The organism is Gordonia sp. CPCC 205515 (assembly GCF_048537925.1).
Lineage (GTDB): Bacteria > Actinomycetota > Actinomycetes > Mycobacteriales > Mycobacteriaceae > Gordonia.
Map to the genome: position 1 here is coordinate 112,624 of NZ_JBCLVJ010000018.1, position 55,698 is coordinate 168,321.

A 55,698-nucleotide genomic window follows, 5' to 3' on the forward strand; every position below is an offset into this window, starting at 1 on the left:
GCGATCCATGGAAGCGGAGGTCAGGATGATACTGCGCGACGTGCTGGGTCGACCGTTAGACGAAGTGGGTATGGGAACCAGAATCCGGAGGCGGTTTGCTGGATCCGATACCGATGCCCTCGAACTTCCGGAGCGGAGAGACATGCCGCAGGTGGCCGAAGTCTGATGATCCAATTGTCTCGGAAGGCCGATTGGTATGGCTGACGCACAGATCGCCGCGATCTGCGGACACCACACTGCGCAACTCGCTACCCGCAATGTCGACGATTTCTCGGGCTTGGGGATTGACATTCTCAATCCGTGGAATCATCAAGTCTGACGGCTGAGGAACGATTCACAGGAGCCCGACGACATGCGCAAATTGACCTTCGCGATGAGCGTGAGCGTGGACGGTTACGTCGCCGCACCCGGCGACGACCTCAGCTGGGGCACATCGAACGACGAACTTTTCCAGTTCTGGTCCGACCGCGTGGGGGCGACCGACTTGGCGCTCTATGGCCGCAGGCTGTGGGAGGGGATGAGCTCCCACTGGCCGACCGCCGACCAACAGCCCGGCGCCACACCGGCGCACATCGAGTTCGCGGGCCGCTGGCGGGACATGCCGAAGGTGGTGTTCTCCTCGTCGAACATCCCGGTCGACTGGAACACGCGCCTGGTCACCAGCGACGCGATCACCGAGATCACCCGGCTCAAGGCCGACGAGGGAGGTCCCCTGGACATCGGCGGTGCCACTCTCGCCGGCGCGGCCATGCGGGCGGGGCTGATCGACGAGTACACGCTCGTCACCCATCCCGTTCTGGTGGGCGACGGCATACCGTTCTTCACCGCTCTGGACAATTGGGTGAACCTGCGGCTGGTGGAAACCCGGACGTTTCCCGGCGGCGTGCTGCTGACCAGGTATGAGACCACGCGCTGAGGGATCGGCCCGTGCTGCCCTACGCGTCGGACGCCGTGAGACCCTCCTGAAGACGGCGGACATTGGCGCCGATTCGACCTGAGGCGAGAAGCCCCATGCCGAGTGGCCCCGATCGGTTCGTCCCCACCGGCGGCAGGGAGCGCAGCGCGGCCCGCACCTCGGTCGTCATATGGGTCAGTTGCCAACGGATTTCGTCGTCGCCGGCATCGGGGCTGTGCGCGGCAAGGTGGGCCGCGTCGGCCGCGTAGGCGGCGGCACCCAGCGCGTGTGCACCCATGTGGCACACCGCGACTGCCTGCCCGGCTGCTCTCGCGGCCGCGGCGGCGGCCGGAACGGTCAACTCACTGGCGGGCACACCACCGACGAAGCGACGGCGGATCTCCTCGGCGGTGTCGGTCTCGCCGCGCGAGAATGCCCGTGCGCGAGCAATGGCGGCACGCGGACGGTCGTCGTGCGGTGCCTCGGCCTCGAACAGTCCGAGCACCCGCTCGGCGCAATCGGCTGCCCAGCCCGCGACCAACCGTCGATCGTCTTCGCTCAGCGACTGCGGTGATCTGGCCACGTCCGAAGAGTCTACGTGCCAAGCGAATCCGTGGCGCTTGGTATCTGGTCGATAGGGCATCGGGTCAGCAGCGCGGACCAGATCGCTCTAGTTGATGACCTTGTCGTAGGCGCTGAAGATCGGTTGATACTTCGCCGGACAATGCGCCTTGGCCCACGCATTGAGTTGCTTGGGGATCTCGATGATGCCGTCGTCGACGTCGGCCATCGGATCCTGGCGCGCCTTGTCATTGATCGCTTCGAGCTTGTCGTACAGCGCCCGCTGGTCCGGCGGTGCGGCCGCCTCCAGTTGCGGCACCGAGACCTCGGCGTTGGCCTGCACTTGCTTGGCGATCTCCTGTTGCTGCGCCACCTGGTTCGGATCGGTCATGTCCATCGACATCGCGTTGTTGTAGTTCTCCACGCCCTTGGCCACGTACGAGGCGTACAGGTCGCAATAACTCCCACCCGAATCCTTGGCTGCGACGGCTGTCGGAGCGGCACCCGAGTCTGACGAATCGTTGCCCGACGAACATCCGCCGACGGCAAGCGCCAGTGCCGCAGCGATGGAAACCGATAGTGCCAGAGCGGAATTGCTTCGTAGACATCGCATGGTCATCTCATTTCGTGTGGCGGGCAGGGTCGTCGGAGTGGCCCTGGTATGCGACAACCTTTACCCACCGGCAGCGACGGCACATGAGTAGCGCACTACCCGAATCGAGTCATAGCATCCGCCAAGTGGCCGGGGTGTCGCCGGCGATGTGTCAAGGTCGTTGATGTGACTTCAACTTCGACACCGATCGATTGGGCATTCAAGCGAGGGCGCGTGCACTCCGGCGATGTCGCGGAACTCAACGCGATGGTCGATCGGTGGATGACCGTCGATCGACTCGGGCCGGTCCCGTGGTTCGATCCCGACGACGGTGGCCGTCGTGCCCGCATGTTGGTGTTGCTCGAGACGCCCGGTCCGAAGACGGTGGGTGAGGGCGGCTCCATGATGTGCTCGTTCGACAACAAGGATTCCACCAATCCTGTGCTGCGGCAGATGCTGTCCGAGGTCGGGGTGGATCGGCGAATGTGCGTCAAGTGGAACGCGGTCCCGTGGGCGTGCCTCGATGACGGGGGTCGGGCAACGTCGCCGCGCGCCGCGGATCTCGATGCGGCGGCGCCGTTCTTGGCCGAGACTCTGTCGCTGTTACCTGCGCTCGAGTTGGTGGTGACGTTGGGCGCGAAGTCTCTCGATGGATACATGCGTTGCCTCACTGCTCAAACACCGCAGCGGATCCTGCCGGTGATCGCCGCCCCACACCCGTCGGCCCGCAATGCCCGGGCCCGGGCCGCTGCGCTGGCGCGGGTACGTATAGCGCTGACCGCGGCGTCGGCCCACCTCGGTTCGCGGTAGGTGCCGGCGACGGAGCTCAGTGGTCGAGCGACTCATGAGGCCTTCAGTGCCGCGGCAGTTGTGCCGAGTAGATCGAAAACCCATCGATCCACCGAGTGATCGCGGTGGCGAGGCTGTGCTACTACAAGAGATGTAGTATTAGGAGAGCAAATGCGCCGCACCCCGGCCGTGGCCTCAGGAGCTCAACTTGTCGACAGTCTCTGGGTTGCCCGCCCATGTCCTTCTCGTCCACTTCATCGTCGTGCTCGCACCGCTGACGGCCGTGCTGGAGATCATGTGCGCATTGTGGCGCGCCGCGCGACGCCACCTCGTGTGGTTGGGCGCGGTACTGGCGGTGGTGTGCCTGATACTCACCCCGTTGACGACCGACGCGGGTGAATGGCTCGAGCATCACGTCGACGTGACGCCGGCGATACGCACCCACACTGAGCTTGGTGACACCATGATCTACGTTTCGGTTGCTTTGGTGATCGCCGCGATCCTGCTTGTCATGGTCCACCTGCGTGAGTCGCGTGGTCGCGCGTTGAATAATGCTGCGGTGTTGGCTATTTCGGCACTGGTCGTGATCGTCGGTATCGGCACTGTCGTGCAGGTGTACCGCATCGGTGATTCGGGAGCTCGGTCGGCCTGGGGCGACACGGTGTCGGGCAAATGACAGCCACCGCCCGTGCGCGCTGTAGTCAGCGCGACGCCCGAGGTGTTTGTCGCCGGCGGGAATCGCGGAAGCTTCGTGTCAACTCGACGCGGAGGACCTATGCACGGCGCCACCGCAACGCGCGTTTGGGGCACAACCGGATGGCTTCGGTCCCGATGGCCGACTCGACACGATCATCGTGAATGATGGGATATCCCCATTCATCCAGTGTCACTTTATTATTGAGGACAATCGCGCACACGCCATGGCCCCCGCACGCAATGCGGTCGACCGCGATCCGGGCGTCACTCCACTGCGGGTGGACGCCGGCCATACGATCTTTCAGGCCCATCACACCGCTCCGGCTGCAACGTTCATGGGCGACCCCGGCGCGTCGGTCGGGGGCCTGCCGGGAAGAAGATGGTCGAAGGTGACCAGCGCCGATTCGATGAAAGCGGCGACACCATCAGGGTGTCGGCATGCCCCGCGCCCGCGCAGCAACCCGAGGCGGCGCCGGAACAGTTGCCGGTCACGCATTGTCGATGCCCCGCTGAGAAGGCGATCCAACTCGCCGGCGGCAGCGGGTAGTCCGAACATGCATGGCCCGCACTGTTGCGCTGACTCGCCGGCGGCGTAAGCGACCGTATCGCTGACGATGTCCCACGGATCGGTACGTGCATCGATGGCAGCGACAATCGCCGGACCGATGCGCAGTCGGTACGGCGCGAGTCCTCCGGCGGTCCAGGTGGTGTGGGGACTGAGACGAATGGGCAGGAATCCACCGGCTATCCCGTTGAGCCACAGGTAGTCCGACCGCGCCGACAAGCCGCCGGCGACCTCGATGAGCTGCCCTATGGGGACACCTGCCGCCGATTCGTAGACTCCCGGTCTCGCTACCGCACCTCGCAGGGTGACCAGACGAGGTCCGGGCTCTGCGGCAGTACCCACAGAACGGAACCAGTGTGGACCCCGCTGTGCGATCTGCTCGATGCGCCAGAGGGTTTCGGCATTGAGGACGAGTGTCGGGGGAATGTGCACGCCTCGTCCAGTGCGTGCCCCCGAGGTGATCGGGGCAAACCGCATCGCCGGCCGGGCGAGGTCACCCGCGGCGAGCGCGGCCAGGGCGGATTCCTCGGAGGACACATACCGACGGGGGACTTCCAGTGCAGGTAACGCCGCGTCGCGCACGAGGCGGAGAGTGTGTGAGTCGCGATGTGCGGCAACCCGGAACCGGTCGCCGGCGATGCGCTGTGCAGCATGGGTCACCTCCTCGAGATGGCGAGCTATCACCCATTCGTCTTTGCGGGCACCCCATTCCCCGTCGCACGCATTCACGATCAGCTCGGCGCTGTGGTCGGCGGCGGATCGGAGCTTGACAGCGGTGGAGAACGACGCACCGCCGCGTCCGCAGAGTCCGGCGTCGGCGACGAGATCGATCAGATTGCTCATGTCCACTCCTGGATGAGTTCGATACGGCGGGTGCGCGAGGTCGTTCGTATGTGCCAGATGCGTAGGAGGCCGGTCACCGCGAGCACAACAGCGCAGGTGATCGAGGCTGTCGTGATAACGGGCTGATCGGACCTCGACATGATCAGTGAGTGGGTTACGGCGAACAGGGCCATTCCGTACGCGGACCAGTGCACCAAGCGCCAGGCATGCTCAGGGATGCGATGCCGTAGCAGTGACGTGACGATGATGGTGAGACCGATGTCGAGCGCAACGGTTCCCAGCGCAACGCCGAATCGTTCGTAGCCGGAAGCGAACGGGACGAATGGAACTAGCCAGCCGACATCCACATAGGTGTCCAGCACAGCGGTCAGTACATGACATGCGAGGAAAACGAGTGACGCCAGAGCGAGACCCCGGTGTGTGACGGTGACCGTCGCCGACATGCGGGCACGCTTGGTTCCGACGCCGGCGATGCCCAGCAGGAGTACGACCGTGAACAGGAGCAGGGTGACGATCCCCGATGCGCGGGACACGTACCAGAGCCATTCGCTGTTCATCAAGCGGGTCCCTCGCGTTCAGCGGACGTCATCGGCCACCCGCCAACGCGTGTCTCGGTTCCGTCGTGGGCAATCAGGAGGGCAGGAATTTCCCTGGCCGACAACCAGTTCGGGGCCTCGGCGCCGAGGATCACCGATGCGGTCGACGCTGCGTTTGCCCACTGGGTCCGCGTGCTCGCGCAGGTCACCTGAGCCCACGGCGACTCCGCGGACACGCCTGTTCGTGGATCGATGATGTGATGGCGGTCGGTGGCTCCCGACCGCCACGTACGCACTCGTGTCGAGGACGTCGCGAACGCCTGACCGTCGTTGGCCGACAACACCTGCCGGGTACGGCCGGTCCAGTCGACGACACCGATCTGCCAACCACGTCGTGGGCTGGGGCCGCCACTCGCCAGGTCACCGCCGAGGTCCAGCAGGATTCCGGTACCGATCCGGGCGGCGATCTCGGTGGCCCACAGTTGGGCAGACATCGCTTTCGCGGAACAGCCGAGGTCGAGGGTGACCCCGGCAGTGAGCGTGAGGACGCCCCCGTCGACGCCACAGACCCGATCGGCAGTCACGGGTACGGGGTGGTCACGCAGTACCGTTTCGTTGCGGCTCCGTACGACGTCGATGTCGTCGTCGTACCCGGCGTCGATCAGTTCGTTGCCGACGGTTGGGGTGACGAGGCCCCCGGTGCGAGCGGCCACATCCAGTGCGAGCACAAGGTGATCGGCGAGGAGACTCGACACCGGGAACCTCACCGTGCCTTGACCGTCGACTGCCGCGCTGCGCGACTGGGCATTGATCCGGCCGAGCTCACTGGACAGACGGAATCGCGATGCCGCACAGTCGAGTTCGTCGAGGCGCTCGACGAGCATGGCGCGCGCGACGGGAAGGGCCGCGGCGTCGGTGGCCAGAAGCCGGATATGAGTGCCGAGAGCGCGTAAGTCTGTCGAATAGACCCGTTCGGCGCCTGCCACGCCCGCACTCGTCATGACGCTGAGGTCTGGGCGTGGGAGTTCCACCCGCCGCTCTGCAGGGGCGGTGTCTGTGGCCAGGTTCCGGGTCCCGATGTGCCGTCCGACGAGTCACCTCCGGTCGTGGTGCCGTCGGATGCGGCGCCACGCTGCGTCTGCGTCGGTGAGTCTGCTGACGGGCCAGACGGGGGTGACGACGTGGTCGAGGTGGCGGGCGGACTGCCAGAGCCTTGCGCGACGGCGAGACCGCCGGCGATGCCCGCCGTGGCAACCGCCGCCGCAGCGGACACGCTGACGGTGATCCACCGGGCGCGGGCGATGTGGTTGATGGTGTTCATGTCTCTCCAGGGCTGTGGTGCCAGGCCACCGCGCCGCCGATCCGATCCTCGGCGCCGCTTCGGTCTGTGTACCCATGATGCGCAGCGTGGCTGAAGCTTTGCTGAAGGCGGGCTGTCAATATTCAGACTGGCGATGCAGGTGAGGCGAGCTTTGGTCGCTTCCGGCCCCCCGGATTTCGGCTCTCCGCGATTCCCCGCGCCTCTTTGAGCAAAACCGTGCGACGGTAGCGCTCGCCACCGATCAGTGGAAGACCGCAGACGGAGGTTCTCCTGGCTCGGGAGACACGCAGTCCTCGACGACGTCGCCGAGTCCCGCGATGATGACCACTGCCGCGACCGTGGCAACCGCGAGCGCGGCCAGGCCGCGTTTGGGTGTCGCCGGCCTGGTTTGTTCGGTGAGCGCGCGAATCCTCTGTACAACATCAGATCCGTTGCCATGCAGGGCATCGCTGTCGGGGGCGCGCCCGCGCGCGGATCGAACGAGGGAGGTGCGGGCCAACGCCCGAAGCAGCGGTCGCGATCCTCCGCGCGCGGCGGCCTGATCGGCGTGGCGTTCGGCTGCAAGTCGGACTGCGCGGGTGATCGGATCTGCGAGCGGATTGACGCGTGCCGCGAACTCGCACAGTTGGATCCACGCGTAGTGCCGGTGACGAAGGTGCGCGCGTTCGTGACGAATAACGGCCGACAACTCGTCGGGGGGAAGGACTCGGCACAAACCGGCCGTGACCACGACGACGCCCTTACCGGTGGGGACAGCGAAAGCGTCTGGTTCCGGATCGTCGATGACGAGCACGTCGCTGCCGGGCGTCGCGGCACGGGTGAACGGGGCGTTCGCGCGACGGCTGGCAAGAACACGGCCGGCGTGCCGCATAAGGACGAGCAGGCGCCAGACCACGGTCGCCAGCAGGGCCAAGCCGATGAGTCGGAGCCACGGCTCACCTGACGTCAACAGGACAGCGGCTATCGCGATCGCTGACGCCGCCGTGGCGGCACAGAGAACGGCGACCGTCCCAGGGATGGCGACAGTGAACAGGATTGGCGTCAATGCGCGTTCGAACCACGGCGTGAGCGCAACGCAGATCGCCAGCAATACCCACGGCGCCAGTACCGTGATGGTGAACGTCATCCGGTACCCGCATCGTCGTCGAGATCAGTCGTGAGGAGCCGGATCAGTATGTCCTCATCTTCAGGGTCGAGTGCGGCAACGAAATTGGCGAGCACGTCGGCTCGATCGGCCCGCTCATCCATTGCACTGCGCATGCGCAGCGCAGAACGCAGCGCGGGCAGTGAATCCTTCGGGGCATTGAGCCGATACTCGTAGCCTCGGCCGCGACGTTCCCGGCTCACCAGCCCCTTGTCGGTCAACCGCACGAGCGCAGTCATTACCGTGGTGTGGGCCAACCGCTTTGACAGTCCAGCACTCACCTGTGCAACCGACATCCAGTCACCACCATCGAGGATTCCGATCACCTCGTTCTCGAGTTCTCCGGATCGTCGTCGCTTCATATGTTGATTCCTCAGTGCGTGTGAACCACCGGACTGCCACCGGCCATGCGGTGAAAGTCTACCCGGCAGCAGGGAACTGCTACAGTTTGTGTAGTAGTTTGGTCGAGTCGGCTCGGAGGGTTGCGGGCGCCGGTTCGCTCCCCGGGGGGGGTCGATTCGCAACGAATCGACCTGTGCAGCCTGCGCCACTGCAGAAGGGACCACGAGATGGCGGTTGATCGACATGCTCAAGCCCACCGCAAGGACGTTTCTCGTGCCTACCGTCGCGGGCAGTCGATACCGATGTTCGCCTACGACCGGGACGAGGATGCATTGTGGTCGAGCGTCTTCGGCATGCTCAGCGAGATGCACGTGCAATTCGGGTGTGCGCGGTATCGAACGGCCGCGCGACGCGTCGGGCTGCCAACATCTCAGGTTCCGCAACTGCGCGAGGTGTCTCGGATACTCCACTCGCTGAGCGGCTTTCAACTTGCGCCGGCCATCGGTACCCTGCCGAGCCGGTTGTTCTATGCACCGCTTGCCGAGGGTGTCCTGCATGCGACTCCGGACATTCGTCCGGTGGTCCAGCAGTCGTTTTCGCCGGAACCTGACATCATTCACGAACTCGTCGGACATGCTGTCATGCTGGCCGATCCGGAGTTCGCTGAGCTGTATCGATGGTTTGGGCGGGCAACCAGCAATGCCGGTTCCGCGGAGGTGACCACGGCGATCGCGCGATTGTTTTGGTTCACGATGGAGGTCGGCTTGGTGGCTGAGAAAGGTCACCCGCGAGCGTATGGTGCTGCGATCCTGTCGTCGACCAACGAGATGGAGTTGTATTCGGAGGCCGAATTGCGCAACTTCCGTGTCGACGACGTCGTTGCCTGCGACATCGAGGATGGTGTTTGTCAGCCCATCCTCTACGTGGCCGATTCGGTGGACCACATGATGGGCCAGGTCCGGGATTTTCTCGTGGATTGCGCTCGCCGATGACGTCCCGATCTGCCGTGGCCAGTTGTCGCGCATCTGCTCGCCATGACCACGTACGAACAACTTGGGGGGAGACGTCGTGACGTCGCGGTCCACACCCCACATCGATACCGCCCGCAGTGGTGCCGCCATGTTCGGTCTGTCGGCCGCGCAGTCCGAATTGTGGTTGGCACAACAACTACACCCGTCCGTGCCCTTCTCGATCTCTCACTACATCGACCTGCACGGACCCGTCGACACCGGACTGCTCGAGGAGTGCACCCGCCAGGCAGGGCGGGAATTGCAGTCGCCGCTGGCGAGATTCGCGATTGACGGCGGCGTGGTACGCCAGCATGTCCACGAAGGGGGCGAAGGCGAGTGCGCACGAATCGATGTCAGTGATCTGCCCGATCCCGCACAGGCGGCGCATGCGTGGATGAGCCGCGACCGGCTGCGCGGCGCCGATCCGACGGTCGGCGACGAGATCAACCGTGCGGCGATCTTCACTCTCGGGCCCGATCGATATCTCTGTTACGGGCGCAGCCACCATCTCGCGATCGACGGTTACGGGGCCGGTCAAGTGCTGCGACGGACAGCTGAACTGTATTCGGCCGCCGAGACGGGGATACAGGCGCCACCGAATCGAGCGATGCGACTGTCGGACATCGTGGCGATCGATCAGCGGTATCGTTCGTCGGCGCGTTTCGGTGGGGATCGCGACTACTGGCGAGAGAATCTGGCGGGCCTGGACCGTGTCACACGACTGAGCGAGCGTTTCGCCGCACCCTCGGCCACTCCGATCATCGCTCGGGCCACCATCGACCCATCAGACGTCCGGTCGGTCGAGATCGCGGCGCGCCGTACGGGTGTGGGACTGGCCGAGATACTGATCGCCACGTTGGCCGCGCTCCTCGCGCGGATGACGGGCAACGCCGATGTCACGGTGTCTCTTCCGGTTGCCGCTCGGACCTCCGCCGCCCTGCGACGATCCGCGGGGATGGTTTCCAACGTCGTGCCGATTCGCATTCCCGACGTTGCCCGCAGCACCATCGACGAGTTGATCGCGACGACACGGCTCTCCCTGATCGGCGCCTTGCGCCACCAGCTATACCGACACGAGGACGTACTCCGTGACATCGGAGTCGGCGTCGCCGGCCGTAGCGGATACGGGCCATTGATCAACATCCTGACGTTCCCCGAACACATCACCTTCGGCTCGGCAGTCGGCCGGGCCCACCTGCTCTCGGCGGGGCCGGTCGACGACATGACGATCAACTGCTATCGATTCGGCGCCGGATCATCCCTCACCGTCGAGTTCTTCGCCAACCCGGAGTTGTATACCGCGGACCAGATAAACGGGTACCTACGGCAGTTCATCGACGGCACCTCCGACATCGTTCGAGCGTCGGGTGCTGAGAATGTGTTCGACGTCGTCGGGTCGGGCTCGCGCATCGGCGAGGCCACATCTCGGCGGCGCAGTCATCCACGATTGCTCCCCGATCTCCTCGCCGATGGAGTCGGCGCCGGAGATCGGATTGCGATTCGTGGGCCCGAGGGCGTGATGACCTATCGCGAACTCGACGAGCGGAGCGCGCGGTGGGCATGTGAACTGATCGCTCACGGAGCCGGACCGGAAGTGATCGTCGCGGTCGCGTTGCCCAGGTCGGTGCACTCGGTTACCGCCCTGTGGGCGGTCGCGCGAGCGGGGGCGGTGTTCTTTCCGATGGACCCGGATGGACCGGCGGCGCGGGTGTCGAAGCTACTCACCGATTCGCGGGCGACCCTGGGCATGACAGTGACCGCTCGGCTGGCATCTCTCGCCTGCGCGACGGTCGACTGGTTGGTGCTCGACAGCGAGGAGTTCACCGCCGCTGCGGGAGCACGCCCGGTCACTGCGGTGACCGACGCGCACCGGACGCGGCCACTGCACACCTCGCACTCGGCCTATCTGATCTACACCTCCGGCTCGACCGGAGACCCCAAGGGCGTGTTGACGACCCACGAAGCGCTTGCCACGCTGGCCGACGACCTCGTGAGCCGGTACGGTCTATCGTCGGAATCGGTGGTGCCGCAAACACATTCGCCATACTGCGACGCGTCGATGCTCGAGTATCTCTCGGCTTTCGCGGTGGGCGCCGAATTGGTGGTTCCCGAGCCGGATATCGTTGCGGGTGAACGTCTTTCACGACTCCTCGAGGATAGCGCCGTCACCCATCTGCTGGTCACGCCCAACATCCTGGCGACACTCGACCCCCGTCGATTGGTTTCCCTGCAGGCCGTGGCCGTCGGCGGAGAGAAATGTCCTCCGACGCTGGTCGGTCAATGGTCGGATCGCGTCGCCATGTTCAACTCCTACGGCCCGACGGAATCGACCGTCGTGGTCACCCAGACCGAGCCGCTTCGCGCAACGGAATCGGTCCCCATCGGTCGAGCGCTGCCCGGCGTACAGCTGTGCGTGTTGGATGCCCGCTTGCGGCCGGTGCCGCGCGGGGCCCGTGGCGAACTGTACCTCGCGGGCGACTCCCTGGCCCGCGGATACCTGGGACAGCCCGCCGTCACTGCCCAGAGCTTCGTGTCAAACCCGTTCGGAGCCAAGGGCAGCAGAATGTACCGCACCGGTGATGTGGTGCGGCGGCAACTCGACGGCAACCTGGAGTACCTCGGACGCAGCGACGCACAGATCTCGCTGCGCGGCCAGCGAATCGAACCGTCGGAGGTCGAGCGGACCCTCATGGCGGACCCGGCGATCGATCAGGCGGCAGTGCGGGTGTGGACCTCCGAAGAGCTCGGCGACCGGCTGATCGGATACCTCACCACGACCGACGACGCACCCGTCGATCGTCACCAGGTGCTCGTGCGCCTGCGAAAGATCCTGCCTCCCGCAATGATTCCCGCCATGTTGGTCGAACTGCCGGAACTACCGATCAACCCCAGCAGCGGCAAGATCGATCGATCGGCGTTGCCCGACCCGACGAAGGTTCCGCGACCCGGGTTCCGTGCACCGCGAACAACCCATGAACGCACAGTTGCGGATGCGATCGCCGACATCACCGGTGCCACTGCCGTCGGCCTGGATGACAATTTCTTCGAGCTCGGCGGGAATTCGTTGCTGGGCGTCGAGCTATGTCGCCGACTGTCGGAGTCGACCGAAACCTCCATCCCGGTGTCGATGCTGTTCACCCCAACCGTGCAGTCCTTGTCCGAGGCAATCGACGCTCTGGCGACCGAGGGGAATGACGAACGGGCCGTAACGAGTTCGGCCCTGCAAACAGTCCTGCCGCTGCGCTGCGGTGAGAATCACTCGGCGACTCCGCTGATCTGTCTGCCCTCCGCGGTGCCGCTGTCCTGGTGCTATTCGGGGTTGGTGTCCTATGTTGCCGACCGGCCCATCTACGGACTCCAATCGCCGATGCTGGGCAGCGACCATCGTTGCTCCACCGTCGAGGACCTGGCCGAGATGTATCGCATCGAGTTGACCCGCGTGCATCCGCGCGGGCCATACCACCTGCTGGGCTGGTCGCTCGGTGGGCAACTCGCGCATGCGCTCGCGATCGCGTTGCGCGCCGACGGCCGTGACGTCGATCTGGTCGTCATGCTCGACACGGTGACTTTCGGGGAAGGAACCCCCGCACCGCAGCCGCCGACCATACGCGATCTCGTCACCCACCTGCAGGGCAATGAGTCCGAGACTCCCGATACCACGCCCCTGTCCCTCGCCGGGGCCGTCGATGTACTAGCCCACACTGCCGGGCCCGGCCGCGGCCTGACCCGCGCACAAGTCGAGGGCCTGCATCACGGGTACGTCGACGGCGTCGGGATGTCCACGGCGTACCGGCCCGCCCAGCGCACCGGAGACCTGCTGTACTTCTCGGCACGTAGAGGTGTCACCACCGGGCTCACCGCCGAGATGTGGCGTCCGTATGTCACCGGCACGATCATCGAGCACGAGGTCGAGGTGACCCACGCCCAGATGACCAACCCCGAAGCGCTCGCGGTCATCGGACCGCTCCTCGACGCCGAGTTGAACCGGCGATCATGAGTCGCCCGGGTCTGGGGCCGCGCGGCGGTCCGACCGCCGGCGGACCTGTGGACCGATATCGCGCCGCAGTCGCCGCATTCACTGCTTCGCTGGCTTCCGGCTTGCTCCTCATGCGTGTCTCCCGAGCCACCGGTCGGCCCCGCGCAACCATGCATCGGCTGTCGCGCCTGGGGCTGACAAGTGTCACCGCCATGGGGCTGGCCGTGGTCGCCAACGAGTTGGCGGGCAAACCGATCCTGTTCCTGCGCTGGTCCTATCTGCGGTTCCTGATGGGATTGCGGCGCATGGGCGCCACGTGGCAGGTCGGCGACGGCCGCGAAACCGCTCTCGCCGACCATGTCTGCCGGCACGCGCTGCCCGGTGACGTCGACGAGGCGATCCGCGCGGTCGACGAGTATTGCTATCGCAAGCGGTACCTGATCAATGTGGGTGACGAGAAGGGCCGCCTGCTTGATCGCGCCGTCACCGCGGCGCGCCCGCACCAGCTCTTGGAACTCGGCACGTACTGCGGTTACAGCGCGTTGCGTATCGCTCGGATGATGCCTGCCGACGCCGTCCTCTACTCCATCGAGTTCAACCCGGCCAACGCTGCAGTGGCGCGTCGGATCTGGGATCACGCGGGGGTCGGTGATCGCATCGTCGTCATCGTCGGGACGCTCGACGATGACGGACAGACGATCGCCGCGTTGCGTGACCGGCACCGGTTCGCCGAGGGAACCCTCGACTTCGTTTTCCTCGACCACGAGAAGAGCGCGTATCTGCCGGATCTGCGACGAATCCTGAATCAGGGCTGGCTGCACCAGGGTTCGGTGGTTGTCGCCGACAACATCGCTTATCCGGGTGCCCCGGAATACCGCACATTCATGCGCGACCGGGAAGGTCTCGACTGGCGAACGTATGAGCACCACGCGCACGCCGAATATCAGAGACTCATCAAAGACACCGTGTTCGAGTCGACTTACCTTGGTCGATGATGTCTGGCCACCAGAGGCCGCTGATGTCGTGGAGACATGGAGCGGGTGCTCATGGTGGTGGCCGTCAGTCGGATCGATCGTCGGCACTGACAGAGGTGATGGGGAGCTGCAAGGTGAACTGCGCGCCCGCGTCGGGTCCGACGCTGTGCGCGGTGAGTGTGCCGCCGTGGGCTTCGGCGATGGCGCGGGCGATGGTCAGCCCGATCCCGCTGCCGCCATGTGTGCGCGTCCGGGCCGGGTCTGCGCGGTAGAACCGGTCGAACAGATGCGGCAGATGCTCTGGGGCAACGCCCTCGCCGCTGTCGGTGACGGCGATCTCGGCCCATCCATCTTGCGAGTGGGTGGTGGCGACGGTGACGGTGCCCCCGACCGGGGTATGGCGCAGAGCGTTGTCGAGAAGGTTGCCGAGGACTTGTCCGATCCGTTCCGGGTCAGCGGTCACCGGGGCAGTGTCGGTGAGGTCACCGATCAGTTCGACGCCGGCGGCGGCATAGCGATCAGCATGGCTGCGGACCGCGGCGTCGGCCAGCGTGCGGGATTCGGTGTGGACGGGGTTGTGGGTAGGGCCGTGTTCTTGTGCACGCGAGACGGCGGCGATGTCCTCGGCGAGCCGGCCGAGTCGGGCGGTGCTCGTCCGCAGGATGGCGAAGGTCTCCGTATCAGGCAGGCGCAAGCCGTCCTCGAGGGCTTCGAGATGAGCATCGAGAGTCGCCAGGGGCGTGCGCATTTCGTGCGCGAGGTCGGAGAGCATGCGTCGACGGGTGATCTCCACTGCGTCGAGTCGGTCGGCAAGTTGGTTGAATGTCTCGGCGAGCTGGTCGAATTCGCGGCCGAGGCCGACACCGGTCAGCCGCGCCGAGTATCGGCCGCCGGCGATCTCGCGCGCAGACGCAGCGACCTCGGTGATCGACCGTTGGACGCGGCGGGTGAAGTACCAGCTCACCGCGAGTGCGGTCAGACTCGACACGAGTAGCGCGATCACCAGCGAGAGGATCATCGCCGACGTGAATGCTTGCTCGACGTGGCCCGTCTCGGCCTGGGGATGGGCGATCCCGGCCTCTTTCAAGTGCTTGTGGAAGAGCTGCGGGGCCACCGCGGCAGCGACCAGCCAGACACTCACTGCACCGCCGATGACAACGATGGCCTGCGCCGCCAGAAGGCGGGTGCCGAATCCCGTGCCGCGACGCATCGATGTGGTGACCGGCGGTGAGGTCGTCATTGTCCTGCTCCCATGCGATACCCGACGCCACGCACGGTGCGGACATAGACGCCGCGGGTGGCGTCGTCACCGAGCTTGCGTCGCAAATGCCCGATGTGCACGTCGACGAGATGTTCGTCGCCGATCCAACTCGGGCCCCAGACCGCGGAGATCAACTGGGCTCTGCTGAACACGACGTTCGGACGCTCGGACAGTGTGGCGAGGACGTCGAACTCGGTGCGGGTCAACGCGATCGGAACGTCGTCGACCCACACCTCGCGGCCGGCCGGGTCAATCGTCAAGGGCCCGAACACTCGGTGCCTCGGCGCTGTGGGCACAGCGGTGAGCTCACTCGAGGTTCGGGGGCGGCGCAGCATCGCTTGGATGCGGGCGATGAGTTCACGGGGACTGAATGGTTTGGTGATGTAGTCGTCCGCGCCGACCGACAAGCCGACCAGGGTGTCGACCTCGTCCGCACGGGCGGTGAGCATGACGACGTAGGCATCGGAGAAGGTACGCAGCCGTCGGCATACTTCAATGCCATCCAGACGGGGTAATCCCAGGTCCAGCACGACCACGTCGGGATCCACCCGTCGCGCGCTCTCGACGGCGTCGATGCCGTCGTAAACGATTGTGACGTCGAAACCGCCACGCTCGAGGTATGTGGCCATCACTGTCGCAAGTGGTCGCTCGTCCTCGACCACCATGGCGCGCAATCCAGTTGACGCGGTCACGGGGATGCCGGCCAGAGCTGACCGCTGCGGTTCATCGTCGGACACCATGTCCCCATGGTGGCCAGACTCGCGGCCGACGGCACGTTTCTTCAGCGAACCTTCATCAAATGGCTGTCATCGGCGTGGGGTAGGGCGTCCAGACTCTGATACGAACACGGAACAAAGGAGGCGGCTCGTGATGTGGGGATCGGGCCTGATGGCCGGAGGTGGCTGGCTGGTCATGCTACTGGCGATGGCGGCGTTCTGGGTGGTGGTCGCGGTCGGGATTGCCGCATTCTTCCGTCCGGGAAACCGCGGACGAGACTCACGTGCAGATCGGACCGATGACCCGCTGTGGGTCTTAGAGGACCGATTCGCCCGCGGTGAGATCGATGCCGATGAGTACTGGGCTCGTCGTCGGGCACTTCGCCCACCGCAGTGACCTCGAAAGGAAGGCCCGACCGGCACAGCGACGTCAAGAGATGGGAAGGAAAACGAGCATGGTCAGGACCACCGTGGTCGAGGTAGGCGGACTGCAATGGGCGACGTCGTCGGCGCCGATCGAAGCCGAGCTCGGTCGGCGCCCGGGAGTGGTCTCGGTGACGGCCAACGCAATGAACCAGACGGCAACCGTCACCTACGACCCCGACCACACCTCGGTATCGAAACTCGCGGATTGGGTGCGCGAATGCGGTTATCACTGCGCCGGGCGTTCGGTACCCGACCACGTGTGTGACCCGATGGGTGAACCCGGGGCGGGCACTGCTCCTATGCCCGCAGCGGAGAGCGTGCTGGGAGACCGTGACGTCGATGCCGGAATCGAGGCGCACGCCGAACACACCGCGCAGGAGGCAATGGGGCACGGCGGGCACGCCGGCATGTCGATGGATGCGATGGTCCGCGACATGCGTAACCGGTTCCTGGTCGCGCTGGTGCTGTCGATACCGATCATGCTGTTCTCGCCGATGGGGCGCGACATGCTGGGGTTCGCCGTGCCGACGCCGTTCGGCCTGCGGGACGACGTGTTCACCCTGGCGCTGAGTCTCCCGGTCATCTTCTACTCGTCATGGATCTTCTTCGACGGTGCCTATCGGGCTGTGAAGGCCCGAACCCTGGACATGATGGTGCTCGTCGCCGTGGGTGTGGGCACTGGGTGGCTCTACAGCGTCGGGGTCACCCTGACCGGCGGCGGGGACGTGTTCTACGAAGCCGCTTCGATGCTCGCGACGTTCGTGCTCCTCGGACACTGGTTCGAGATGCGTGCCCGGGGCGGGGCCAACGACGCCATCCGCACGCTGCTCGAGCTCGCGCCGCCCACGGCGGTGGTCGTGCGTGACGGTGAACCGGTAGAGGTCTCCACCGCTGAGATCGTGGTCGGGGATCTGTTGTTGATCCGCCCGGGCGCCAAAGTCCCGGTCGACGGGATCGTCGAGTCCGGCAACTCGGAGGTAGACGAATCGATGGTCACCGGCGAGAGCCTGCCGGTCGAGAAGGCCGAGGGGTCGGAGGTGATCGGAGCATCGATCAACACCACCGGCACGTTGCGGGTGCGTGCGACACGGGTGGGATCGGACACCGCATTGGCCCAGATCGTCGCACTCGTGCAGGAAGCCCAGAACTCCAAGGCTCCCGGCCAGCGTCTCGCCGACAGGGCAGCATTCTGGCTGGTACTCGTCGCCCTGATCGGTGGCGTGCTCACCTTCGTCGTGTGGTGGGCGGTCCGAGGCGACGTCCAGGTTGCATTGCTGTTCGCGATCACCGTCGTGGTCGTCACCTGTCCGGACGCGCTCGGCCTGGCCACGCCCACCGCCATCATGGTTGGTACCGGGTTGGGCGCCCAACGGGGGATTCTGTTCAAGAACGCGGGCGCACTGGAGACGTCCGCCCATGTCGACACCGTCGTCATGGACAAGACCGGCACCCTCACCAAAGGCGAACCCGAAGTCACCGAGGTGATCACCGGCGACATCGGAGAAGACGAACTGCTGACCATGGTGTCGGCCGTCGAGGCCGAATCCGAACATCCCCTCGCCGGCGCGATCGTCCGGTACGCCGCGACCCGACGTATTCCGCCGGGTCCGCTGGAGAACTTCCGCACCATCCCGGGGCAGGGTGCCGTCGCGCAGGTGGGTGGGCGGCGCATCGCCGTCGGCAATCAGACACTGATGACGTCCGAGCACGCCGATGTCGACGTGTTGCTGAATCAGCGCGCCGAGTTGACCGCTGGTGGACGCACTGTTGTCCTGGTGGCTGTCGACGGCCGCGGTGTCGCGGTCATCGCCTTGGCAGATGCGGTACGCGAGACCTCCGCGGCGGCGGTACAGAGGCTGCACGACCTCGGTGTGGAAGTGGTGATGCTCACCGGGGACAACGAGGTCACTGCGCGGCGCATCGCGGGGCAGTTGGGTATCGACACAGTCATCGCCGAGGTGCTGCCCGGCGAGAAGGCCGACAAGGTCGCTGATCTCCAGCGTGCCGGCAAGAAGGTCGCGATGGTCGGCGACGGTGTCAACGACGCTCCGGCGCTCGCGCAAGCGGAGTTGGGCATCGCCATCGGTGCCGGCACCGACGTCGCGATCGACACCGCTGATGTCGTGCTGATGCGTTCGGATCCCCTCGATGTGCCCATCGCGGTACGCATCGGTCGGGGCACCTTGCGCAAGATGCGACAGAATCTGGGGTGGGCCGTCGGATACAACACCATTGCGTTGCCGATCGCCGCAGGCGTGTTCGAGCCGGTCGTGGGACTGGTGCTGCGCCCCGAGATCGCCGCGTTGGCGATGTCGGGTTCAAGCCTGATCGTCGCGGTCAATGCGCTGATGCTCAAACGGTTGCCGTTGCCGCACCCACCTCGCGCGCAGGACGCGACGTGAGCCACGACGCCGGGGCGGGATTGTCCGTCCACCGGTAACGGCGACGAGATGATCACTTGTACGACTTGACAATTCGGCGCACACGATGGAGGTGTGCGGTACACGCCGGACGACCCGGCAGAGAGGATGCGAAGGTGAAGGAGACGTCCCGCAGGCAGGTTCTGCTCGGTGGACTCGGACTGGTGGGGGCCGGAGTGCTCGCGTCGTGTGGGTTCACGTCGGGTGGGTCTTCGACGAGATCGGCGGCCACGTCATTCGGAGTGCCGAGTCCGGTCGATGCCGCGCCTGGGCGCCGTGTCGTCGAGGCATCGCTCAGCGCGCAGGAGATGACCGTCGACCTCGGTTCCGGAATCACCGCGCGGACGTGGGCCTACGGCGATCTCGTGCCCGGCAAAGTCCTGCGCGCGACTGCGGGTGACGTCATCCGGGCGAGGGTGACCAACCGGTTGCCCGCCGACACCACGATCCATTGGCATGGCGTGCATTTGCGCAATTCTGCCGACGGGGTTCCGGGGGTCACTCAGGACCCGATCGCATCGGGTGACACCTATGTCTACGAGTTCACCGCACCCAATGCCGGGACCCATTTCTTCCATCCGCACGTCGGCGTGCAGATCGACCGAGGCCTGTATGCTCCCCTGATCATCGACGACCCGAACGAACGCGGCGACTTCGACGACGAGTGGATCGTCGTCCTCGACGACTGGACCGACGGGGTCGGACAGAATCCCGACGCCATCCTTGCCGATTACAAAGCCCAGAACGGATCGCTCTCCAGTATGGGCGGCATGGGTGGAATGGGCGGCATGGGAACTGCGATGCCCGGGATGGGAGGGGCGTCGAAGTCGGTGCTCGGGGACGCCGGCGACGTCAACTACCCCTACTACCTGATCAACGGCCGCGTCCCCGCCGCGCCGACGTCGTTCACGTCGAAACCCGGCCACCGCATCCGGATTCGAATGATCAACGCAGGTGCGGATACGGTTTTCAAGGTCGCCCTCGGCGGTCACCCGATGACGGTGACCCACTCCGACGGCTTCCCCGTGGTGCCCCGCACGACCGGGTCCCTCTACATCGCGATGGGCGAACGCTACGACGTCATCGTCACCGCCGGCGACGGAGTGTTCCCGCTCGTCGCCAACGCCGAGGGAAAAACCGGCCAGGCGCTCGCCTTGTTACGCACCGGCTCCGGCACTGCACCGTCTGCCACGGCACATCCCACTGAACTCGACTCGACGGGACTGCTGGGGTCCCAGGACCTCACCGCGACCGAATCGGCCAGGCTGCCTACTCGACAGCCAGACGGCACTCTCGACGTCACGCTGAACGGACAGATGAAGCCGTACGGCTGGGGCATCAACGGCAAAAAGTACGGCGAAGACACCCCGATGACCGTGCACGCCGATCAGCGTGTCCGGATGCGCATGACCAACATGACGGCGATGGTGCATCCGATGCACATCCATGGCCATAGCTGGGGTTTGCCAGCCAGCGGCGGTTTGCGTAAGGACACCGTACTCGTCCGGCCGATGCAGACGATCGTCGCCGACCTGCAGGCCGACAATCCAGGCGACTGGGCGTTCCACTGCCACAACATTTATCACGCCGAGGTGGGCATGATGACCACCGTCAAGTACGCATGACAGCGACCACTTCTCGAACCGATCGGCGTACCAAACGTCGAGCAGACAGGATTGTGACAAGGCTCAGCGGCTTCTCAGTGGAAGTGCTAGATAGTGAGTCCGAAAGAGATTTTCGACCGTGGAGGGTGCAATGTTGTCAGTTCGGTGTGATGGTTCCCGCACACCTGTGACGATCGGCTCGTGTCCATGGCCCCTGACCGTCCACGGGGCACCGGACGCTCGTCGGTGGGATGGCTGAGCAGTGCGCGTTTTGGTGGTGGACGACGATCGGGGTGTCGCCGAGACGGTGCGTCGTATGTTGCTGGCCGAGGCCTGGGTCGTGGACGTGGTGCACGACGGGATCACCGGTCTGGAGCGCGCGACGACCGACCGATTCGACGTGGTGGTGCTCGATATCATGATGCCCGGCCTCAACGGCTATGAGGTCGTACGCCGGATGCGTAGCGTGGGCAATTGGACGCCGGTGCTGATGCTGACCGCGAAGGATGGCGAGTATGACCAGGCGGACGCGCTGGATTTCGGTGCGGACGACTATCTGACGAAACCGTTCTCGTTCGTGGTGTTCGTTGCGCGGCTGCGTGCGTTGGCGCGCCGCGGTGCGCCGGAGCGACCGTCGATCTTGCACGCGGGTAGTCTCACGCTGGATCCGTCGGCGCACGTGGTGCGCCGCGCTGATGTTGAAGTGAGTTTGACCCCAAGGGAATTCGGCATGCTCGAGTTCTTGATGCGACACAAGGGCGAGGTCGTGACCAAGGCCGAGATCCTCGACTCGGTGTGGGATATCAACTATCGGGGGGATGAGAATGTGGTCGAGGTGTATGTGAGCTACCTGCGTCGACGAATCGATACTCCGTTCGGCTGCAAAGCAATTGAGACCGTTCGTGGGGTCGGTTACCGGTTGGCGACCGACGGTGGCGGGTGACATCAGCGAGTGCGTAGGGGTATTGACTTGTGGGCGTCGACTACTCGTGGTCGACCCGGATGATGTGACCCTTCTTGGCGGGTATATCAATGGCGTTGAGACCGCGAAGTGTGTAGGTGGTGTCTCGGTACTCGATTCGGATTCGGGCGCCGGGGATGATCCCGGAGTCGACGAGTCGTCGCATGAGGTCGTCGTCGGCCTGTGCGTCTTCGGAGATCGATCGGACGGTGGCCACCACGGGCCGTGGTGGGCGCCCGATGTCGATGAGACGGGTCGCCGGTGGGCGGGGTCGGTAGTCGACGCCCAGTTCGCCGAGCCCGGGAATGGGGTTGCCCCAGGGTGATTCGGTGGGGTGGTCGAGGAGACCGAGTAGACCGCGCTCGGCGTCGTCGCTCATGACGTGTTCCCATTTGGATGCTTCGGCGTGGACGCGCAGTGCCGGCACGCCGAGGAGATCGCAGAGCATCCGTTCGGCGAGACGGTGTTTGCGGGTGACAGCGGTGGCGATGGCGTGGCCTTCGGGGGTGAGTTCGAGGTGGCGTTCGATGCTGGAGTCGACGAGGAAACCGTCTCGCTGAAGTCGGATGACGGTTTGCGACACAGTGGGGCCGGCCAGTCCGAGGCGCTCGCTGATTCTGGCGCGCCGGGTGATGAGGCCGTCTTCGGCGACGTTGTAGATGGTGCGCAGGTAGGTCGCCGAGGTGTCGATGAGGCGATTCACAGGTTTGGGCTTCTCTTTCACCACTTGTGCGAGCGGCTGGACGGGGATGGGAAGGGCGGTCATGAATCGGCCGGTAGGGAGAATCCGACGCTGGCCCCGCCGGTCGGGGAGTCGGTGACGCTGACCGTGCCGTGGTGTGCGCGAACGATTTCGGTCACGATGGACAGGCCCAGCCCCGAGCCACCTTGACTGCGTTCGCGGGCGGTGTCGAGACGAACGAATCGTTCTGTGACGCGTACTTTCTCGTTGTCCGGGATGCCGGGTCCGTTGTCGGAGACGGTGATGGTCGCGGTGTCCTGGGCGGGGTCGACGCTCATGGACACGGTGATCGAGTCCCGGGTGTGGCGAACGGCGTTGTCGGTGATGTTGCGCAGTGCCCGAGCCAGTTTCTCGGCGTCACCCCGGATGCGGACCGCGACGATGTTGGCGTCGATGGTCGATCCGGTGAGCGCCTCGAGGCGAGTGACCTCCGCGCTGACGATCTCATCGAGATCGACGTCGTCGATGCGTAGGGGCACTCCGCTCTCGTCTGCGCGCGCCAAGAGCAGCAGGTCGGCCACCATGTTTTGCAGGCGAAGCGCTTCGGGCAGCATGACTGTGTCGATGGTCTCGACGTCGAGCGAGTGATTCTTGACGCGTGCCAGGTCCAGCAGTCCGACGAGAGTGGTCAAGGGGCTGTTGAGTTCGTGGGAGGCGTCGTTGACAAACCTCAGTTGTTCCTGGCGGGCGGTTTCGATGCGTCCCAGCATGTCGTTCATGGTGCTGGCCAGGGTGGCGATTTCGTCGCCGCCGGCGGGAACGGGGACACGTTGGGTGAGGTCGCCACCGCTGATGTCGTCGACCCGGCGGCGGATGTCGTCGACGGGCTGCAGCGTGCGGCCGACGAAATAGTGGGTCAGCACAGCCATTCCGGCGACAATGAGCGGAAAGACGATGCAGCACAGAATCGCAACGGTGATCACGGTGGTGTTGATCGGTGTCTCAGCAGCTCCGACCATGATGGTTCGTGGTCCGTCCGACGTCGTGACTCCGCGCGCGGTGGTCTGGAATTCCTCGGCCGAGTAGTACTGCGCATGGGCTCCGTGGATGACACGCTGCTCGCCGGGAGCCAGTGGCGGTGACATCGGACGGTCGAATCGCTTCTCGTTGGTCAGTCTCAGTGTTCCGGATGCGTCGACGATCTGGATGACTGCAACGTTCTGGTCGGTGCTCAGCAGGGACGGGTCGATGCCGCGTTCACCCTCGTGGGTGAGCGTCGTGGCGATCTGCTCGACGCGAGCCGAGGTGGCAGCGTCGGCCGACCGCAGCAGCACGTGGCGCAGAGCGAACACCATGATGACCGCCGCGACCGCCAGTGCAACGGTGACGAGAGCGGTGGCCAACACCGTCAACCGGGTGCGGACCGGGCGAAACCAACCGCGGATACGCAGGTAGATCGCTTTGACTCGGGATGGCACCTGCCGACCATAACGTCTGCGTCGACGACGACGGCAACCTCACTCAGCGTCTCCTAAGGATAGTTAGGAAAGCATCCCCTTATGCGAATGTTGTGTCTCGTTCACTGCGGGCGTACCACCGCACATGTGCCGGTGTTGCGGTGACGTCACCGGAAGAATCCACCTCGCGCAATGGGCAGTCCGCGTCGGAGGGTGGTCGGCGGCTGTCGCGACGCGCCCTGCTCGGGGTGGCCGGCGGTGGGCTCGCGGTCGCGGCGGCCGGCACGGCTGCGGCCACGGTCTTGGCACGGCCGGAGGAAACGTCGGCCAGAGTGGTCGACTTCCGAGGAGCGCGACAAGCCGGGATCGTGACCGCGACTCAGGACCGTCTGCATTTCGCCGCGTTCGACGTGATCACCTCCGATCGCAGCGAGCTGGTGAGGTTGCTGCAGGAGTGGACAACGGCGGCCGAACGGATGACGCGCGGCGCGGAGACGTGTCCGGACGGGGCGGTCGGCCTGGGGGCCTATCACTCGCCGACCGACACCGGTGAGGCGTTGGGACTCTCGCCCGCGAACCTGACCTTGACCGTCGGATTCGGACCGTCCCTGTTCGGGCCTGACGAGAGCGACCCGAACCGGCCGGACCGGTTCGGTCTGGCGCGCCGGCGACCGACAGCACTGGCGCCTCTCGCGGCGTTCGCCGGTGACGACTTGGAACCCGCCCGCAGTGGCGGAGACATATGCATTCAGGCCTGCTCGGACGATCCGCAGGTCGCCGTGCACGCGATCCGCAACCTGGCGCGGATGGGCTTCGGGGTGGTCAGCGTGCGATGGTCGCAACTGGGTTTCGGCCGGACCTCGAGCACGACCACCGGTCAGGAGACCGCGCGCAACATGTTCGGTTTCAAAGACGGCACCGCCAACCTCAAGGCCGAGGACCACGCCGACATCGATCGCTGGGTGTGGGTGGGCACTCACGACAATCCGCTCCAAGCCGGATGGATGGCCGGTGGCACGTATCTGATTGCGCGTCGCATCCGCATGCACATCGAACGCTGGGACCGCACCACGCTCTCCGAGCAGGAACTCGTCATCGGGCGGAGCAAGGGCGAGGGCGCGCCGCTGGGCAAGACCGCGGAGTTCGACGAACCGGACTTCGCAGTGAGTAACGGCAGTGGACCGATGATCGCGCGGACCGCGCACGTACGCCTGGCCCACCCGGACAATCTGGGAGGGGTCCGAATCTTGAGGCGCGGCTACAACTTCACCGACGGCTCCGACGGATTCGGACACCTCGACGCCGGTTTGTTCTTCATCGCGTTCTGCCGAGACCCCCACCGTCAGTTCGTCCCGATGCAACGCGCGTTGGCCGCCGATGACGCGATGGGCGAATACCTCACGCATACGGGGTCGGCGCTGTTCGCCTGCCCGTCAGGACTGTCCGATGGGCAGTGGTGGGGGCAGCAACTCTTCGACGGGAGCGCGACATGACCTCGACCAGTCCCTCGATCGCCGCTCAGCTGTTCGGAAGTGGGCTGATCGGCATCCGGGAAGGCCTCGAGACCGGCATCGTCGTCATGGTGCTCGTCGCGTTCTTGGTCAAATCCGAGCGACGCGACGCGCTGAAATGGTTGTGGGCCGGCGTCGCGGCGGCGGTGGCGATGGTGATCGCGATCTTCCTCATCATCCACTTCGGCACCTCGACGGTCTCGACGCTGACCGCCGAACTGATCGCGGGAATCGCCTCCTTGGTCGCGGTGACCATCGTGACCTTCATGGTGTTGTGGATGAGCAAGGCATCAGCCCACATCTCCGCGGACCTGAAGGCCGGCCTGTCCACGGCGCTCATCAGCGGCGCTCCGGCGGTCATGGGCCTGGCGTTTCTCGCCGTCGGCCGTGAGGGTGTCGAGACCGCGCTCCTGATGGTCGGCTACGCCGAGAGTGTGTCTGGCGGGCTCTGGCCCCTGCTGGGGTTGGTGCTGGGCGTACTGGTGGCCGTTGCGCTGACAGTGTTGCTGTACCGGGGTGCGGTGCGCCTCAACTTCCACACGTTCTTCCTCTACACCGGCATCTTCCTCATCTTCGTCGCCGCCGGCATCCTGTCCTACGGGGTGCGGGCGCTGCAGACCGTCGGTTGGCTTCCGTCCAACTCTCAACTGGCCTTCGACATCTCGGCCACATACGATCAATCATCCTGGTATGGAACCGTTTTCGCCGGGATCTTTAACCTTCGGCCCGACCCCACAGTGCTGCAGGTGGCGGCGTGGTGTCTGTATGTGGTGATCGTATTGACTCTGTTCCTGCGAGCGAATCGAATCCCGCGCCCGGCCCCGCCCGTCACCGATTCACCATCCGAAGCCCCGGCCACACCTGACGCCGGTCTCTGAAAGGAAGCAAACCAGGTGAACAAAACACTCACCGTCCCGATCACGTTGGTGACGTTGACCGTGGCCGTCCCGACGTTGCTCGCGGGGTGCACGGCCAAGGCCAAGGACAGTGCACGTGGTGGCGTCACGTCGACCAATGACACGTGTGATCTCGACAGCACCCGGGCCACCACCGGCGACGTCAACTTCATCATCACCAACGACGGGTCGAAGGTGACCGAGTTCTATTTGTACGGCAACAACAACCGGGTGCTCGGTGAGGTCGAGAACATCGGTCCGGGGTTGTCGGGGACGCTGACGGTCGAGGTGACAGACCCAGGCACCTATACCGTGGCGTGCAAACCGGGCATGGTCGGCACGGGTATTCGCAAGGAGATCACGGTCACCGGCGACACGAAGCACAAGCAGGACGTGCCGGAGAATGTCGTTGCCGCCAAGCAGCATTACCTGGGCTACGTCCGCGGTCAGGTGAACGGTCTCGTCGCCCAAACCCAGGTGTTTATCGGCCACGTCAAGTCCGGCGATCTCGATGCTGCGCGAGCGCAATTCGGACAGGTACGCACCTTCTACGAACGCATCGAGCCGGTCGCCGAGTCGTTCCCCGAGCTCGACCCCGCCATCGATATGCGTTGGGACGACACCGAAGACGGGAAACAACCGTTCACCGGATTCCACCGCGTCGAACGCTACCTGTGGCCCCCGCAGCCGCAGGAGATCGGTGACGCGCCCGGTCAGATCGCGCCGGCCGACGCCGCCAACGCGAAGACCGCCGACACCCCAGCGAACATCACCCAGCCCGCCGATGCGTTGCTGGCCAACGTCACCCAACTGAAGTCCGAGGTCGACAAACCGGACTTCACCTTCGAGACCAGACAATTCGTACAGGGACCGCAGGCATTGATCGACGAAATCGCCCGCACCAAGGTCGGGGGAGAGGAGGACCGCTATTCGCACACCGACCTCTGGGACTTCGCCGCGAACGTGGACGGCGCCGAATCCCTGATCGCGGAGATGCAACCCATGATCGTGGCGAAAGACCCTGCGTTGATGGACAAGATCACCGCGCAATTCACCGATGTGCGCGCCGCGATCAACCAGTACCGACAAGACGACGGGTACGTTTCCTACACCGCGGTCACGCCCGAGCAGCGAAAAGACCTGTCCGACAAAATCGATGCGTTGTCAGCCGCGCTGTCGCAGGTGCCGGGAATCGTTCTCGGCTGAGCTCTGCCCCCGGTCCATGATGACCGTGAGCGCTCCGACGTCGCGCGACGTCGGAGCGCCCCGTGCGATCAGTGTCCCGTATCGGGGGTGTCGCCGGGTTCGGGGCGGTCAGGCTGTCCGGTTCGGTCGGTCTGATCTGCGGCCCCGGGGGTATCCGGGGTGTCGCCGGGTTCGGGGCGATCTACCGACGCCGATGCCGGCGCGACCTGAGCGGCCGGGGATGAGGTGACAGCGTGCGCCACACCCACTCCCGCGCCGACCGCCATGACGACACCCGTCGCGGCCGCGAGGACGGCCCGGCGCGTCTTTCGTGCCCGCCAGAAATTGGGGATAGACATTGTTGAGCACTCTCCTGATGTTGTGACCGCCTCGGTGACGGTCTTCTACCAGGCTCGCTCGGGCGCACTGTGAGTTCGCTGAGCTCCACTGAGTGACTGACCAGATCGCGGCTCCGATCGTCAGCGTGGCTGCCCCACAGGCTGATTGCGGTCGTCGACACGCGCCATGCAGAGCAGATCGGAGGTGGTGCCGGTCAGCCGAAGCGCGTCGGGCAAGAGGCGATTGGCGACCGTTGCGGGAGAGATCGGCCGATGGTTCTCGCGTGCGTACTCGAGGCCGGCGACGATGGATGTCAGCGGCTCGGTGAGTTGGTGTGACGCGTCGTTGACGAATCGTGTTTGCTGCGTGCGCGTGTGGTCGAGTCGCTCGAGCAAGTCGTTCATTGTGGTTGCCAGCGCCGCGATTTCGTCGCCGGTGGGCGGTACGGTCAGTCGTCGGTGGAGGTCGGTGGGTGAGATGTGCGCGACCTGGTCCTCGAGTTCTTCCACCAGTCGCAGGCTGCGCCCGGCCAGGTGGTGGGTGAGAATCGCCATACCGAGCACAACAGGGGGAAACACGATGCAACACAAGACCGCTATGGTGCCGACGATTCGATGAATCCGGTCCTCGGCGACGCCGACGACGATGGTGACCGGAACACCGTCGCGGGTGACAGTCGAGGCCACCGAGGTCCGATACTCCAGGGGTGCAGGATCGGCGCCGGTCGGGTGCGCGAGCGATGTCCGAAGGCTGCCTGTGCTGGTCGCCAGGATGTGCCCGTCGGCGGACAGCACTTGGATGACGTCCACGTCGCGTGCCGGGGCGAGGAGGTAATGATCGAGCCCGGTGATCGATTCGGTGCGCAGATCGTTGACGATCTGGGTCGCACGTGCCGACGCCGCCGCGTCGGCACCGTGCACCAAGACGATGTTGATGGCGAGTACCAGGGCAACTGCGGCAATCGTGAACGCCAGCGTCACCATCGCGGTGGCGAGCAAGGTCAGACGTACCCGCACCGGCACGCCAGAGTCACCCGGCGGGAGTTCGCTGCTGCGCCACCTCCATTGCACGGGGCAACCCTAGCCTGGGGTGCCAGGCTGATCACAGCTCTACTCAGCGTCTACTAAGCCTCGGCGGCACAACATGAACTCGTGCCTATGACTCTGACTCGCCGGGTGGCGGCGACGCTGTTGCTCACGATCGTGTGTGCCGTGGGGATCGCCCTGGCGTACAACGGCGGGCCGATCGGTATCGATCGTCAAATCATGTCCTCGATCCTCGGCCATCGTAACGATGCCTTGGTGCCGGGGGTCTCCGCGATCTCGGATCTATTCGGTCCGCTGATGGTGACGGCCTGGACGGCGATCATCGCGATCGTGTTCATCCTCCGCGATCGGACGATCGGCCGTGCCGCGGCAGTCGTCGCCGGCGTGACCGCCGCCGCGATCGTTGCCGAGATAGTGAAACTCGCCGTGGCCCGCCCGCGGCCGCCGTTGCAGTACCATCTCGCGACGACCGAGATGACCTACTCCTACCCGTCGGGACACGTCACCGGGACGTGCGCGTTGGCGGTCACCACCGCACTCGTGGCCACCGTGACGGCTTCGGCGGCGGTGCGTCGCTGGGCGGTGATCGCCGCGGTGATGGTGACCGTGTTCGCCGCGGCCACCCGCCTGTACTTGGCGGTGCACTGGATGTCCGACGTCCTCGCCGCGTGCGCGGTGGGAATCGCAGCGGCACTGGTTATCCCGGGCCTTGTTGCCGCCGGTCTCGACGAGTTGCGCCAACGCAGACCCGAGCTCCCCGCATGGTGCTCGGCCCGACCCCTGCCGACGACGACACGAAAGCAGACCTATGTTCATCGATGACATCGATCGCACCCGCATTCGGCGGGCGTGGAGCAAGGTTCCCGAGGTCACCATCTATTTCTGGATCATCAAGATCCTGGCGACCACCGTCGGTGAAACTGCCGCCGACTATGTCAACACCACCCTGGGGTTCGGGCTCCAATGGACCACCGTGGTGGCCGCCGTGCTGTTGGTGGTAACCCTGGCCGCACAATTTGCGGTGAGCCGCTACATCCCGGCCCTGTACTGGTGGACAGTGCTGCTGATCAGCGTCACCGGCACCCTGATCACCGACAACCTCACCGACAACCTTGGTGTGCCACTGACGACCTCGACCATCGTGTTCGGTGTCGCGCTGATCGTGGTGTTCGCGGTCTGGTACCTCGTGGAACGCACGCTGTCGATTCACTCGATCCGTACCCGACGCCGAGAAGCGTTTTACTGGTTGACCATCCTGGTCACCTTCGCGCTGGGCACCGCGGCCGGCGACCTCGTCGCTGAAAAACTTGCGCTGGGATACTGGGTGTCGTTGCTCATCTTTGCGGGCATCATCGCCGCCATCACCGCCGCCCACTACCTGCTGCACCTCAACGCCGTCGTCGCGTTCTGGGCCGCCTACATCGTGACTCGCCCTCTGGGAGCGTCGTTGGGTGACCTTCTGACCCAACCTACCGATGCCGGCGGACTCGGAATCGGCACCACCATCACCAGTCTGGTCTTTCTGGTGGTCATGGTGATCCTGGTGGCCTACCTCAGTGTGACCAAGGTCGACCGCATCGAGCAACGCGATCTGGGCCGAATCGTCGTGACCCGCTGATGGACAGGCAACGCGCCCCCGATCGACGGCGGCGGCGGACGATCACCGCCCGGCGACCGATCGAGCCGTCTGGTCTGCAGGATCCGCCACGCTCCTCGCGGGCCGTGGCGATCCTGATGCTCATGTCCATCGCCATCGGAGTGTTCGTGGCCTCGACGTCGTACAGCCGGGCACTCGGTGCGCCGGGATATGCGTCGGTGCCCGACAAGACCTCGGCGTGGGCGCGGGATCATCACCTCGGGCCGGTAGTGGAGATCGTCGAGAACTGGCTCTACGGGCGACACCACCCGTCACAGGCGGCGGCCGATGTTCACCAATTCGGCACCGCACCGACACGCCCGGCAACCGATGTGTCAATGCCACTGCCCACCTTGCCCATTCCCGTCGGCGCCACCACCGCTCCCGCCTGGACGCCGGGCGCGCAGGACGGTACCGGTCACCCGCTGGTCTACACCGCGCGCTTCGAACCAGACCGTCACTACCCCAGCGTGGTTGCCGCCGTGGCCATCATCTCCTCGACCACGCGCACACACCTGGGCCTTGGCACAGCCCAGCTCGCGGCGAAAGATCCGATGAGTCTGGCCCGGATACCTGCCGAGCACCTGCCGTCGCTAGTCGCCGAATTCAACTCCGGATTCCGCTTCCGCGACATCACCGGCGGCCTGTACTTTCACCATCGCAGCTACCTGCCGCTGCAGCCCGGGCAAGCCTCGGCGTTGGGGCGGAGACCTGTTGGCGCGCCAGTACACGTGGCGTTCAGCACTGGGGGTCGATTCCGTCGGCAACATCGTCTACATCGCCGGCGATCAAGTCGATCTATCGATGCTTGCCCGCGCCGCCGCGCAAGCGGGTGCCCGTACCGCCATGCAACTCGACATGCACTCCGGAAACTCATTGCTGGCCCAGTGGGTGCGTGACCCCGCCACCGGCCAGCTCCACCCCCACAAGCTTCTCGACACCATGCGTGGCTCCGCGGCCCGGTACCTCGCACCCGACCGTCGTGACTTCTTCTACATCACCGCCAACGGCGCCGTGAGAACGCCCACGCGTCGAGTCCGCTGACCAACGGGTAGCAAGTGCCCGCCACTCCTCAGTGCTCTCACCAGTGCGGCGACAAGCGGACCGCACCAAGGTAACTCGATCTCGTTCATCCTCGTTTCAAGTTGAGATCACACCCGCTTGTTCATCAGGAGGGACCCGATCTCGACTCGATGACATTCGACTACCTGGCCCAGAATGGCACGTGAACGCCGGCCAACGGTCACTCAGAGGATTCTCAGCACCGAGTCGGCACACTGGAGCACATTCCGGTTGAAGGGTACGAGGGTATGTCGATACTGTCTGCGCGACAGTGCTACTCGTCGCGTCGCGAGGTGCTGATCGTGGTGTCCGTCGTCGTCGTTCTGGTGGTACTCGCGAGCGGATGCGCGGGATTTCGATTTGATTCGAACCAGGCGTCGCGGATCGTTTCGCGGCCTGCGCCGACAGCTTCGCCCGCGCACGTCGCTCCGGTGCGGCTGTCGTATCCGAGCACGGGCACGCCGGACCCGCGGCAGAACATGGGTGATCTCTACCTTCCGCCCGCGCCAGCGGTCCCGGGTGGCACCCTGCCACTCGTGGTGCTGGTTCATGGTGGTGGATGGCAAGCCGCCGGAGGCGACCTCCGGGGCCTGGCACCCGTGGCACGGGCGCTGGCCGCGCGCGGGATCGCGGTGTTCAATGTGGAATACCGCCGCGTCGGGTCGGGTGGTGGCTGGCCGACCACGCTGATCGACGTCCGTGACGCCACTGACTTCGCCGATACGCTCTACCAACGCTTCCCCGTTCTCTCGCGTGGTCGGATCGTGCTCGTCGGTCACAGTGCCGGAGGGCATCTCGCGCTGTGGGCGGCCATGCACGCCCGGCCGGCGCCGCGAGCGGTGGTCTCGATCGCCGGCCCATTGGACCTGACGTACGCGGCGCTGCACGGAGATCGCAATGTAACAAAACTGCTCGGCGGACGCCCCGACCAGGTGCCCGCACGTTATGCGCTTGCCGATCCGAGTCGACTGCCCGCGCCCACCCTGCCGGTGGTACTCATTCAGGGCACACGCGACCGTGTGGTGCCAACTCACCTGATCGAGCATTACCTCGAAGACATCACCGGACCGGTTCGGCCCGTGGCCATCTCGCTGAAAGGCGCCACCCATACCTCGCCGGTCATTCCCGGCCGCACAGGCTTCATGACCGTGATCGACACCATCACGCGCCTGGCGCACTCTGCTCCGGGGTTCCTCGAGGGCGGGCGGGTCCGTGTGCAGATCCGCTGACGAGGACCGCGGTACCCGACAAAGTTACGGAGTTGGTCGGAGGGCCAGATGAGCTCTATCGGCGATACCGTCGTGCGGATCAGCCCCACGCTGGCAGTGGTGGTTGTGGTGCTGGCAGGGCTAGCCGTGACCACCAATTATCTTGGTCAGACCGGGTACTGGCGGGACACGGTCGTCGCGACCCTCCGTGCTGTGGTGCAGTTGGCCGCTCTAGCTGCCGTGCTCGGTGTGGTTATCCAAAAGCTCTGGGCCTCAGCACTGTTCGTGATAGCCATGGGGTGCGTTGCCGCGTGGACATCGGCTGGCCGAGTTGCGCATCGCCGTGCGACATTCCGGCGATCTTTGCGGTGTGTGCTTCCGGTGGCGCTGGCCACCATCGTCATCGTGACGGTCATGGTGATGATCGGGGTCCTGCCGCCGACGGGGTTGGCGGTGATCCCGACCGCCGGGATCATGTTCGGTGGAGCGATGAACACCACCTCACTGGCCGGCCGCCGCGCGCACGACGAACTGGTCACCCGCCGCGGCGAGGTCGAAGCCGCGTTGTCGCTCGGACTCCTCCCACGCGATGCGCGTCTGGAGATCTGTCGGCCGGCGGCATCCGATGCGCTGGTACCCGGCATCGATCAGACCCGCTCGGTCGGGCTGGTGACCATTCCCGGAGCGTTTGTGGGCATGGTTCTCGGTGGCGCGTCGACGACCGACGCCGCCATCATGCAACTGTTTGTGCTCATCTCATTGTTGGCCGTCAGCGCGATAGCGGCGGTGATCACGACCGAGATGGTCGCTCGGGAGCTGCTCTAGCCGCCGGCATACCGAGTTGGCGGATGCGGTCGAAATCCTCAAGGTAACAACGACTTTTCGCGCGGGAGACTGACTCGCGACACCAGTGGTGTACGCGCTCGTTCCAAGGATCGGGAACCGTTCGCGCTGCGATGCGTGCACAGCGTGCACCACTACCGTGTATCCGGTAACGTACGCAGCCTCATGGAGTTCGAGGGGACTTGACGTGGCCGAGCAAATCACGAGGGCTACGGCGCCGCACTCAGCCGTGCCGAGTAGATCGAGTACCCATCGATCCACCGGGTGATCGCGGTGGCCAGTGCAGTGGCCACCAGCATCGGCACCATCATTCTCAATCCACTGCCGGTGAGTTCGAGCACCAGCACAAGGGCCGCCAGTGGTGCCTGCATTCCGGCACCGATCATGGCCGCGGCACCGATCATGGCGTAGGCACCGACCGGGCTGCCGGGCCAGACCATGCTCCACAGTGAGCCCAGAGCCGCACCCAGTACCGCGCCCGTACTCATCACCGGGGTGAACAGACCGCCTGAGGCGCCGCTGCCGAGACACAGCGCGGTGACGAACGGCTTGAGGATGCTCAGGGCGGCGAACAATCCGACGGTTCCGATCCCGAGAAAGGCTTCGTGCGCCATGCCCTTGCCGTTTCCGTAGAGTTGCGGAAACTCGAGCGCGAGCGCGGCCAGGATGCCGAATGCGACCAACGGCGCGAACAGCGACGGCCAGCCAGTGATCCGATGGTGCGAGATCCAACCGATGAGCCGGATGTATCCGGCAGCGAGCACACCGACGATCGGTCCAGCGATCAGCGCCCAGACCAAGAGTCGGTTGTCGTACCCGTAATCGGCTATGCCGGTGTAGGTCAGGTCACGTGGCAGATAGATCCACGCCACCCAGGTCGCCGTGGCCGAACACACCAGTGCGGGCAGTACGACGGGCAGATTCATCGAGCCGATCAGCACCTCGGCGGCGAACAGCGCTCCACCGAGTGGAACGTTGTACACGGCAGCCAGGCCGGCGCCCGCGCCGCAGGCGACCAGGAGTCGGGTCTGGCCGGGGGTCATCTTCAACCACCCGGAGAACACCGTGCCGGCAACCGCTCCGAGCAGTTTGGGTGCGGCCTCCCGGCCGAGGGACGCACCGAGACCGATGACGATCTCGGAGATGATCGAGGTGCCGACGCTGCGCGGCACCGAGAGCCGGCCCTCACCCGTCCACAGCACCTCGTCGACCTCGGACTTCTGTCCGGCAGTGAAGCGTCGCAGCAGATACCACGCAACGCCGCCGAACACACCGGCGATCATCAATGGTGCGGTACGTCGCCACGGACTGGCCGCGGTGACTGCGTCGGTGAAGCCGCCCTGGTTGCCGTTGACACCGAATGCGGCGTGCTCGACGCTGAACAGCAGCCACATCAGCGCGGCACCGAGAAGTCCGGCGGCGACGCCGGTCGCGAGGACGAGCATCCAGAAGCGGACGGTCAGTCGGGCGTCGCCATCGCCGGTGACGTTGGGTTGCAACATTGCGCCCCGGCCAGAGGGCAGTCGCCGTTTGAGCAAGGGTGCCGGGTCGCGATCCCTGGGCCCGCTCATCCGGTCGGAGTCAGGCCCAAAGGGCGACCGATCAATGGTCGGCGTACGGGCCGGAGTCTGGCCGCGGTGTCGAGAAGTGCTCGCGCCGAGGCGCTTCGGGGATCGCGAGACACAACGGGAACGCCGGCGTCGCCGGCCATGCGAATGGCGACATCCAACGGAATGCGGCCGAGGACGTCGCACCCCAGGCTTGCGGCTAGTTGGTCCCCGCCACCGGACCCGAACACCGCCGAGCCGGCGCCACAGTGTGCGCACAGAGATTCGGACATGTTCTCGACCACACCCGCGATCGGCATGCCGACCTGCGCGGCGAGCGCGCCGATCCGTCCGGCGACCGACAACGCGGCGGGTTGCGGGGTGGTGACGGCGACCAGGGCGGCATCGGGCAGCAGTTCGAGTACCGACAATGTCACGTCACCGGTCCCGGGCGGCAGATCGAGGAGCAGTACGTCGAGGTCGCCCCAATGGGTGTCTTCGACGAACTGCGTCAAAGCCTTGTGCAGCATCGGACCTCGCCAGACGATGGGCTCGTCGGGAGGGACGAAGAAGCCCAGCGACATCAGCGACACGCCGAACGCCTGGACCGGCAACATCCGCCCGTTCATCGCGACGGGAGCACGATGCACGCCGAACAGTTGCGGTACCGAATAGCCCCAGACATCGGCGTCGATCAGACCGACACGTCGCCCCTGCGCCGCCAGTGCGATGGCGAGATTGGCTGCAATGGTCGACTTTCCGACGCCACCCTTACCGCTCGCGATGGCATAGACCTGGTGGGGGACGGCGGTATCGGCGAGGACGATTCGACGTCTGTCGGCATCGGTCATCTGCGCCATTCGGACATCGACGGTGCGGGCTCCGGGAACCGACAGCGCTGCACTGGTCACGGCGTGACGGATGCTTTCGGAGAACGGGCAATCCGGTGTCGTCAGGGCGATCTCGATCCGCGCAGCACCACCGTGGCGCACGTCGACACGACGTACCATGCCGAGTTCGCCCAGGGGGCGCTGCAATTCGGGATCGCGAATAGCGCCCACGGCCGCGCGGATGCCGTCGGCCACCACTGCTCGTGGGGTCATGGGTTGCCTCTCATCTCATTCAGTGCGTCGGCCGTGGCGTCGGCCCGCGTCTCCCACCATCGCGACGCGGCGTCGTCGCGCGTTGCGCGCCACCGTGCCCAGTCGTGGGCGTGTGTGGACAGCCACGTCAGGGTGGCGGACTTGTCCTGATCGAGCATCGCCTTGAGCGCGAAACGTCGTTCGCCGCGTCGATAGCCGACGCCGACGGCGGCCGCCCCGCACGACAGGGTGTGATGTGTGAGGACGAATCCGGCCCGCACCGGGCTGACCAGTGCATCGAGCAGGTCCTCGAAGTCGTCGTCGATCGCGACGGGAGCGGGTGCCTCCCGGAGTGCCAGGGGGAGTGTGAGCGGGTCCGGTGGCGTAAGGCGGCCGTACTCGTCGTCCAGCACCGCCATGGTCAGCTGGGCCCACTGCGTCACGGCGTCGTCACCAAGCAAGGACACAGCCTGCAGGTAGCCGGGAGCCCATGGCCAAATGTGTTCGTGGAAAAGCGATTCGGCGATCCGGTGGGCGCCGGGGGAGCGGATTTGACCGCGCACGTCGGCGTAGCACATGAGCAACACACCGAGGTGATCGGCGTCGGCCGGCGGATGTTGTCCGGCCGCTCGCCAGAACCCCTCGACGCGATCGAGGCCGATGCCACCCAATTTTCCGTCGGGACCGAGATGGATGGCGGCGTGTGGCGGGGCGGAGAGAACGAACGCCCGCGTGTACGCCGCGCCGGTGAGAGTGGGTAACCCCAGCGCGTCGAACAGGAGCCCGGATTCCGGCGGTGGCGTATGCGCGACAGCGCCCAGCGACCGGATCAGTTCGACCCTGAGACCGGTGTCAGTCGCGGCGGTCACGGGTTCGGAATCCTGCGTGCGTCTTCGGTGGGCTTGAGCGGTCGCATCAGCCAATTGGGTCGGCGGTTGCCGTCGGGTGACACGAGTCGGGCACCGCGGGTCAGATCCAGCCACTCGCGATAGACCTCCCGCGACGCCGAGGTGTCCACACTGATGTCACCGGCCCGATCGTCGGGTCCGGCCGGCATCACGCGCACCGCCTGATGCCAGCAGTGCATACCCGAGATCGGATCCGGGTGCACCGGGAACGTCAGGTTCTGGTGCACGCCGGTGTCACTCCACCAGATCCGTTGCGTGTCAGGGTCACTGCTCGCGTGTGGGGCGACCGGACGTAAGCGTTGCATCGACCACTCGTCACCCTCGTGAGCGAGATCGACGGTGGCCATCATCGAGCCGACACCGCCGGACTGTTGCTCGGTGCGCCACCGCCCCATGTGGTGGCTACAGGCGACGACGCCCGGTCGGATGCCCTCGGTGATCCACGCCTTGGCGACGAAATGTCCGATCGCGGTCTCCACGCGCACGAGGTCCCCGGTCGCGCCGACACCGAGGCGTTCGGCATCGGCGGGGTGCACCCACACCGGGTTGGTGTGCGCGAGTTCGTCGAGCCACTTGGCGTTGGCTGACCGCGTGTGAATCTGGGTGGGCAGCCGGAACGTCGACAACAGCACCAGCTGATCGTCGGCCAGGTTGTCGGGATGCACGTGACTCTTGATGTAGCCGGGAAGCGCGTATTCGGGCCAACCCCACGCGGCCAGGGTCGACGAGTAGAACTCCAGGAGTCCGGAGGGTGTGGGAAACCCTCGCAGCAGCTGACCGTCAACCCTGACGCCGACGGCGCGTCGGCCCTGATCGTCGGGGTCCGGCGCAGCGATCGGAACGACGTTGACGCTCGACGGCGTGGGGGCCGACGTGTAGACCCGCCCGATCTGGTCGACGTACGAGCCGTCGAGTTCCTCGGCGGGAATCTCGTGTTCATGCACCGCACCAATCCCTTTCGCGATCTCGAAGGCCCCGTATCGGCGCATGAACTCCAACGGGGTGAGGTCCTCGGCGGCCGCCCGTTCCGGCAAGCCCGGGACCGAGTTCTCGAACATCCAGGCGTAGTACTCGTCGACGGTCAATTTCTCACCCGGATGTGCCCGGGACTCGTGGTACTGCCGGATGCCCAGTGACCCGTCGGGGTCGATACGCCAGGACAGTTCGATCCAGAACTCGTTCTCCTCCCACACCTCGCCGGGATTCACGTCGCGGGTGTCGGTGATCGTCTCACCCAACCGCTGCCGGGCGGCGCGCAGCACGGGCTGCCGAAAACCCAGCCACTGCCCGTCGTACTGCTCGTAGGAATGCGTGTCGTGCCGCTCGGAGGCGTGCCCCATCGGCAGCACCCAGTCCGCGAGATAGGCCGATTCGTTCCACGTCGGAGTCAACGCCACGTAGCAGCCGACCGCCGCCTCATCGGTGAGTACCTCCATCCACGACAGGCCATCGGGATTGGTCCAGACCGGGTTGTACACCCGGCTGAAGTAGGTGTCGAGTCGGCCACGCCCATCTTTGATCAGGTGCGGCAACAGGAACGACATCTCGTTCTGTGCCAACGGGTACTCCAGCGGCCAGGTGAGGGACTGCCATACCGCCGGATGAGGTGGCGTGTGAATCGGCTTGGGCACGAACTTGTTCCACGCATTCGGAAAGGTACCGCCCTCGGTTCCGACGGCGCCCAGCAGCGCCGACAACAGGAACACGGTGCGCGATACCTGCCAACCGCCGAGGTTGGCCGCGGCCGCCGATCTCCAGCAGTGTGCGGCGAACCGCGTGCCGGCGCCGGCCACCGTCTCGGCCACCGAGCGCAGGGTCCCGACGTCGATGCCCGACTCCGCCGACGCGTACTCAAAAGTGTAATTGTCATACAGCGTGGACAATTCGGCCTCGAACGACTCGAAGGTACGGGGGAGGTGAGGCGCGCAGGCATCGAGGTATTGTGCCCAGTTCCACCAGCGGCGGACGAAGTCTCGGTCGTAGGCGCCGGTGGTGATGAGGTGACGGGCGATGGCGAGGTTGATCGCGGCCTCGCTGCCCGGTTGTGGCGACAGCCAGTAGTCAGCGTGCGTCGCGGTGTTCGACAGGCGGGTATCCAGCACGATCACCTTGGCGCCGTTGGCCTTTGCCTCGGTGATGCGCTGTGCGTGTGGGTTGAAGTAGTGTCCGGTTTCCAGGTGTGAGCTGATCAGATAGATGACCTTGGCGTTCGCGTGATCGGGGCTGGGCCGGTCGATGCCCATCCAGAACTGATAGCCGGTGCGTCCGCCGCTCGAGCAGACATTGGTGTGCGAATTGTGGCCGTCCACACCCCAACTGGCGAGCACACGTTCGGTGTAGCCGTCCTCCCCGGGACGGCCGAGATGGACCATGATCTCGTTGTGTCGATGCTCGGTGAGTGCTGCACGCAGCCGCTCGGCGAGCGCGTCGAGAGCGGTGTCCCAACTAACCCTTTCCCACTCACCTCCGCCGCGGGAGCCGACCCGGCGCAGCGGGTACAGGATGCGATCGGGGTCGGTGACCTGGTTGATGGTGGCCGGCCCCTTGGCGCAGTTTCGGCCGCGAGAGCCGGGATGCTCGGGATTGCCCTCGAACTTGCGGACGTGCATGTCGTCGCGGTCGATGTAGGCGAGGAGTCCGCACGCCGACTCGCAATTGAAACAGGTGGTGGGCACCAACATGTACCGGTGTTCGACGCGTTTCGGCCACGACTTCGAATCGAGTTCGATCCAGTCGTCCCAGCGTTCCTTGGGTGGAAACGAGGCCAGGTGAACCGCACTGGGTCCCTGGTAGAAGGTCTCGCCACGCTCCTCGGTGGCGCGTCTGGCGGCCGAAACGCGCAGCGCGCGGTCATCCAGATCTCGAGTTGTGTGCCTGCGTGTGAACATGATTCGGTCTCCTTGGGTCAGGCCAGCGGGACGGCTTGGCCGGCCTGGACGTAAGCGTGTTCATATGCCAGCAGCCCACCGACGGCGAAGGGCACCGCGATCCAGCCGATCCACGGGGCGGCCACCGCGACGACGGTGATGAGGATTGATGCCCAGAAGAAGCGCGCGTACCGGCCGCGGCTCATCTCGTAGGCCGCCAGGTGGGCGTGAGCGGTGACGTGGGGCAGTGTCAACTCGCCCCAGACGAGCAGGAGGTGCAGCGCTGCTGCGACGGCGAGCGTCCAGGCCAGTACCGAGGTGGCATGCGCACTGGAGAACGCGATCGCGAACGGGAGTAGTCCGGCCGCCCCGGCCACCACCATCTGCACGGCCAGGTGGAACGGCAACAGCGGGCTCTGCCACAGGTCGCGAGCCTTGGCCTGCGCGAAGAGATATGCCGTGTAGCACGCGGTCGCCAGACCCAACGGAATCGCGAGTGCGTCGCAGAACTGCTGCAACCACCCGACGTCGAACAGGGCGGCCACGATGGCCAGGCCTGCCACCGCGCCATAGCCGCCGAGCACGAACGAACCGCGGACCAGCCAACTGCGCCAGTGGTGCCGGGTGAAGATCAGATAGAAGCGGAAGGGATGCTTGAGATCCCAGATCAGCAACACACCGGTGATGGCCAGAAATGTCAATGCACCGAGCGGCGCAACCCATTTCGTGGTGACTTCCCCCCAGGTCAGAACTCGGAGGAAGGCCAGCGTCGCCGCCACCACGAGCAGCCCCGCGGCCAGGCTCTTGGTCCACGTGTACAGGCTGACGCGCCATCCCCAGGGCGCACGATGCGGTACGTCGTACGACACCAATGCCGCGGCCGAGGATGTTGGGTGGTGTGGGTGTCCCGCGGCGACGAGTTGCGGATCACCCTGGTCACCCTGTGTTGCCCAGGCATAGAGACCGCCATCAGGACGTCGGGCGGCCAACGGATCCAGCGTCGCCTGGTGCGCGCCGAGATAGAACACCCCCGGCCCGGTCTCCTTTTCAGGCCTGCGCACCGCGACCGGCCGACGCTGTACGAGTTCTGCCACCTTGGATGTCGGATCCTCGAGATCGCCGACGAGAATCGCCTCGGTGGGGCATACCGTCACGCATGCCGGTTCGAGTCCGACGTCGAGACGGTGCGCGCACATGTTGCACTTCTCCGCCGAGTGATCTTCGGGGTTGATGAAGATCGCGTCGTAGGGGCACGCGGCCATGCATGCCTTGCAGCCGATGCAGATCGACTTGTCGAAATCGACAATTCCGTCGTCGCGCTTGTACATCGCCTGCGTCGGGCACGCGGTTACACAGGGCGCGTCGGTGCATTGGTTACATCGGGTCACCTGAAATGCTCGGCGTGCCTCGGGAAACGTCCCGACGTCAACGGACTTGACATAGGTACGGTTCACTCCGAGTGGTACCTCGTTCTCGCTCTTGCACGCGGTACTACAGGCATGACAGCCGATGCATCGGGTCTGGTCGAGGACCTTCACCCATCGCCCGGGCTGTGGTGATGTGATGGCCATTACTCGACGCTACGGCCATGGGGCCACACTGGCCAGGCTCTTGGCCACAGGCGTTTCTTGTGAGGCCACAAGGGCTCGTTTGCCCCACCGGATAGAGGGTTTCGACGCTGGACTCGCACGGAGCTCTGGCCTGAGCCAGTAGTCGGCCGCTTCGGCACAGTATGTCGGGTGAGAAACGCAAGAATGGTGTCATGATCGAACAATTCACCAGCACGTGGTCGAATCTCATCGCTGTCATCGTCGCCACGGTCATCATCTACACCGCGTTCGTGGCACTCGTTCGAATCATGGGGCAGCGCAGCCTGGCCACCATGGCTGCCTTCGATCTGGCGCTCGTGATCGCGGTTGGCTCGCTGATCGCACGGACCTCGCTCCTGCGTGAACCGACTCTGGCCCAAGGGGTGGTGGCCCTGGTCACGCTCTTCGTCCTCCAACACACCGTCTCGCGATTGCGCCGCTTCCCGCGGATCAATCAACTGGTCAGCCCCCGTCCGGTGCTGCTCGTCGTGGACGGCTCTGTATTGCACGACCAACTTGGCCGTGCCAGCCTCCTCGAGGAGGAGTTGCGCCAAAAGTTGCGACTCGCCGGCGTCGGCTGCCTCTCGGATGTGTCGCGGGCAACCCTCGAACGTAACGGCTCCATCAGCGTCATCCGGCGCGGCGCTCGCCTCGACAACGACGTCATGGTCGACGTCGACGGGGCAGTCGAAACGTGAGGATGGGCGGGCCTGTTGCACGAGCGAGGGTTGTCGGCCGAAACCGGTGATGGCGGGGTTCGTTGTCGATCGGTCGTCCGGTGTGCGACCGTCCGACCGAATACGTTGTCCCGCAACGACAGACACGTCCCGGTCACAGGCCATAGGGGAGTCCTGAACCATCGGTGTCAGCGATCTCGAGGAGACGGTTGTACTTGGCAATTCGCTCGCCGCGGGCCGGTGCGCCCGTCTTCATATGCCCTGCACCGGTTCCGACGGCGAGATCGGAGATGAACGAATCGGGCGTCTCACCGGAACGGTGGGACACGAACTGCCGGTAGTCACCATCGCGGCAGACACGCATTGCCTCGATTGTCTCGGTCACGGTACCGATCTGGTTCACCTTGATCAGCGCGGCGTTGCCGACGCCGCGGTCGATGGCTTGGGCAATGATCGTGGGGTTGGTGCAGAAAATGTCGTCTCCGACGAGTTCGATTCTGCCACCGAGCCGTTCGGTCAGTCGCTCCCAGCCGTCCCAGTCGGACTCGGCCAAGCCATCTTCGAGGAGCCACACCGGAAATCGATCGACGATCTCGACGTAGCGATCGATCATTTCGTCGCTGGAGAACGGTGTACCCGCCACGTGGTAGCTACCGCCGCGGTAGAACTCGCTCGATGCCGGATCCATCGCAATCGCGACGCCATCCCGACCTTGGCGATAGCCGGCCTTGCTGATCGCCTCGACAAGCAGACTCAATGCTTCCTCGGGTTGGGCAATCTCTGGCGCGAAACCGCCTTCGTCGCCCAAGCCGACCGCCATTCCCCGGGCGTGAAGCAGAGCGCGAAGTTCCGCGTAGATCTCAGATCCGGCGCGCACCGCCTCCGAGGTGGACGGAGCGCCCAGTGGGGCGATCATGAACTCCTGGAAGTCGAGTTCGTTGAGCGCATGCACGCCACCGTTGAGGACATTGAAGTGGGGTACAGGGAGGCGTGGTTCATTCACCGCTCCGACGAACGTGCGCCACAGTGGGGAGCCGGTGCTGTGGGCGAATGCACGCGACGCGGCGATGGACACCCCCACTACGGCATTCGCGCCGAGGCGAGACTTGTTCTCGGTCCCGTCGAGGTCGATCATTGCTTGATCGAGGTCGGCCAGAGTGGCGAAGGACCTGCCGATCAATGCCTCTCGGATCTCTCCGTTGACCGACGCGGCCGCCTTGAGCACTCCCTGCCCCCGGTAGCGCTCGCGGTCACCGTCTCTCAGTTCGACTGCCTCGCGGGTGCCGGTCGACGCGCCCGCCGGCACGCCCGCAGTGACCTGGATGCCGTCTTTCGTGTCCAGGGTGATCCACAGGGTCGGGCGAGAACGGGAATCCAAGATCTCGAGGGCATGGATTGAGGTGATGACGATACTCATGGTGCTCCAATCGGTCGTGTACTAACTGTTCAGAGTGGGGATCTGGTCGAACAGGTCGGCGTTCCATCGGCTGCGAGCGCGATGGAGCAATTGATACGAACCGGGCGGCGCGATGAGCGCCTCGTTGGTCAGGCCGAGATCGGCGAGCAGCGGACGGATCACGGCATCGTGAGTCACGACCACCAGTGAACTACCCTGCGCAGCAGCGTGATCGGTCCATCTCTCGAGCGTCGGTCGCGCACGGGCGACGACGCTGTCCACCGGCTCCACCCCAGGGGCGGCGTCGACTGATCCGTATTCGGCGAGAACCTCGTTCTTCTGCCTTCCGGTCCACGGTCCGTAATCTCGGTCGTTGAATGCTTCGTCAACCCTGACCTCGACGCCGAAACCGGCAGCCATCACGGCTGCGGTCCGCCGAGCACGCTGCAGGGGGCTCGACACCACAATCGCGTGATGGCCCAACTTGCGCCGGGCCAGGTCGGCCCCGAGTGCTTGTGCTTGGATCTCGCCGACTTCGTTGAGCTCCGGGTCGGCGAGTCCACGGAGGCGCCCATCGGCGTTGAATGCTGTCTCCCCATGGCGGGCAAGCGCAACCGTTGCAACGGATGTTTCGGTATGTTCAGTGTTCACGGCAGCCTCCATTAGTGTGGAGGAGCCATCAGCCGTCATGGCGGTTCAGGAATCTACTGCAAGCAGTAGAACCTCGGCAGGATCCATTGCCGTTCCGTGAACTCTACCCCAAAAGCCCCACGATTGACGGCGTTTCGTTGCGGCCGATCCCAGGTATCTGCATATCCACGGAGGTGACGTCAGGTGTTCACTGCAACCGGCTTGACTGTTGATTAGATGAACGTCAATATCGATGGATGTCGAATCAGGTAACGGTGGCACCGATTGGTCGAGGTGTGGGTGCTGAGGATGCGGTGCGGTGGGCACTGGTGTTGAAGGCTCTTGCGGATCCGGTTCGGTTGCGACTGTTGAGTGAGGTGTCTCGGTCTTCTGGCGGTGAGGCGTGCGTGTGCGATATCTCGGGCTCGTTCGATCTGTCGCAGCCGACCATCTCGCATCATCTGAAGGTGTTGCGGGAGGCCGGTTTGGTGTCTGGTGAGCGTCGGGCGACGTGGGTGTATTACCGGGTCAATAGTGTTGTTTTGGAACAGCTTTCGGGGTTGTTGAGCGGGTTGGCTGTGGTGGTGGGGGAGCCGCGGTCCTGTGGGGTGGACGAATGAGTTCTGCCCAGGCACGTGTCGCGGGTCGGATGTCGGTTCTGGATCGTTTTCTGCCGGTGTGGATCGGCGTTGCCATGGTCGCAGGCCTGCTGTTGGGGCGTGCGGTGCCCGGCCTCGGAGAAGGGCTGGCCGCGGTGGAGGTCGACGGGATCTCGCTGCCGATAGCTCTCGGGTTGCTGGTCATGATGTATCCGGTGCTGGCGAAGGTCCGTTACGACCGGCTCGATTCGGTGACCGGTGATCGGCGGATGCTGGTCGGGTCTCTGATTCTGAATTGGGTTGTGGGACCGGCGTTGATGTTTGCGTTGGCGTGGCTGCTGCTGCCTGACCTGCCGGAGTATCGCACCGGTTTGATCATCGTCGGGTTGGCGCGTTGTATCGCGATGGTGGTCATCTGGAACGATCTCGCGTGCGGTGATCGTGAGGCCGCCGCAGTGCTGGTGGCGTTGAACTCGATCTTCCAGGTGGTCATGTTCGGCGTGCTGGGCTGGTTTTATCTCTCTGTGCTGCCCGGGTGGCTCGGGTGGGAGCAGGCAACCATCGATACGTCGGCGTGGCAGATTGCGAGGTCAGTGCTGATCTTCCTCGGCATCCCGTTGCTCGCGGGGTTCCTGACCCGGCGTCTGGGTGAACGCGCCAACGGCCGCGACTGGTATGAGACCACGCTGTTGCCACGTCTGGGTCCGTGGGCGCTGTACGGGTTGTTGTTCACGATCGTGATCCTGTTCGCGTTGCAGGGAGATCAGATCACCTCTCGGCCGTGGGACGTCGTGCGTATCGCGATCCCTCTGTTGATCTACTTCGCGGTGATGTGGGGAGGCGGATTCGCCCTCGGTGCCGGGATGAGGCTGGGATACGCGCGTACAACTACGTTGGCGTTCACGGCGGCGGGCAACAACTTCGAACTGGCGATCGCGGTCGCCATCGCCACCTACGGAGCAACGTCCGGGCAGGCGCTGGCTGGGGTCATCGGGCCGCTCATCGAGGTACCGGTACTCGTCGGCCTGGTGTATGTCTCGCTGGCGCTGCGTTCTCGGTTCTTCACGACCACTCCGTCGCCGCGTCAGGTTGTGGGTGATGTCTGACCTCACCAAGGTGTTGTTCGTGTGTGTGAGTAATCGCGGCAAATCGGTGATGGCCGAACACCTTACGCCGGTGGTCACGGACCGGCTCCGCCCCTCGTCTGCCGGCACCCGTGCCAAGATCGGTGGCGAGGTCAACGAGTTGTCGGCGCAGGCGCTCGCCGAGATCGGCGCGCAGATCGCCGATCATCGGCCGCGTCAGCTCACCGATGAACTCATGCGCGCGGCCGACTTGGTCGTCGTGGTCGGTACCGCCGAGGTCACCGTACCGGCCGGGGTTGCGGTCGAGGTGTGGCAGACCGACGAGCCCTCCTTGCGCGGCATCGACGGTATCGAGCGGATGCGGTTGATCCGCGACGACATCGCCGCCCGCATCCGCGACCTCGACGAGCGCCTCAGGCGGTAGGCGAGGGTCGTGGGTGCAGACCCGGCCGGTCAGCAACAACCAGTACCGGAGTCGGGGTCGTCACGCTGTGTGCCGCAACACACGGAATCGGCCAGCTGAGTACCAGAAGTATTGGCGTGCAACAGCTGTGGGCTTGCCCCAAAGGCGTCGGAGTCTTCGAGCACGGTGTAGACCTCCCACTTCTCATCTGCCGGTCCAGTCACCCACACCTTGTCCTGCGACGCAAAGCAACACGTGGTGTTGAACTCTTCCTCGGTGAACAGCCCTTCGCCGGAGAGGCGGGCGATCTCGGCGTGCACCTGCTCGCTGGATTCGACCTCGACACCGAGATGATTGATGGTGCCACCCCTGCCGGGGTTCTCCATCAGCACCAGCTTCAGTGGCGGTTGAGCGACCGCGAAATTCGCGTATCCGGGCTTGCGTTTGGCCGGCCCGGTGTTGAACAACTTGGAGTAGAACTCTACCGCTGTGTCGAGATCATCGACGTTGAGCACCAATTGCATACGGGACATGACAACCCCATTCCGAGTGTGAGACATATGTCGAATTAGTGGACGCTCACAGCATGCTCACCTTTTCTACATATGTCAAGAAGGGTGTAGGGTCGGACTATGCCAAAGACGTTGCCGGTGATTGATATCAGCGCTCCGATTTGTTGTGCGCCAATGTCCGAGACGCCGCTGGATGACGATGCCGCGTTGGAGATGGCGTTGCGGCTCAAGGCTCTCGCTGATCCCGCTCGGATCAGGCTGGTCTCGATCCTGCTCACCGAGGAAGGCCGGGGGGTGTGCACCTGCGATCTGGCCGCAATGGTCGGCCTCACCGAGGCGACCACCAGCCATCACCTCGGGCAGCTCCGAAAGGCCGGGATGGTCACCCCGCAGCGGCGCGGGATGAACGTCTATTACCAGGCGCGGGTGGACTCGCTGCACGCGTTGTGTGTCGCGTTGGGCGCCACTACCGGGTGCTGCTGAACCGGCCGCTCAATTTGGGTGGGGCGATGGTCTCGGCGATCGAGCGGCGTATCCGACATCTCGGGCCTGCATTCGCGCGAGGTTTGTCGCGGGAGGGTCGACGGTGGACGGTCAGGATGTGCTGGAATCACCGGTAGTGCGTTGCCCCACCGGACTGTTGTCTTGCGATGACGGGTAGTTGTCGACGTAGGCGACGTGCTCCTGGCGTGCTTTGCGAGCCTGTAGTTCGGGATCGTGAGAGTCGCGTACTGACATGCCATAGGTAGCGGAGGCCGTCGCGAAAAGGATGATGGTGATTGCCGCGCAGATGATCGTGAGGATGGGCTGGTCTTCGGCCCACAGGATGAGGGTCAAGCCAAGCGTGATGGTGCCGATCATGGCTGCGAGGTAGCCTACCCATCCCATCGGGACGAGGTAGCGGGCACGGAATTTATTGATGGCCAGTGCGTGGTTCATGAGGTCTCTCCTTCATGCGGTGGGCAACCTGTGTACCCGATGCCGGTCGTCGGGACGTTTCAGCTGGGTATGGATTCGCCGAGTAACACCCGTTCGGTGTGGAAGTCCTCGGCGCTCACCGCGGATCGTGGTGTTCATATCCATGAGGGCTACTCTGCGCCGAATCATCGTCACTGAGTAGAGGTCCTGACGTTGTCGCCTCACAAGATGAAGTTGTAGGGCACGGAGCGCGAGGTTGTGTCCGGTCACGTCGCGCGGACAGATCACGCGCGAGGTGCCGGGCAACAGCGTGAGCAACAGGCGGAGGCTGATGTCGAGGCGCTTGTGCTCAACGCCGACCGTAGGCTCTTCACATGGTGGTGACGAGACCACCGTCGATGACGAAGTCGGCCCCTGTGGTGTTTGCCGCGCGACCACCGGCGAGCAACACAACGAGATCTGCAACCTCATCGGGATGGGTGAACCTCCCGGTCGGGGCTGCCTGGGCCTGTCGCCTGGCCACAGTCGCGGCATCGCTGTCTCCCGCCGAGGCAACCGTCGCTGCCACACCATGGTCGCCGAACCACAGGTCGGTCTCCACCGGGCCGGGACTGATCGTGTTGACCCGCACGCCTTGTGGTCCGAACTCTTTGGACAGGGATTTGCAGAAGTTGCTCAACGCCGCCTTTGCGGCGCAGTAGTCGATCACGCCAGGATCGGGTAGGAACGCGTTGACCGACGAGATGGTCACCACCGTCGACGGCGCTCGGGCGATGAGGTGCGGCAGTGCTGCGCGGGTCGTTCGGACAGCCGGCATGAAGGTGATGTTCATGGCCCAGGACCACTCGTCATCGGTGACTGCAAGGAAGCCGTCCAGACGTGGCCGGACCGCGCCGACATTGTTGACCAGCACGTCCAATCCGCCGAACCGTGCCACGGCCTCGGCGACCAGTCGATCCGGCCCGTCGGGTTCCGTGAGGTCCACCGGAACCATATGTACCCGTCCGGATTTCGCCAGTGCGGTGAGGTCAGCGTTGTCGCGCCGCGCTCCCACGACAACCGATGCGCCCTCATCGACCAACGCACGGACGACCGACAGTCCGATGCCCTTGCTACCGCCCGTGACCAGGGCGGTCTTATCGCTCAGTCCCAGGTCCATGACGTGATCAGAATCCCTGTGCCCGAAGCCAATTCATGCTGGCGTCGGCGACGTCGCGCCAGCCGCCGTCGATGGTCAGCGAATGGCCACGGTCCGGGAAGTCGAGGATGTCGGTGACCGCGGAGGAGTGGCGGTACTGCTTGAGGGTCGCACGCGTCACCGACTCCGGCACAGTGTTGTCCTTGCCGCCGGTGATCAGCAGCAGTGGACCGCGAGATTGGTTGTCGGTGGCCACCTTTGCCGGTGAATGGGGATTGAAGTTGGCCGCGGCGGCCTCGTACAGGGGTTTACCCGGTGCCGGGATCGACCACTGCTGGTACAGGCTTTCGGACTCCTCTTCGGCAATGGCATTGCCGAAGGCGAAGCGAAACTGCTCCGACGTCAGGGTGACTGCCCGGCGCCGGTTGGCCGGGTTCTTGAACACCGGCAAGGTGGCGCGTAGCGCGGACAGTGGTAGTGGGAGAACACCTTTGATCTGCGCGGCATCGATCGCCACGGCCGCGACCGCGTGGTCCTGTCCAAGGAGCTTCTGGGCAATCATGCCGCCGAAGGAATGTCCGATCACGATCGGCCGCTCCGGCAGGGCGGCGATCAGTGCCGCGAAGTGGTCGACCACGTCGTCGATGCCATGGTCGGCAACCGATTCGGGGTGGGCGTTGGCCGCCTCGACCGTGTCCGCGTCCCCCGGCCAGCCCGGAGCGGTCGGGGAGTAGCCGGCCTCGCCGAACAATTCGATCCAGGGTTCCCACGACGTCGCGTGCAGCCATAGACCGTGGATGAACAGGACGGGAGTGCTCATGGAAGTGACCTCTCAGATGGCCGGAAGGGCGGTCTCTTACGAGAACCGTGGGATCAGAGCAGTAAGTAGACAGAACGTTCTACCTTCATGGAGGAACAATAGCGCTCGCCGGTACTGTGGGCAAGAGATGAACGAGATGACGACGGACAACTCCGACCGACGCGTCGCCGCGCGACCATCCGCGGCGCGCCAACGGATCCTGGATGCTGCCGACCACCTTTTCTACCTCGACGGTGTGCGTGCAGTCGGTGTCGACCGGATCATCGGAGAGGCAGCGGTCACCCGCGCCACGTTCTACCGTCATTTTCCGTCCAAGGAGACACTGGTGGAGGCCTACCTGGGTGCACGGGCGGACCGTGCACGTGCAGCGGTCGCCGCACTGCGGGCGGCGATGCCTGATGATCCCCGCGCTGTTCTGGATGCGATCGCTCGCGGTCTGGCCGAGGAATGCGCGATCGACGGCTTCCGCGGCTGCGAGTTCATCAATGCCGCAGCCGAATTCGCTGATGAGTCGGCGGCCGCCCGGCGGATGGCCGTCGATCAGCGACGATGGGTGCTCGATGTGACGACGGACCTCTTGGCCGAATTGGGCCGCCCACGTCCACGCGAGACGGCCGAGGCGCTGCTTCTCTTACGTACCGGCGCCTACTTCGCCACCGGCCTCGATCGGTCACCCACCGCATACGCGTTGTACCTGCGGATGTGTGACGCCGTCATCGACGGGCACATCGAGGCCTGACGGCAGGTCACGGGGAAGCGGTGGTAGGTGGGCCGCCGACCTTTGCCCGGGATTCGAGCCGGATCGTCTGGCCGCGTTGACTTCTCGTGTGTCGACACTATGTCTCAGTGAATACGCATCACGTGTCTTACAATTTGTACTACAATCGGACGATGGCTGACACCGTGACATTCCGACCCGACGAGGACACTTCTCGGGCGCTGTCGATCCTGACGGAAGACGGTACGCCCGTATCTGCTGCGGTCCGCGCTGCTCTGATCGACGCAGCAAGGCGCAAGGCTGCCAAGTCCCTCCGCGAGGAAGCGGAAGCATTGGCCGGCGACCCGATCGATCGAGCTGAGGCCGCACAGGTGCTTCGGGACATGGAGGCGTTACGTGCGAGGTGAGGTGTACCGGCTACGCGCTCCGAAGGATGTCCGCGGCCACGAACAGTCGGTCGCTCGCTACGCGGTGGTCGTGCAATCCGACCAGTTGCCCCTTTCGACCTGGCTGGTCGCGCCGACATCAACATCGGCGCGCGCTGCGACATTCAGGCCCGAAGTAGAGGTCGCGGGTCAAACGACGCGGGTCCTGGCTGAGCAGGTTGCGGCGGTTGACCCGCAGCGACTCGGAGAGAGTGCGGGTTACCTGACCTCCGAAGAGTTGCGGCGCGTCGATGCTGCGCTCCGCGTGGTTCTCGAGTTGTAGTTCGCCGCGCCTGGCCGCGCAATGGCGTGTAGGACAAATAGGGGCCGGCCGACCAAAGAGACTGCCGACGACGACGTGAACGTGAGTGCGAAACACGTTGAGGCGACGGAAAATACGCAGTGTATTTCTGGTAGCTCTCATATTCGGTTGCTGCGTATTCCACATGGTCGCCGCGATCGAAGACTGGAAGCCAAGATCAGACAGGCGCCTGGTTCGTCAGCATGAGGCGAAGCGCGATGCTTACCTTTGTTGGCGGAGAACTGCGTAATGCTGGCAGCGCAGCTATTATGACTGCATGGGTGTTGTGATCACAGTTCGCGACGTTCCGGACGCGGTGCGAGACGAGCTCGCAGGGCGGGCTGCACGGGCGGGCAAATCGCTGCAGGAGTACTTGCGTGGCATGCTGATGGAGTCTGCGGCACGTCCGCCGGTCGATGATGTGATTGCGCGGGCGCGGACGCGGGTCAGAGCGACAGGAGTTCGGGTCGACGCGGCCGCGATACTCGATGCGCGAGATGCCGACCGACAGTGACGGTCGAGGTCGTGTGTGACTCATCGGCCCTCGTGGCCCTGTTGCTCGACGATGGTCCGGACGGTCGCTGGGCGGTCGAGCAATTAACTGGCACTCGCTTGCACGCACCGCAATTGGTGATGTTTGAGGCAAGCAATATCATCCGCAGACAAGAATTAGCCGGAGTCGTCAGTGCCGACCAGGCGGTGCAGGCGCATGGTGATCTGCTCGACCTGTCGATCGAACAGTGGCCGTACGAACTTCTCGGTTCACGGGTGTGGGAACTGCGCAGCAATTTGTCCGGATACGACGCCAGCTACGTCGCCGTCGCCGAACTGGCAGATGCGCCTCTCATCACGCTTGACCGTCGCATAGGTCGGGTGCCAGGTCTGCGTTGTGAGGTGAAGGTTCCATGACCACGCACGATCGGTTGGCGTCTTCATTCGACAGGCAGCGAGCGTGAATAGTCTTGCGGCGCATCGTGATATGCGGTGGCGTACTGGTAAACCTGCATATTCGGTTGCTGCATATTCATCGTCGGGTTTTCGATGCTGGCCACTCGGCAGCGTTACGTATGACATGTCCCGCCGTATTTCGTCAGGCATACGGGCCGTTCAACGTACCGTCGTATACGCGGTCCTGGTCAGATCGGAACTTCTCTGCGTCAATCAACGGAGCCGACACCGAGCCGCGGGCGAACTCTGCACGCGAAACAAAGCTGCGTCGTCGACGTAGGGGGACGAGTTCTCCTATCCCACGGCCGTCGCGGGTAACCGTGAAGGAATCGCCGGCCTCCACCGCGTCCATAATCTCTCTGGAACGCATACGGAGGTCGCGTTGGCTTACATCGCGCGGCGCACCCGTCTGCCACAGGATAGCGCCGGATGGCACAACACGGAGGCCGCAACGACCCGTCCGCGAGTGGCAGGACGCTCGGTGGTGGTTGCGCCGATGACGGGCCGGCTCATTGCTATCCCTGGCGACCGTGACGCGAGCTCGGGCCTCGAGCGCACATGTCACTGAGTCTCAAATAGGGCGGCCAAGTCGCAACTACGAGGTCATCCGACAGAGCCGATCGGGGAATTCGGCTGCGGCGCAGCACAATAGGAGTGATGTACTGGTAACCCTGTATATTCGATTGCTGCATATTCGCAGCCAACGCACAGCCTGGCCACCCCGGAGCGTTACATGTAACATTGGGCCATGGCAGTGAGGGACAGGGTTGGTGAGTATCGACGCCGAATGCGTGAGCGCGGTTTGCGACCATTACAGGTCTGGGTTCCCGACGTGCGCACGCCCGAATTTGCCGCGCAAGCCCACACGCAGTCGGTTCTCGTCGCTCAGGCCGACGCCGATGGGGACGAGCAGGATTTCGTCGAGGCTATTGCGGCACCCTGGGACGACGAGGCGTGATTCGCGGCGAGATCTGGACCGTTGCGGGTGGCGTGTATGCATCCAAGCCGCGGCCTGCGGTCATCGTCCAGGACGACCTCTTCGATTCAACTCTGTCGGTGGTAGTTGCGCCGATGACGAGCCAGCTCATCGAGGCGCCATTGTTGCGCATTCGTATCCCAGGAGACCGGGATACGATCTCGGGCCTCGATCGGGACAGCGACGTGATGATTGACAAGCTGACCGCGGTCCGGCGGTCGAATGTACTGACGCGTGTTGGCCGTCTGACATCCGAGCAACTCGTGGAAGTCGAACGCTCGTTGATGGCGTTCCTGGGACTCGCGCGATGATGACGTGTAGGCAAATAGGGGGCCGGCGGCCGACGAATGTTGGGTGACAACGAATCTGAGACAAGTGACAAACACTTGAGACTCGCCACCTCGGAGATCAATCAACTTGCGGATCGCGATGAGTGACAGATGATTTGAGACATTGTTGCATGAGTCCGATGTCCTCGCGAGGAGGCGTCCTTTTCGGCTCGGAAACTCCGAGCTTCTGCGGTATGTTCGAGCGCCCCTTCAGTGGTACAAAGCTGCGAAGCTAAGCTCCTGCGCAAAGAGCGAGTGGGTAACCTCGCTACCACTTACGAAGTAGGTAGGGCGGCAGCGGCAGCGGCGACCTTGGCGGCAACGTGGTCCAGCGACGACCCCTTTGTGTTCAACCCAGCATGAGAAGCCAGCATCGGACTGACGTCATTGAGCTCATCAAAGTCCACTCCGTGCAGAACTGGGATCACACGACGTGTGGAGAGCAATACAGCGAGTTCCTTCTCGGCTACGCCCGCGGCCTCAATGCTTGCGAGTAGTGCAGGCGTCACCAACACAATTCCGACACGAGAATTGCGGAGTCCTCTGTCAATTTCACGAATCATCAGCGAGCCGAGCGGTAGATCTTCTTCGCTGAACCACACCGAAGCTCCGTTCGACTTCAGATGGCCATACAGTTCCTTGGCGCTGTTTTCGCGGTCGTCCCAGGCGTGACATAGAAAAAGGTCGCGACGTTCGGGGTGTGACTGCGCCTGCTCGCGTGCCTTCTCTGAGAAGGGCTCAACCGTACGCCATTCAGTCGGCGTGTACGACACCCGCCGACCAGATCTGGTCTCACGTGAGTGACTCGTACTGCCGGATGAACCCGCGAATCGCGACCCATTTGTGCCGCCATACGATGGACCACCGCGAGATGGATACGAGTAGGCCGACGGGTAATTCGCGCGACCGCCGCATGCTGGACAATTGGCGCGGCCACTCGCAGTCCGGTGACCTTGGTACGGCGCTGTGCATTGAGCCATAGTGAGATTCTAGATCCTCAGGTGATGCTGACCACCTGGACGCGCCGTGTGCGCGGCCAACGCAAGCACGAGTCGGCAACCCTGGCATACGGTCCCGATCGCACTCGCACAGTCCTGCCGTGCGGCACGCCAAAGAGTTCAAATTGGCTTGTCGTGTATCCAAGTGATTCGAAATCTGAATGACGACTTGAATCTGGGCGAGGGCCGTGGGATTCGTTCATGCAGTTCGCTTTCCACGCTGTTCGAGAATCCTGAGTAGACCATTGACTAGCAGCCACTGGTCAGCGCCAGGCCATCGAAGATCATCCGCGAGCATGGCCAGGATCCCGCGGCGATCTCGGGGACCGCAATTGGCAATCTCCGTGATTGCTGGACGAGTCGCTGCCCTCAGCGACCATACGGTCTGCGGAAACAGCGCTATGCGATCGTCAACTCCAACACTGAACTGGGGGTGTTCGAGGGCACGTCTCAGCCTGGCGGGCTGAGCAGTTCCGCCAGCCATGTACGCATAATCCCGCACACTGTCCCACGCGCCCTCGTAGAGTTCGGCGTCGACTCGGCCAGCGGTCACAAGTCGGCGCAAGAGCCGTTCCGCCTTCCACAGTTCCGCATCGAGGACACCCTGTCGTTGGGTATCACCGAGCCACTGGCCGTGACGTCGACAGAAGGCGAAGCGCACATGAGGGTAGGTCGATACCCGGTCCCCTGCGGTGCACGAGAGGCAGGCGGTTCTCGTGGATCGCTCCTTGTCCCACGTTCCGCGGGTCGTCAAGAACCCGATCCGCGCCCTCTCGTGGGCGGATTCGAACGCTGCGGGTTCCGGCCCGCCCAGCTCATTGATCACGAGTCCGAGTTCGCGAGCGCCATGCTCGCCTGCAATTCGACGCTGCCTGATGACCGCTTCCATCCACGAGCGGTCGACCGAATTCGCCTCGCAGAGCCGTTTGAGATACGAGTTCGGGGTCTCGAAATGGACCGGGCGGACGGGGACGGCCTGGCGCGGTATCCGGTCGGTGCTCATGCGACGCCGATCTGTCCAACGCCGACGAGGTGTTCTTGGGTGATGACTTCAGTGCCGGTGTCTTCGCGGTCGGCGATGGCGCCCGCCATCGCGAGAGATAGCACGCTGCGGAGGTCACCGATTATGCCGCCGGTCATGGTGAGCAGGACATCGGCAAAGGGCGCAAGATGGTCGGGGTCTGCATCAAGCAGTTGCATGGCCTGGCCCAGCGAGTTCACCAGGGCAGCCCAGTGGCCCCGCGATGTGTCGTCGCTGCCGACGAACGGACGCATTTGAGTAACTTGGCATCTGGCCATGATTTGCTCGGCCGGACGACTGGAGAGGCCTTCGAG

The 55,698-nt window shown here is 64.6% G+C and carries 60 protein-coding genes (2 of these 60 cut by a window edge); 31 read left to right on the forward strand and 29 right to left on the reverse strand.

Going from position 1 to position 55,698, the window contains the following annotated elements; translation table 11 throughout:
* A protein-coding gene (locus tag AAFP30_RS24345) for a FitA-like ribbon-helix-helix domain-containing protein (protein ID WP_419232617.1) crosses the window boundary here: on the forward strand, window positions 1-166 show its 3' portion. It extends 74 nt beyond the left edge of the window; 166 of the gene's 240 nt are visible here — the last part of the coding sequence; its start codon lies off the left edge, out of view; the stop codon is at window positions 164-166.
* Window positions 167-352: 186 nt separating this feature from the next.
* The gene (locus AAFP30_RS24350) at window positions 353-916 is read left to right on the forward strand and encodes a dihydrofolate reductase family protein (protein ID WP_419232618.1); all 564 of its coding nucleotides are present in this window, start codon (window positions 353-355) and stop codon (window positions 914-916) included.
* 19 nt (window positions 917-935) lie between these two features.
* Here the strand turns inward: AAFP30_RS24350 and AAFP30_RS24355 are convergent, their stop codons facing one another.
* Both AAFP30_RS24355 and AAFP30_RS24360 read right to left on the reverse strand, forming a co-directional pair.
* Window positions 936-1,478, reverse strand: a complete 543-nt coding sequence (locus AAFP30_RS24355) for a putative immunity protein (protein WP_419232619.1) — start codon at window positions 1,476-1,478, stop codon at window positions 936-938.
* 87 nt (window positions 1,479-1,565) lie between these two features.
* Complete coding sequence (locus tag AAFP30_RS24360) at window positions 1,566-2,069, reverse strand: hypothetical protein (RefSeq protein WP_419232620.1); 504 nt, start codon at window positions 2,067-2,069, stop codon at window positions 1,566-1,568.
* Between the two features lie 165 nt (window positions 2,070-2,234).
* On the opposite strand from AAFP30_RS24360, the gene AAFP30_RS24365 reads away from it, so the two are divergent.
* A complete protein-coding gene (locus AAFP30_RS24365) occupies window positions 2,235-2,858 on the forward strand; it encodes a uracil-DNA glycosylase (RefSeq protein ID WP_419232621.1) in 624 nt (207 codons plus the stop codon).
* Window positions 2,859-3,045: 187 nt separating this feature from the next.
* Window positions 3,046-3,513: a DUF2231 domain-containing protein gene (locus AAFP30_RS24370; protein ID WP_419232622.1), complete on the forward strand. Its 468-nt coding sequence runs from the start codon at window positions 3,046-3,048 to the stop codon at window positions 3,511-3,513.
* A 97-nt stretch (window positions 3,514-3,610) separates the two neighbouring features.
* Here AAFP30_RS24370 and AAFP30_RS24375 read toward each other — a convergent pair whose 3' ends face one another.
* From AAFP30_RS24375 to AAFP30_RS24405, 7 genes are all read right to left on the reverse strand, one after another.
* The gene (locus AAFP30_RS24375; RefSeq protein ID WP_419232623.1) at window positions 3,611-3,844 is read right to left on the reverse strand and encodes a ferredoxin; all 234 of its coding nucleotides are present in this window, start codon (window positions 3,842-3,844) and stop codon (window positions 3,611-3,613) included.
* On the reverse strand, window positions 3,844-4,941 hold the full coding sequence (locus AAFP30_RS24380) for an NADH-ubiquinone oxidoreductase-F iron-sulfur binding region domain-containing protein (protein ID WP_419232624.1): 1,098 nt from the start codon (window positions 4,939-4,941) through the stop codon (window positions 3,844-3,846). Before AAFP30_RS24380 ends, AAFP30_RS24375 begins: the two co-directional genes overlap by 1 nt.
* The gene (locus AAFP30_RS24385; RefSeq protein WP_419232625.1) at window positions 4,938-5,498 is read right to left on the reverse strand and encodes an iron reductase; all 561 of its coding nucleotides are present in this window, start codon (window positions 5,496-5,498) and stop codon (window positions 4,938-4,940) included. The genes AAFP30_RS24380 and AAFP30_RS24385 overlap by 4 nt, the downstream gene beginning before the upstream one ends.
* Window positions 5,498-6,478: an FAD:protein FMN transferase gene (locus tag AAFP30_RS24390; protein WP_419232626.1), complete on the reverse strand. Its 981-nt coding sequence runs from the start codon at window positions 6,476-6,478 to the stop codon at window positions 5,498-5,500. Before AAFP30_RS24390 ends, AAFP30_RS24385 begins: the two co-directional genes overlap by 1 nt.
* The gene (locus tag AAFP30_RS24395; RefSeq protein ID WP_419232627.1) at window positions 6,475-6,798 is read right to left on the reverse strand and encodes a hypothetical protein; all 324 of its coding nucleotides are present in this window, start codon (window positions 6,796-6,798) and stop codon (window positions 6,475-6,477) included. Before AAFP30_RS24395 ends, AAFP30_RS24390 begins: the two co-directional genes overlap by 4 nt.
* Window positions 6,799-7,039: 241 nt before the next feature.
* On the reverse strand, window positions 7,040-7,924 hold the full coding sequence (locus AAFP30_RS24400) for a M56 family metallopeptidase (protein ID WP_419232628.1): 885 nt from the start codon (window positions 7,922-7,924) through the stop codon (window positions 7,040-7,042).
* A complete protein-coding gene (locus AAFP30_RS24405) occupies window positions 7,921-8,304 on the reverse strand; it encodes a BlaI/MecI/CopY family transcriptional regulator (RefSeq protein WP_419232629.1) in 384 nt (127 codons plus the stop codon). Before AAFP30_RS24405 ends, AAFP30_RS24400 begins: the two co-directional genes overlap by 4 nt.
* Window positions 8,305-8,511: 207 nt before the next feature.
* Here AAFP30_RS24405 and AAFP30_RS24410 point away from each other — a divergent pair, with 207 nt between their 5' ends.
* The 3 genes from AAFP30_RS24410 (at window position 8,512) to AAFP30_RS24420 (ending at window position 14,265) form a co-directional block, all read left to right on the forward strand.
* Window positions 8,512-9,276 (forward strand): amino acid hydroxylase, encoded by a 765-nt coding sequence (locus AAFP30_RS24410; RefSeq protein WP_419232630.1) that lies wholly within the window; start codon window positions 8,512-8,514, stop codon window positions 9,274-9,276.
* Between the two features lie 76 nt (window positions 9,277-9,352).
* Window positions 9,353-13,291 (forward strand): amino acid adenylation domain-containing protein, encoded by a 3,939-nt coding sequence (locus AAFP30_RS24415; RefSeq protein WP_419232631.1) that lies wholly within the window; start codon window positions 9,353-9,355, stop codon window positions 13,289-13,291.
* Window positions 13,292-13,482: 191 nt separating this feature from the next.
* A complete protein-coding gene (locus AAFP30_RS24420; RefSeq protein ID WP_419232685.1) occupies window positions 13,483-14,265 on the forward strand; it encodes an O-methyltransferase in 783 nt (260 codons plus the stop codon).
* Window positions 14,266-14,329: 64 nt separating this feature from the next.
* Here AAFP30_RS24420 and AAFP30_RS24425 read toward each other — a convergent pair whose 3' ends face one another.
* Window positions 14,330-15,484: a sensor histidine kinase gene (locus AAFP30_RS24425; RefSeq protein ID WP_419232632.1), complete on the reverse strand. Its 1,155-nt coding sequence runs from the start codon at window positions 15,482-15,484 to the stop codon at window positions 14,330-14,332.
* Window positions 15,481-16,170: a response regulator gene (locus AAFP30_RS24430; RefSeq protein ID WP_419232686.1), complete on the reverse strand. Its 690-nt coding sequence runs from the start codon at window positions 16,168-16,170 to the stop codon at window positions 15,481-15,483. The genes AAFP30_RS24425 and AAFP30_RS24430 overlap by 4 nt, the downstream gene beginning before the upstream one ends.
* A gap of 205 nt (window positions 16,171-16,375) precedes the next feature.
* Between AAFP30_RS24430 and AAFP30_RS24435 the strand changes: the two genes are divergently transcribed.
* The 4 genes from AAFP30_RS24435 (at window position 16,376) to AAFP30_RS24450 (ending at window position 21,614) form a co-directional block, all read left to right on the forward strand.
* The gene (locus tag AAFP30_RS24435; RefSeq protein WP_419232687.1) at window positions 16,376-16,618 is read left to right on the forward strand and encodes an SHOCT domain-containing protein; all 243 of its coding nucleotides are present in this window, start codon (window positions 16,376-16,378) and stop codon (window positions 16,616-16,618) included.
* Window positions 16,619-16,676: 58 nt separating this feature from the next.
* On the forward strand, window positions 16,677-19,049 hold the full coding sequence (locus tag AAFP30_RS24440; RefSeq protein WP_419232633.1) for a heavy metal translocating P-type ATPase: 2,373 nt from the start codon (window positions 16,677-16,679) through the stop codon (window positions 19,047-19,049).
* Window positions 19,050-19,183: 134 nt separating this feature from the next.
* Window positions 19,184-20,692, forward strand: a complete 1,509-nt coding sequence (locus AAFP30_RS24445) for a multicopper oxidase family protein (RefSeq protein WP_419232634.1) — start codon at window positions 19,184-19,186, stop codon at window positions 20,690-20,692.
* Between the two features lie 241 nt (window positions 20,693-20,933).
* Window positions 20,934-21,614, forward strand: a complete 681-nt coding sequence (locus tag AAFP30_RS24450) for a response regulator transcription factor (RefSeq protein ID WP_419232635.1) — start codon at window positions 20,934-20,936, stop codon at window positions 21,612-21,614.
* Window positions 21,615-21,654: 40 nt separating this feature from the next.
* On the opposite strand, the gene AAFP30_RS24455 is transcribed toward AAFP30_RS24450, so the two are convergent.
* Together AAFP30_RS24455 and AAFP30_RS24460 are read right to left on the reverse strand one after the other, a co-directional pair.
* Entirely contained in the window at window positions 21,655-22,398 is a 744-nt protein-coding gene (locus tag AAFP30_RS24455) for an iron dependent repressor, metal binding and dimerization domain protein (RefSeq protein ID WP_419232636.1), read from the reverse strand.
* Window positions 22,395-23,792 (reverse strand): sensor histidine kinase, encoded by a 1,398-nt coding sequence (locus tag AAFP30_RS24460; RefSeq protein ID WP_419232637.1) that lies wholly within the window; start codon window positions 23,790-23,792, stop codon window positions 22,395-22,397. The genes AAFP30_RS24455 and AAFP30_RS24460 overlap by 4 nt, the downstream gene beginning before the upstream one ends.
* A 140-nt stretch (window positions 23,793-23,932) precedes the next feature.
* Between AAFP30_RS24460 and efeB the strand changes: the two genes are divergently transcribed.
* Genes efeB through efeO form a run of 3 tightly spaced genes read left to right on the forward strand, consistent with a single transcriptional unit; the run spans window position 23,933 to window position 27,384 of the window.
* Window positions 23,933-25,264: an iron uptake transporter deferrochelatase/peroxidase subunit gene (gene efeB / locus AAFP30_RS24465; protein ID WP_419232638.1), complete on the forward strand. Its 1,332-nt coding sequence runs from the start codon at window positions 23,933-23,935 to the stop codon at window positions 25,262-25,264.
* The gene (efeU, locus tag AAFP30_RS24470) at window positions 25,261-26,160 is read left to right on the forward strand and encodes an iron uptake transporter permease EfeU (protein WP_419232639.1); all 900 of its coding nucleotides are present in this window, start codon (window positions 25,261-25,263) and stop codon (window positions 26,158-26,160) included. Before efeB ends, efeU begins: the two co-directional genes overlap by 4 nt.
* A 15-nt stretch (window positions 26,161-26,175) precedes the next feature.
* Window positions 26,176-27,384, forward strand: a complete 1,209-nt coding sequence (efeO, locus tag AAFP30_RS24475) for an iron uptake system protein EfeO (protein WP_419232640.1) — start codon at window positions 26,176-26,178, stop codon at window positions 27,382-27,384.
* 68 nt (window positions 27,385-27,452) lie between these two features.
* Here efeO and AAFP30_RS24480 read toward each other — a convergent pair whose 3' ends face one another.
* Window positions 27,453-27,722: a hypothetical protein gene (locus AAFP30_RS24480; RefSeq protein ID WP_419232641.1), complete on the reverse strand. Its 270-nt coding sequence runs from the start codon at window positions 27,720-27,722 to the stop codon at window positions 27,453-27,455.
* A gap of 120 nt (window positions 27,723-27,842) precedes the next feature.
* Window positions 27,843-28,772, reverse strand: coding sequence for a HAMP domain-containing protein (locus AAFP30_RS24485; protein ID WP_419232642.1), 930 nt, complete (start codon window positions 28,770-28,772; stop codon window positions 27,843-27,845).
* An 87-nt stretch (window positions 28,773-28,859) separates the two neighbouring features.
* Here AAFP30_RS24485 and AAFP30_RS24490 point away from each other — a divergent pair, with 87 nt between their 5' ends.
* From AAFP30_RS24490 to AAFP30_RS24510, 5 genes are all read left to right on the forward strand, one after another.
* A complete protein-coding gene (locus tag AAFP30_RS24490; protein ID WP_419232643.1) occupies window positions 28,860-29,570 on the forward strand; it encodes a phosphatase PAP2 family protein in 711 nt (236 codons plus the stop codon).
* Window positions 29,557-30,366 carry a hypothetical protein gene (locus AAFP30_RS24495; protein ID WP_419232644.1) on the forward strand — a complete coding sequence of 270 codons (810 nt, stop codon included), beginning with the start codon at window positions 29,557-29,559 and terminating at the stop codon, window positions 30,364-30,366. The genes AAFP30_RS24490 and AAFP30_RS24495 overlap by 14 nt, the downstream gene beginning before the upstream one ends.
* Window positions 30,367-30,488: 122 nt before the next feature.
* Window positions 30,489-31,283 (forward strand): hypothetical protein, encoded by a 795-nt coding sequence (locus AAFP30_RS24500; RefSeq protein WP_419232645.1) that lies wholly within the window; start codon window positions 30,489-30,491, stop codon window positions 31,281-31,283.
* A gap of 411 nt (window positions 31,284-31,694) precedes the next feature.
* Complete coding sequence (locus tag AAFP30_RS24505) at window positions 31,695-32,675, forward strand: alpha/beta hydrolase family protein (RefSeq protein WP_419232646.1); 981 nt, start codon at window positions 31,695-31,697, stop codon at window positions 32,673-32,675.
* Window positions 32,676-32,723: 48 nt separating this feature from the next.
* Window positions 32,724-33,479 (forward strand): ABC transporter permease, encoded by a 756-nt coding sequence (locus AAFP30_RS24510; RefSeq protein WP_419232647.1) that lies wholly within the window; start codon window positions 32,724-32,726, stop codon window positions 33,477-33,479.
* 227 nt (window positions 33,480-33,706) lie between these two features.
* On the opposite strand, the gene AAFP30_RS24515 is transcribed toward AAFP30_RS24510, so the two are convergent.
* The 5 genes from AAFP30_RS24515 to AAFP30_RS24535 form a co-directional block, all read right to left on the reverse strand.
* Window positions 33,707-34,999, reverse strand: a complete 1,293-nt coding sequence (locus AAFP30_RS24515; protein WP_419232648.1) for a chloride channel protein — start codon at window positions 34,997-34,999, stop codon at window positions 33,707-33,709.
* Window positions 35,000-35,064: 65 nt separating this feature from the next.
* On the reverse strand, window positions 35,065-36,147 hold the full coding sequence (locus tag AAFP30_RS24520) for a P-loop NTPase (protein WP_419232649.1): 1,083 nt from the start codon (window positions 36,145-36,147) through the stop codon (window positions 35,065-35,067).
* Complete coding sequence (locus AAFP30_RS24525; protein ID WP_419232650.1) at window positions 36,144-36,995, reverse strand: molecular chaperone TorD family protein; 852 nt, start codon at window positions 36,993-36,995, stop codon at window positions 36,144-36,146. The genes AAFP30_RS24520 and AAFP30_RS24525 overlap by 4 nt, the downstream gene beginning before the upstream one ends.
* On the reverse strand, window positions 36,992-39,922 hold the full coding sequence (locus tag AAFP30_RS24530) for a molybdopterin dinucleotide binding domain-containing protein (RefSeq protein ID WP_419232651.1): 2,931 nt from the start codon (window positions 39,920-39,922) through the stop codon (window positions 36,992-36,994). Before AAFP30_RS24530 ends, AAFP30_RS24525 begins: the two co-directional genes overlap by 4 nt.
* A gap of 17 nt (window positions 39,923-39,939) precedes the next feature.
* Window positions 39,940-41,472, reverse strand: coding sequence for a 4Fe-4S dicluster domain-containing protein (locus AAFP30_RS24535; RefSeq protein WP_419232652.1), 1,533 nt, complete (start codon window positions 41,470-41,472; stop codon window positions 39,940-39,942).
* A gap of 191 nt (window positions 41,473-41,663) precedes the next feature.
* Here AAFP30_RS24535 and AAFP30_RS24540 point away from each other — a divergent pair, with 191 nt between their 5' ends.
* Window positions 41,664-42,188, forward strand: a complete 525-nt coding sequence (locus AAFP30_RS24540; RefSeq protein WP_419232653.1) for a DUF421 domain-containing protein — start codon at window positions 41,664-41,666, stop codon at window positions 42,186-42,188.
* A gap of 133 nt (window positions 42,189-42,321) precedes the next feature.
* Here the strand turns inward: AAFP30_RS24540 and eno are convergent, their stop codons facing one another.
* Both eno and AAFP30_RS24550 read right to left on the reverse strand, forming a co-directional pair.
* Window positions 42,322-43,584 carry a phosphopyruvate hydratase gene (eno, locus tag AAFP30_RS24545; RefSeq protein ID WP_419232654.1) on the reverse strand — a complete coding sequence of 421 codons (1,263 nt, stop codon included), beginning with the start codon at window positions 43,582-43,584 and terminating at the stop codon, window positions 42,322-42,324.
* A gap of 21 nt (window positions 43,585-43,605) precedes the next feature.
* Complete coding sequence (locus AAFP30_RS24550; RefSeq protein WP_419232655.1) at window positions 43,606-44,214, reverse strand: histidine phosphatase family protein; 609 nt, start codon at window positions 44,212-44,214, stop codon at window positions 43,606-43,608.
* A gap of 236 nt (window positions 44,215-44,450) precedes the next feature.
* Here AAFP30_RS24550 and AAFP30_RS24555 point away from each other — a divergent pair, with 236 nt between their 5' ends.
* Genes AAFP30_RS24555 through AAFP30_RS24565 form a run of 3 tightly spaced genes read left to right on the forward strand, consistent with a single transcriptional unit; the run spans window position 44,451 to window position 46,301 of the window.
* Window positions 44,451-44,813: an ArsR/SmtB family transcription factor gene (locus tag AAFP30_RS24555; RefSeq protein WP_419232656.1), complete on the forward strand. Its 363-nt coding sequence runs from the start codon at window positions 44,451-44,453 to the stop codon at window positions 44,811-44,813.
* Window positions 44,810-45,898 (forward strand): ACR3 family arsenite efflux transporter, encoded by a 1,089-nt coding sequence (arsB, locus tag AAFP30_RS24560; protein ID WP_419232657.1) that lies wholly within the window; start codon window positions 44,810-44,812, stop codon window positions 45,896-45,898. Before AAFP30_RS24555 ends, arsB begins: the two co-directional genes overlap by 4 nt.
* Window positions 45,891-46,301 (forward strand): low molecular weight phosphatase family protein, encoded by a 411-nt coding sequence (locus AAFP30_RS24565; protein WP_419232658.1) that lies wholly within the window; start codon window positions 45,891-45,893, stop codon window positions 46,299-46,301. Before arsB ends, AAFP30_RS24565 begins: the two co-directional genes overlap by 8 nt.
* Window positions 46,302-46,330: 29 nt before the next feature.
* Here the strand turns inward: AAFP30_RS24565 and AAFP30_RS24570 are convergent, their stop codons facing one another.
* Window positions 46,331-46,813, reverse strand: coding sequence for an ArsI/CadI family heavy metal resistance metalloenzyme (locus AAFP30_RS24570; RefSeq protein ID WP_419232659.1), 483 nt, complete (start codon window positions 46,811-46,813; stop codon window positions 46,331-46,333).
* A gap of 99 nt (window positions 46,814-46,912) precedes the next feature.
* On the opposite strand from AAFP30_RS24570, the gene AAFP30_RS24575 reads away from it, so the two are divergent.
* Window positions 46,913-47,275: an Rv2640c family ArsR-like transcriptional regulator gene (locus AAFP30_RS24575; RefSeq protein WP_419232660.1), complete on the forward strand. Its 363-nt coding sequence runs from the start codon at window positions 46,913-46,915 to the stop codon at window positions 47,273-47,275.
* Window positions 47,276-47,386: 111 nt separating this feature from the next.
* On the opposite strand, the gene AAFP30_RS24580 is transcribed toward AAFP30_RS24575, so the two are convergent.
* From AAFP30_RS24580 to AAFP30_RS24590, 3 genes are all read right to left on the reverse strand, one after another.
* Window positions 47,387-47,731 carry a hypothetical protein gene (locus tag AAFP30_RS24580; protein WP_419232661.1) on the reverse strand — a complete coding sequence of 115 codons (345 nt, stop codon included), beginning with the start codon at window positions 47,729-47,731 and terminating at the stop codon, window positions 47,387-47,389.
* A 349-nt stretch (window positions 47,732-48,080) separates the two neighbouring features.
* Window positions 48,081-48,869, reverse strand: coding sequence for an SDR family NAD(P)-dependent oxidoreductase (locus tag AAFP30_RS24585; protein ID WP_419232662.1), 789 nt, complete (start codon window positions 48,867-48,869; stop codon window positions 48,081-48,083).
* A gap of 7 nt (window positions 48,870-48,876) precedes the next feature.
* The gene (locus AAFP30_RS24590) at window positions 48,877-49,668 is read right to left on the reverse strand and encodes an alpha/beta hydrolase (protein ID WP_419232663.1); all 792 of its coding nucleotides are present in this window, start codon (window positions 49,666-49,668) and stop codon (window positions 48,877-48,879) included.
* 136 nt (window positions 49,669-49,804) lie between these two features.
* On the opposite strand from AAFP30_RS24590, the gene AAFP30_RS24595 reads away from it, so the two are divergent.
* The 5 genes from AAFP30_RS24595 (at window position 49,805) to AAFP30_RS24615 (ending at window position 52,021) form a co-directional block, all read left to right on the forward strand.
* Window positions 49,805-50,407, forward strand: coding sequence for a TetR/AcrR family transcriptional regulator (locus AAFP30_RS24595; protein ID WP_419232664.1), 603 nt, complete (start codon window positions 49,805-49,807; stop codon window positions 50,405-50,407).
* A gap of 152 nt (window positions 50,408-50,559) precedes the next feature.
* The gene (locus AAFP30_RS24600; RefSeq protein ID WP_419232665.1) at window positions 50,560-50,793 is read left to right on the forward strand and encodes a hypothetical protein; all 234 of its coding nucleotides are present in this window, start codon (window positions 50,560-50,562) and stop codon (window positions 50,791-50,793) included.
* A 1-nt stretch (window position 50,794) separates the two neighbouring features.
* Window positions 50,795-51,094 (forward strand): type II toxin-antitoxin system PemK/MazF family toxin, encoded by a 300-nt coding sequence (locus tag AAFP30_RS24605; protein WP_419232688.1) that lies wholly within the window; start codon window positions 50,795-50,797, stop codon window positions 51,092-51,094.
* Between the two features lie 295 nt (window positions 51,095-51,389).
* Complete coding sequence (locus AAFP30_RS24610) at window positions 51,390-51,626, forward strand: FitA-like ribbon-helix-helix domain-containing protein (protein ID WP_419232666.1); 237 nt, start codon at window positions 51,390-51,392, stop codon at window positions 51,624-51,626.
* A complete protein-coding gene (locus AAFP30_RS24615; RefSeq protein ID WP_419232667.1) occupies window positions 51,623-52,021 on the forward strand; it encodes a type II toxin-antitoxin system VapC family toxin in 399 nt (132 codons plus the stop codon). The genes AAFP30_RS24610 and AAFP30_RS24615 overlap by 4 nt, the downstream gene beginning before the upstream one ends.
* 181 nt (window positions 52,022-52,202) lie before the next feature.
* Here the strand turns inward: AAFP30_RS24615 and AAFP30_RS24620 are convergent, their stop codons facing one another.
* The gene (locus AAFP30_RS24620) at window positions 52,203-52,625 is read right to left on the reverse strand and encodes a type II toxin-antitoxin system Phd/YefM family antitoxin (protein WP_419232668.1); all 423 of its coding nucleotides are present in this window, start codon (window positions 52,623-52,625) and stop codon (window positions 52,203-52,205) included.
* 183 nt (window positions 52,626-52,808) lie between these two features.
* Between AAFP30_RS24620 and AAFP30_RS24625 the strand changes: the two genes are divergently transcribed.
* Window positions 52,809-53,018: an antitoxin MazE-like protein gene (locus AAFP30_RS24625; RefSeq protein WP_419232669.1), complete on the forward strand. Its 210-nt coding sequence runs from the start codon at window positions 52,809-52,811 to the stop codon at window positions 53,016-53,018.
* Window positions 53,015-53,347 (forward strand): type II toxin-antitoxin system PemK/MazF family toxin, encoded by a 333-nt coding sequence (locus tag AAFP30_RS24630; RefSeq protein WP_160902223.1) that lies wholly within the window; start codon window positions 53,015-53,017, stop codon window positions 53,345-53,347. The genes AAFP30_RS24625 and AAFP30_RS24630 overlap by 4 nt, the downstream gene beginning before the upstream one ends.
* A 293-nt stretch (window positions 53,348-53,640) precedes the next feature.
* Here the strand turns inward: AAFP30_RS24630 and AAFP30_RS24635 are convergent, their stop codons facing one another.
* Window positions 53,641-54,138 carry a toll/interleukin-1 receptor domain-containing protein gene (locus AAFP30_RS24635; protein ID WP_419232670.1) on the reverse strand — a complete coding sequence of 166 codons (498 nt, stop codon included), beginning with the start codon at window positions 54,136-54,138 and terminating at the stop codon, window positions 53,641-53,643.
* Window positions 54,139-55,362: 1,224 nt separating this feature from the next.
* A protein-coding gene (locus AAFP30_RS24640) for an ATP-binding protein (protein WP_419232671.1) crosses the window boundary here: on the reverse strand, window positions 55,363-55,698 show its end. The gene runs 669 nt beyond the window's last position; 336 of the gene's 1,005 nt are visible here — the last part of the coding sequence; its start codon lies off the right edge, out of view — the gene reads right to left on this strand; the stop codon is at window positions 55,363-55,365.

Bases quoted from the DNA above. Each gene is read 5' to 3' on its own strand.
- AAFP30_RS24350 (WP_419232618.1), top strand. From the start codon at position 353: ATGCGCAAATTGACCTTCGCGATGAGCGTGAGCGTGGACGGTTACGTC.
- AAFP30_RS24360 (WP_419232620.1), bottom strand. From the start codon at position 2,069: ATGCGATGTCTACGAAGCAATTCCGCTCTGGCACTATCGGTTTCCATC.
- AAFP30_RS24375 (WP_419232623.1), bottom strand. From the start codon at position 3,844: ATGGGCCTGAAAGATCGTATGGCCGGCGTCCACCCGCAGTGGAGTGAC.
- AAFP30_RS24380 (WP_419232624.1), bottom strand. From the start codon at position 4,941: ATGAGCAATCTGATCGATCTCGTCGCCGACGCCGGACTCTGCGGACGC.
- AAFP30_RS24385 (WP_419232625.1), bottom strand. From the start codon at position 5,498: ATGAACAGCGAATGGCTCTGGTACGTGTCCCGCGCATCGGGGATCGTC.
- AAFP30_RS24390 (WP_419232626.1), bottom strand. From the start codon at position 6,478: ATGACGAGTGCGGGCGTGGCAGGCGCCGAACGGGTCTATTCGACAGAC.
- AAFP30_RS24395 (WP_419232627.1), bottom strand. From the start codon at position 6,798: ATGAACACCATCAACCACATCGCCCGCGCCCGGTGGATCACCGTCAGC.
- AAFP30_RS24400 (WP_419232628.1), bottom strand. From the start codon at position 7,924: ATGACGTTCACCATCACGGTACTGGCGCCGTGGGTATTGCTGGCGATC.
- AAFP30_RS24405 (WP_419232629.1), bottom strand. From the start codon at position 8,304: ATGAAGCGACGACGATCCGGAGAACTCGAGAACGAGGTGATCGGAATC.
- AAFP30_RS24410 (WP_419232630.1), top strand. From the start codon at position 8,512: ATGGCGGTTGATCGACATGCTCAAGCCCACCGCAAGGACGTTTCTCGT.
- AAFP30_RS24420 (WP_419232685.1), top strand. From the start codon at position 13,483: ATGGGGCTGGCCGTGGTCGCCAACGAGTTGGCGGGCAAACCGATCCTG.
- AAFP30_RS24425 (WP_419232632.1), bottom strand. From the start codon at position 15,484: ATGACGACCTCACCGCCGGTCACCACATCGATGCGTCGCGGCACGGGA.
- AAFP30_RS24430 (WP_419232686.1), bottom strand. From the start codon at position 16,170: ATGGTGGTCGAGGACGAGCGACCACTTGCGACAGTGATGGCCACATAC.
- AAFP30_RS24435 (WP_419232687.1), top strand. From the start codon at position 16,376: ATGTGGGGATCGGGCCTGATGGCCGGAGGTGGCTGGCTGGTCATGCTA.
- AAFP30_RS24440 (WP_419232633.1), top strand. From the start codon at position 16,677: ATGGTCAGGACCACCGTGGTCGAGGTAGGCGGACTGCAATGGGCGACG.
- AAFP30_RS24455 (WP_419232636.1), bottom strand. From the start codon at position 22,398: ATGACCGCCCTTCCCATCCCCGTCCAGCCGCTCGCACAAGTGGTGAAA.
- efeU (WP_419232639.1), top strand. From the start codon at position 25,261: ATGACCTCGACCAGTCCCTCGATCGCCGCTCAGCTGTTCGGAAGTGGG.
- AAFP30_RS24480 (WP_419232641.1), bottom strand. From the start codon at position 27,722: ATGTCTATCCCCAATTTCTGGCGGGCACGAAAGACGCGCCGGGCCGTC.
- AAFP30_RS24490 (WP_419232643.1), top strand. From the start codon at position 28,860: ATGACTCTGACTCGCCGGGTGGCGGCGACGCTGTTGCTCACGATCGTG.
- AAFP30_RS24495 (WP_419232644.1), top strand. From the start codon at position 29,557: ATGTTCATCGATGACATCGATCGCACCCGCATTCGGCGGGCGTGGAGC.
- AAFP30_RS24500 (WP_419232645.1), top strand. From the start codon at position 30,489: ATGTCCATCGCCATCGGAGTGTTCGTGGCCTCGACGTCGTACAGCCGG.
- AAFP30_RS24505 (WP_419232646.1), top strand. From the start codon at position 31,695: ATGTCGATACTGTCTGCGCGACAGTGCTACTCGTCGCGTCGCGAGGTG.
- AAFP30_RS24510 (WP_419232647.1), top strand. From the start codon at position 32,724: ATGAGCTCTATCGGCGATACCGTCGTGCGGATCAGCCCCACGCTGGCA.
- AAFP30_RS24515 (WP_419232648.1), bottom strand. From the start codon at position 34,999: ATGTTGCAACCCAACGTCACCGGCGATGGCGACGCCCGACTGACCGTC.
- AAFP30_RS24520 (WP_419232649.1), bottom strand. From the start codon at position 36,147: ATGACCCCACGAGCAGTGGTGGCCGACGGCATCCGCGCGGCCGTGGGC.
- AAFP30_RS24530 (WP_419232651.1), bottom strand. From the start codon at position 39,922: ATGTTCACACGCAGGCACACAACTCGAGATCTGGATGACCGCGCGCTG.
- AAFP30_RS24535 (WP_419232652.1), bottom strand. From the start codon at position 41,472: ATGGCCATCACATCACCACAGCCCGGGCGATGGGTGAAGGTCCTCGAC.
- AAFP30_RS24540 (WP_419232653.1), top strand. From the start codon at position 41,664: ATGATCGAACAATTCACCAGCACGTGGTCGAATCTCATCGCTGTCATC.
- eno (WP_419232654.1), bottom strand. From the start codon at position 43,584: ATGAGTATCGTCATCACCTCAATCCATGCCCTCGAGATCTTGGATTCC.
- AAFP30_RS24555 (WP_419232656.1), top strand. From the start codon at position 44,451: ATGTCGAATCAGGTAACGGTGGCACCGATTGGTCGAGGTGTGGGTGCT.
- arsB (WP_419232657.1), top strand. From the start codon at position 44,810: ATGAGTTCTGCCCAGGCACGTGTCGCGGGTCGGATGTCGGTTCTGGAT.
- AAFP30_RS24565 (WP_419232658.1), top strand. From the start codon at position 45,891: ATGTCTGACCTCACCAAGGTGTTGTTCGTGTGTGTGAGTAATCGCGGC.
- AAFP30_RS24570 (WP_419232659.1), bottom strand. From the start codon at position 46,813: ATGTCCCGTATGCAATTGGTGCTCAACGTCGATGATCTCGACACAGCG.
- AAFP30_RS24575 (WP_419232660.1), top strand. From the start codon at position 46,913: ATGCCAAAGACGTTGCCGGTGATTGATATCAGCGCTCCGATTTGTTGT.
- AAFP30_RS24580 (WP_419232661.1), bottom strand. From the start codon at position 47,731: ATGAACCACGCACTGGCCATCAATAAATTCCGTGCCCGCTACCTCGTC.
- AAFP30_RS24585 (WP_419232662.1), bottom strand. From the start codon at position 48,869: ATGGACCTGGGACTGAGCGATAAGACCGCCCTGGTCACGGGCGGTAGC.
- AAFP30_RS24590 (WP_419232663.1), bottom strand. From the start codon at position 49,668: ATGAGCACTCCCGTCCTGTTCATCCACGGTCTATGGCTGCACGCGACG.
- AAFP30_RS24595 (WP_419232664.1), top strand. From the start codon at position 49,805: ATGACGACGGACAACTCCGACCGACGCGTCGCCGCGCGACCATCCGCG.
- AAFP30_RS24600 (WP_419232665.1), top strand. From the start codon at position 50,560: ATGGCTGACACCGTGACATTCCGACCCGACGAGGACACTTCTCGGGCG.
- AAFP30_RS24610 (WP_419232666.1), top strand. From the start codon at position 51,390: ATGGGTGTTGTGATCACAGTTCGCGACGTTCCGGACGCGGTGCGAGAC.
- AAFP30_RS24625 (WP_419232669.1), top strand. From the start codon at position 52,809: ATGGCAGTGAGGGACAGGGTTGGTGAGTATCGACGCCGAATGCGTGAG.